Here is a 57,671-nt window from a genome sequence, read left to right on the forward strand (position 1 = left end):
GATGGAAGTTCAAAAATTTTCATCGAAAAAATACTCAATGCAGGAATTAAACAAGAAAAAGAATTAAAGCATACATTTGTTGTACAGAACATTATTGAATGGCAAGACAATGAAACAAAAGCATTTTACACACTTATTCCAAACGAACATTTTGAAGCCACATGTTTAATTGATTATAATTCAAAAACATTAGGAAAACAATATGCCGTAATGAACTCGTGGCAAGATTATAGCACAGAAATAGCACCAGCTAAAACATTCTGCTTTCTACACGAAATTGAATATCTATATCAGAGTAATTTGATTAAAGGTGGAGATTTAACGAATGCACTTGTTTTTTCTGAAAATCCAATTGATAACCAAAAGGCGAAATGGCTTACAGAAACATTTAATCAACCAATATTTTCAATACCAGAACGCGGTTTGCTGAATCCATTGTACCAAACATTTGATAACGAAGCAGCAAGACACAAATTATTAGACATTATCGGAGATTTGAGTCTTTTAGGAAAAAACATACAAGGAAAATTAATTGTTTTAAAACCTGGACATACTTCAAATGTAAGGTTTGTAAAACATATATTAGACAACTACATATAAATAATATATTCACTTTTATTAAGTAAATTATTTACATTTCCCTTTTATTGCAATAATTGTATATTTGTTTATGAATTACATACACCCAAATGCAATTATTGGAAAAGATACCATTATAGAAAATTTCACAAGTATTCACGACAATGTAGTTATTGGTGATAATTGTTGGATTAGCTCTAATGTTACTATTTTGCCAAATACCAAGATTGGCAATAACTGTAAGATATTTCATGGTGCTGTAATTGGTGCTACTCCTCAAGATTTAAAATTTAATAATGAATACTCTACTGTAGAAATTGGCAATTATGTTACCATTCGCGAATGTGCTACAATTAATAGAGGAACAAGTGCATTAGGAACTACAAAAATTGATGACCATACTTTAATCATGGCATACGTTCATATAGCCCATGATTGTATAGTTGGCAAACACTGTATTTTGGCAAATTCTACCAACTTAGCTGGACATGTAAACATTGATGACTATGCATATTTTGGTGGAATGAGTGGTGCGCATCAATTTACAAGAATTGGCAAACATACATTTATTTCTGGTGGAAGTATGATAGGAAAAGATGTGCCGCCATATTGCTTAGTCATGCGGAATCCTGCTCAATACGCAGGCATTAATGCAGTTGGATTGAAAAGACACACATATTCTAAAGAAGATATACATCTAATACAAGATATATATAGAATAATTTTTGGTAATGGACTGAATACAACTCAAGCTTTAGAGAAAATAAAAATAGAAATTCAAGACAATCTCTTAAAAAACGAGATAGTAAATTTCATTACACAATCTGAAAGAGGAATAATCAAAGGTATAGATTAATTACTTTTCTGGGAATGATGCCAAATGCATTGTAAATCTACTGTTTTTCCGTTCTTCAAAAAATCTTTTTAATGCATAAGAAGATGAATAGAAAGCAATTTCATTCCAAGGAATTTCTTCTTCTGTCAATAATTTAGACTCAATACTCTCCTCTCCGTTTCGGACAATTCCATCTGTCAATTTTGCCAAAAAATGTATATATACTTGGTTGGCTTGTGGCAAATTATAAATTAAATAAGGTTGAATAATTTCAATGTTGGTGCCAGCTTCTTCCCAAACTTCTCTTATTGCACCATCTTCGGTTTTCTCATCATCTTCTAAAAAACCAGCAGGAATATTCCAAAATCCTTTTCGTGGCTCAATTGCTCTTCTACATAATAATACTTTATCTTCCCAATATGCCAAGGCACCTACAATTACTTTAGGATTTGTATAATGTATAATATTACATGATAAACACACACACCGTTCTCTACCTTCAGCTTGTTGGTAGACTACTTTTTCGCCACAATTTGAACAAAAATTCTGCTTTGGAAACATAAGTAAATATAGTTAAAAATTTGATTACTAATTATGTTGCTTACACATTTCAAATATTTTAAGCTATCATTATATCTTTCTTAAAAAAAATGATTAGGCATCTTTCTAATTCTGATGCATTATCTTTATAATCTTAACTTAAGATATGAAATTTTCTGCAAAAAATAGAGCGCAATACATCCAACAATTAAAAAATGACACTTTTGATTTAGTAGTAATTGGTGGTGGAATTACTGGCGCAGGCATTGCTTTAGATGCAATTACTCGTGGACTAAAAGTTGCTCTTATTGAAAAACAAGATTTTGCTTTTGGCACAAGCTCACGTTCTACAAAATTGATACATGGTGGACTACGTTATCTAAAACAATTAGAATTTGGTATTGTAATGGAAGTTGGTAGAGAACGCACCATCTTATACAACAATGCACCACATATTGTATTACCAGAAAAAATGCTTTTACCAATTATCAAAAAAGGTTCTTTAGGAAAAAGTAGTACATCACTTGGTTTGTTTGTATATGATACACTAGCTGGCGTAAAAAGAAAAGAAAGAAGGTACATGCTTAATGCCAAACAAACACTAACACAACAACCATTATTAAACAATGATATACTTTTAGGTGGCGGAATGTATGTAGAATATAGAAGTGATGATGCAAGATTGACTATTGAAGTATTGAAATCTGCAATAGAGAAAGGTGCACTGGCTGTAAACTATGTACAAAGTAATGGTTTTAAGCTCAACTCAAATAAACAAATTAGTGAAGTAATGGTATCTGATACTTTAACAGATGAGCTATTCAATATAAAAACTAAAAAAGTAATAAACGCAGCTGGACCTTGGGTAGATAATCTTAGAAAAGTTGACAAATCATTAAAAGGAAAAAGATTACATCTTACCAAAGGTGTGCATCTAGTTGTCCCAAAAGAAAGAATTCCTATACAACATTCTACCTATTTTGATGTGCAAGATGGTAGAATGATATTTGCGATTCCAAGAGGCGAAATTGTATATCTTGGTACTACAGACACAAATTATAATGCAGATACAAACTATCCATTTGCCGATAAAAAAGATGTGCAATATATTTTAGATGCTACAAACTATATGTTTCCATCTATCAACTTAACAACTGAAGATGTAATTTCTACTTGGGCTGGATTAAGACCATTAATTCATGAAGATGGAAAATCGCCATCTGACTTATCAAGAAAAGATGAAATTTTTATTTCTGATACAAATTTAATTTCAATTGCTGGTGGTAAACTAACAGGATTTAGAAAGATGGCACAACGCGCAGTTAATGTAGTTTGCAGACAATTGAAACAAGAAGAAAATAGAAAATTCAATGCATGTAGCACAGCAAAAATTCAACTTTCTGGTGGTAATTTAGAAAACAAATCACTAAAAGAATATGCCAGAAATCTTCAAACACAATACAAATCATTTGATGTAGATGACGTACTTGCATTGGTAGAAAAATATGGTAGCAATACAACAATTGTGCTTAATTATGCTAAGGAAAAATTTAATGGTGATACATTACTAGCTGAAGCTTATTATTGTATGCACCACGAGCTAACAAACTCTATTGGTGATTTCTTTATTAGAAGAACTGGAAGAGTATATTTTGATAGGAATTCATTGGCTGAAAATATTGACAAAATACATAGTTTTTTCATAGAAGAACTTGGACATGACAAAGCAACTGCAAACTTATTCTTAGATGAATTTAAAAAAGAATATGAAGGAGTAGTAAGTTTCAGAAATTAGTTTTTATATTTAACAAATAATCATTAATTTCTAAACTTCAATAAGCAAATAAATGAAAATTTCTGCAGCACAAAAACAATTAATTCAAAATGGCAAACCACTTCCATTTGGTGTTTATGATGGATTGATTGAAGATGTAAGTACAGCAGCAATTGATAAAAGTGATTTACTCTACTTTAAACGTAGAACTGAGCGTAAAACATGGATTTTCTTTGGGTATTATTCAAAAGAAATTATTTGTGGCATTGCCATTGCTGATGCTGGTGCTACATCATTAGCATTTTCATATATTTTTATTCCAGATGAAAATATTTTCATTGAAGATAAAATAACTATTCCATTTGGTTTTTCTAATGACTTTGATCCAAACCTAAACTCTACATGGAAACTTAAAAACTACAGTATTACTACCAATGGCGATACCATAGAGTACAAAACTGTAAATTCAAAATTTGAGCTGACTGCAACTTGCACCAACAATAACAAAAATGGTTTTAGTGTTGTAGCAACATCAGATGCAAAACGACCATTTAATTTTACTTATAAAAATTTATGCATACCAACATCGGTAACTATAAAATACAACAACAAAGTATACAAAGGCGAAGGAAATTTTGGTAGTATAGATTTTACAAAAGGATATCCACCACGCGAAACAACTTGGAATTGGCTTTCTTTTATTGGAACAACAGAAAGTGGCAAAGAAATAGCATCAAACATTGTAGACCAATTCAATGATAATTTAGAAAATGTTTTATTTATTAATGGAGAAAAACATTTATTATCTAATGCAAAATTTGATTACAAAAAACCATTAGATAAAAACAATTGGAATATAAAAACAGCAGACAATATTTTAGACTTAACATTATTTCCAAATGGAAAAAGAACTGAAAATCTAAATTTTGTTGTTATGAAAAGTTTGTTCACGCAAGTATTTGGAAAAATAGAAGGCACAGTACAAATCAATAATCAAACAGAAAAATTCACAGCTTACGGCGTTACAGAAGAACATTTCGCACTTTGGTAATATCATGCAAATAGAATCTAACAATTACTTACAACGACTAAAAAACATTAATACATTTATTTTTGATGTTGATGGTGTTTTGACAAATGGTGTTTTGATAGCAACAGACAATGGCGAATTGTGGCGTTTATTTAATGCAAAAGATGGTTATGCTCTAAAAGCTGCCTTGCAAAAAAAATACAACTTATGCATCATTACTGGTGGCACTTCTATTGGTGTGTATGAAAGATTTAGAAAACTTGGCTTCAAACATATCTATTATAAAATTGATGACAAGCTTCCAGTACTTGAGAAGTTTTTAGAAGAACAAGGTCTGAGTGCAGCAAACACATTATACATTGGTGATGATTTGCCAGACTACGAAGCGATGCAACATTGTGCTGTGAAATGCTGTCCGAAAGATGCTGCGACAGAAATAAAACAACTTGCAGACTACATTTGCAACAATAAAGGTGGCGAAGGTTGCGTTAGAGAAATTATAGAATTAGTATTAAAATCACAAGACAACTGGTTTAAAATAGCATAGCATGAAAGAATACATTAAAATCATAAGACCTATAAATTTATTATTTATTCTACTAATTTTAATTTTATTTAGATATGCATTTGTGGTGCCAAAATTTTATGAAGTTTATGATTTCATTCCTGCACTCAATACTTTTGAATATATACTTTTAATACTAATAACATTACTTACAGCTGCTAGTGGCTATGTCATCAATGATATTTATGACTCTGACATTGACACTATCAACAAGCCAAATAAAGTAATTATTGAAAAAACAATTAGTGTAGACAATGCATATAATTTTTATAAATTATTATGTCTTGTAGCAACAATACTTACAATAACATTAGCTGTACTTTCCAAAGATCTAAAACTTGCTACATTGCCAATTATCATTTTAGTTGCCTTAAATTTTTATGCACAATATTTCAAAAAGCAATTTTTTATTGGCAATTTTATCATTGCTATTTTTGCTGCGTTTGTACTATTATTGCCTGCGCTTTACGAAAGTAGTACATTCAACGATGACCAAATCATTACTCAAATACAGAGTGGTATTTTTGCGGCTGGATTATGCTATGCTATATTTGCTTTTCTAACTACGCTCCTACGAGAAATTGTAAAAGGCATGCAAGACATAGAAGGTGACTTGCAATATGGATGCAAATCTGTTCCAATTAAATTGGGCATTATAAAAACAAAAATCATCAATACATTTATCATTCTAATTACAATTATCTATTGCATTTCATTTGCATTGTATTTTCAAAACATAAAAATTAATTATGTTGTAAAATTCGTTTACATCTTATTAATTTCTCCATTAGTGATTTTACTTATCATAAATTGGTGGGCAAAATCAAAAAAGCAATATGCTATATATAGCAATGCTATAAAAATATATATGCTAATAGGAATCTGCACCATGTTTTATTTTATATACACATCAGGCACTGGTTCATATATATTTGTACAATATTTAAGTTTTTTAAATAATATATTAAATTGAAAACAAAGATTATACTTGGTTCACAATCTCCACGTAGATTAGAAATACTAGAAGACGCAGGATTTGAAGTAGAAATTATTAAACCAAAAGTTGCTGAATCATTTCCATCTTCATTAGAATTAAGAGAAATTCCAGTGTATTTATCAAAGCTTAAAATGTATGACATCAATAGCTTTTTAGGCAATGATGATGAGTTTATTATTACTGCAGATACCTTAATCATATTTAATAATAGATTGGTAGGAAAACCTAAGAACATAGACCATGCTATTAAATTACTTACACACCTAAACAACAATACACACGAAGTAATAACTGGCGTTACAATTAGAAAAAGCAATAAACAAGTATCTTTTTTAGAAACTACTAAAGTTTACTTTAAGAATTTAAAAGAATCTGAGATATTGCATTTTGTACAAAATAATGAAGTTTTGGATAAAGCAGGTGCTTACAATATTCAAGAATATATTGGTGTAGAAAAATTTGAAGGCGACTATACAAATGTAGTTGGGTTACCTATTAAGAAAGTTATTTCTACAATTGAAAATTGGTACAACTAACTAAACATTAGGTTGCAACCACGCACATCACTATTATCTAGTCTTCCTAAAATTTCAAAAGATTCATCACCATGCACAATACCTATATCTTGTGTTGATATAAATGAGCAACTGTATAAATTGCATAAATCTATCACGTTGATTACGCCACGTTTATTATTACTTATTATTTCCTTTGGATTATAAATATCTCTACAAAAACACGCATAGTATTGCTACAAGTATATTTTCCATCTTTTAATGAATATGCTTGAGACAATAATTCTGTCATACCATATTCTGCACCAACTGCATTTATTTTAAATGATTGATTTAAGGTTGCATGCACTTCTTCTCTTGTCAACTCCTTTCTTTTACCTTTCATGCCACCAGTTTCTATAATAATACAATCTGATAAATTTTGAGGAAAAGCAGCAGCAAAATCTAATAGAGCATATGTAACACCAAATAAAATTGTTTTTCTATTACTTTGTTTTGCATTTTGCAATAATTGATTTAATGCATCAAAATCATGAAGGAAAAAACCAGAAAACGCTGAATTGGATTGTTGCATTAAATACTCTACCATAAATACTAAAGAAGAATGCTGACGTTCTAAATAGTTTGGCAATAATGCAATAATGTTGTAATCTGAAGGTGCGCCAAAAAATTGAGTAAATCCATTTACAAAACTTTCGATGTACAAATCTATATCATAGATAAAATGTTTTGCTTGTATAGTTTGTGTTGTACCACTGCTTTCAAAAAATAGATTTGGTTCTGTTGGTGCAATATATATTTTATGTGATTTAAACAACTGAATTGGCAAAAATGGAATATCATGTACATGATTAATTTCATTAATGTTAATCTTGCTTAAATCAATAAATTGACGATAAATATAATTATATTTATATTGAAAATGAAATACAGAAAATGCCATTTCATCAAAAGAAAATGAATTAAATATAATTTTTTGTTTTAACTTTATAGCATCATCCAACATGAACACAAAAATAAACAATAAAAATATTCTATGTATTATGCTTGTTGTAACATTACTGTTTACATCATGCTTTAAAGAACCAAACTATTCAAATGTTCCAACCTTAAAATACCAAAAACACGATGTAACAAACAGTACTTTTGATGTAAATAATCCACAAGAAAGTTATATTTATGTAGAATACACAGATGGTGACGCTGATTTAGGATTATTACAAATAGATACTGTGATTGGTGGAAGAGATACTACAATTGCTAGAGCAGGAAAACTCTATTATAATTTTCCAAAATATGGAAATATTGCAATATATAACTCATTTACTTTCCCAGAAATTGCAGAAGTCAGCGGGCTATTACCAAAGACTGGAGTTCTTAGACTAAAAATGTCTGGTTTATTAGATGCATCATTCCCAGGATTTAGTCCAGTAAGTGAGAAAACAGTTGATACTTTAAGCTTAAAAATTTGGATAACAGATATAGCAGGAAATGTTAGCAATACGATAACTACGCCAGAATTTATTATTAAAATTAGATAATTTTATTTCATTGAGAATACTTGGGCAAATATACCATCCAATATTAAAGATTACTGTAATGGTAATGAATGATAAGTTGGTCTTAAAAGTAGAATTTGATTTACTAGAACAAGTTTATAAAATTAGGACTAGTGAGGAAATTTCTACACTTGAGCATATTGAAAAATTAGTTGACGAACAATTTTTACAACAATGTATAGAACGTTTTAAGCAAATGCATCAAGATCTATATTTGAGCTATGAGCGAAATATAAAACAAGACTAAACTTTTACCATTGTATTAGATATAATATCTTGAGTAGTTAGTTTAGGTAGATTGTCAATATATTTTTTTACGTTAGTAGCTGTTTCTCTACCACTTCTTAGTGCAGCTTCCATAGAACCTATAGATAATGCATCGCCTGCATAAAATAGATTATCTTCTACATTGCATTGTAAATTTCACATCATCTAAAATTGGCTTAAATGGCATAGCATATTTTATATGATATGTTTTAATATGATTCCAATCTTTTACTTGAAGACCATACCAACTTGTTAATTCTAACATGGCTTCTGCTACAAGTTCATCATCATCTAAATCGTGCTCTTTTATAATATTTACAGCAATTAAATGCTTACCTTTTGGTGCATAGCTTTCATGAAGTGTAGTTGGCACAAATACATGATTAACCAGACCTTCGTTATTTGCATTAACCATCAAAATTGGTTTTGATGCTGGTGCTCTATCAGACTCAAAATACAAAGTACTTACATGTGTGCTTTCTGTACTTATTTGTACATTTGGGAATATATTTTTTGCGTCAATGGCATTAGTTGCAATAATAACTGCTTTTGCTTTCAGTATATTTCCATTTGTAAACTCAACACCATCTTTTGTAATTCTTTTTACTTTAGATTTTAAACAAATAGATGCTGGTTGTAGTTGTTTGGCAATGGTTTCTGCAATGCTTCCAATGCCATTTTCTGGTAGCGCTACATGGTCATTAAATAATGATTTTAGATATAGCAATGATAGCTTTGAAGATGATTGTAAATTCCTGTCAAAAATAGTTGAAGACACAACAGGACGAATAATGGAATCTATTGTTTGATTAGTAAATCCAATATTCTTAAAATATTGGTATGTAGATATATCTTTTTGTTTGGTAATAGTAGAGTAAGAGAATGTTTTTAGTTTCATATTAAAACCAAATAACTTCAGCTTATCTTTCATTGATGTATTGTTTGCAAAAAGCGTAGAGAACAAATCATTTGCCTTAAACAATGGATTTGAGTATAGTAAAAAATCGTTTTGGTATCTGAACAAATATCCTGGGTAAATGTTTTTTAAACCCAAAGTATTTATATTGATAATCTTTGATAATTCTGTTGTTGAATGATGGTAAAAATGCGTGCCTCTATCCAACACAAAACCATTAACAATATCTGTTTTTGCTCTTCCACCAATTCTACTAGATACATCAAACAGTTTTGCAGACAAGCCACATTTTTGCAAATAGTATGTTGCAGAAAGTCCGGTAAAACCTCCACCAATTACAATGACATCTATTGGGTTATGCATCTCTGCAAATCTAAAGAATATTCATATTAAACGAATCAATGGAAAGTTATGAATTTATTATCAGAACATTACACCAAAATAATATTATAAATATTTTAACATATTAGAAAAACAGTTCATCATTATAAGTTAAATATCACAGCATTTGGTCCTATGCCTACACGCAAAGAATCCATTAATTTTCCTGAAGCATCAAATCTAAATACAAAGCCATTTGAAGAGAAATTTGGTGCGTAAGTTGCGTATACTTGTCCATTGTAAGGATGTGCATTTATACCATAAAATTTTCTTCCACTTGTAAAAATTGTTGGTGATAATGTAGATGCATTGATTGGCAAACTATACACAGTTTCATCTATGTTATAATAAATTGTTTGTCCATTATTTCCAATAGTAAGATTGCCTGTATAGCTTTCAGAGCCAGTTGCAATAATTCTAAAAGACTTATCAATTGTATTATTTGTTGTATTGATTTTTACTAATCTAGCTGGTGTAAGTTTATCAATATTTGGCCAATTTGAGTAGTTTGATTGTCCATTGCACAATACCCAAATATTTCCATTTGCATCTTTCACCATTTTAGTTGGAATATCGCCAATTGTTATTTTTTGCACTTCAGTTTCTGTTGTTAAGTTGATGATAGATATTGTGCTATCAACACCATAACCACCACTATTTGCAACATATAAATAGTTATTATGAATTTGCATTTGCTCTGGGCCATTTCCTACATTGATTGTTTTAACAATTGATTTTGTAGTAGGATTGATAACTAAAACTGTGCCTTCTCCACTTCCATTAGAAACATATACTCTTGATGTATCTACAGCTACTGAATATCTTGGATAGGTAATGTTTGTGGCATCAATAATAGTACCTATGTTTCTAAAACTTCTTGCGTCTACAATCTCTATTTTTCTTGAATTGTTTAATACGCAAATACCTTTAGTACCTACAATATAATAGGATTGAAATACATCACCTAGTGCAACACCACCATTGATTGTTCCATAGATATTATTAAAAAGTTCTCCTTCTCTACTAATAAAACTTGCTGTAGCATTTGGCGTTCCAAAGTTTCCTTCGTTCACAACAATTGCAGAGCCACTTTCTAAATATGTGCCATCATATTTTGTAGTTGTTTCTTCTTTTTGACAAGACATTATTTGAAATATTACCAATACTGCAATGAATAATTTTTGAATGTTTTTTCTCATGTTTAAAAAATTTATTTTGAATAATTAATTTGAAATGTGATTTTATAGTTTCGCATTGGCTGTGCGTAGCTAATTATGCTTTCGTATGCTGTGTTTATTAGGTTGTTGATTTGGAAAATAAATTGTGTTTGTAATTTTTTAAAGTCTAATTTATAAGCAATTATACAATCAATTATGTGATAGGCAGGCAATTGAAAGCTTTTAGAATTTTCATCATCTGTAAATCTTTTTCCATTGTAACTATAGTTCAATCCAATTGAAAAATATCTCTCTTCTAAAGACAAATTTGCTTTTAATTGATGCATAGGTTTGTATCGCATAATTTTGCCAATAGTATATTCTGTTACATCTTTTAATATAGTTGATTTATTAAATGCATATTGAATTGTAGAATTTAGTTTTAGTTTTTGTGCAATTCTAATGTTTTGTTGCACACTCGACTCAAAGCCTACATGTTGTGTATTTTTTATATTTTTTGGTTGCCAAAATATGCCTGTAAATGGTATCCATGCTATATTGTCTTTTATTCTTGTATAGTAAGAAGCATTATTCCAAATAATTTGATATTTACTGTTTTTAGAAATTTTGTTTAAAGAAATATTCATTTCTATGGTGTAGCCTTTTTCTGGAAGCAAATCAGGATTTCCCCCAACTGGCCAATATTTATCATTAAAATCTGGTAATCTAAATTTGTCTGCGTAGTTTAGATTTAATTGCAATACATTGTTCTTTGAAGTATATGTAATATTTACACCAAACAATGGTCTTATATATTGTTTTCCATATATTTCTTGTCTTACTGTAGCATTTAATGATAGTTGTTTATAGAAATACTTAAATCCAAAAAAAAATGAAGTTCTATGTTCTTGTTGGATTTTTGAATATTCACTCACTTTAGCTCTAAAAAAATTATAATCTAACCCAGCATCAATCGTAATATCTTTTTCAAAATAATATCTATAATTCAAGCTGTTTGTAATGTTGCTTAGTTTGTATGATGTATTGATTTGCTGCGTTTCATCTTTATAGTTTTGCTTATCGTATATTGCTGACAATCTATTATATAAACTACTTTTTTTAAATACTTTTTTGTACAATACATAATTTTTCGCTGTAAAATCTTTTTGATATTTATCGCTTTGTAAACTTCCACCCATTGATGCTGGAATTTCTTTATCTTTTTTTTGTATCCAGCTACCAAAATGAATTTGCTGTTGTTTTGCTAATTTTATATACAAATAATTTTGTGTTATCCAATTTTGAAATGCATTGTGTTCTATTGTTCTGATTGGTTTTGATAGTAGATACACATCTTTGAAAGTAAAATTATTTTCTGCTTTTTGAAAAGCATTATTTGTCTGAAATTGTATTTTATGATTTCCAACTTCTATTTCTTGTGTAATGTGATGTTGTTGAAAACTACCAAATGAGTAACGTGTACTTGTAGAGATTTTATTATTCCAATTTGGTTCATTAGCAATAAGTATACTTCCGCCAAAGGTTCCGCTTCCATAAATTGAACTTGCACCATTTGTAACAACAGAAATTTTATTTGTAGCTTGTATTGGTATTAGTGATACATCTGTACTACCTAATGTTGATGAACGTATATTTATTCCATTCCAAAAAATTGCTGTTTGGTCGTCTGCTGTGCCACGCATAGAAATTGTATTGCTTGCACCGAGCCCATAATTATTTACATAGATATTCGTGCTATTTTGCAATAGTTCAGACAAATTATTATTACCATAGATTGATTTACTAAAACTATCTAATAGATAAGTATTTTGTCTTGGCAATTGATAAAACTGTTCTCTTATTGCATAGATTTCTACGTTATTTATAGATACTGTATCTGCAAACATTGGTGCAAAAAACATTTGTATTAATACAAACGCAATAAGATATGTATATTTATTACACTTCATACCAAATAAATACTTCCTCAGCGTATTGTTTAAGTTGTTTTATTTTGGCAGGTCTTCTGACTTACACTTTTACTGAACCTTCCCGTTTTCACAGTGGTTGTAGCACTCAGTACTTTATAAATTATTATTTACAAAGTGTGTTTACAGCAGCTGGGACTGTACAAGACTTTCACTTGTTTCCCTTTTAATTCATTAAAAACCAAACCTTGAGCAACTATAAAAAAATGCACCAACAAAGTGGTGCATTTTAAAATTTTTATTATTTAATCTACTTATTTTTTTAGTAAATCTCTAATTTCGCCTAATAATACTTCTTCATTACTTGGTGCAGCTGGTTCTGCTGGTGCAGCAGCTTCTTCTTTTTTCATTTTATTTACTGCCTTAATTACTAAGAACATTACAAATGCAACAACAATAAATGTAATGATTTGTGTGATAAATGCACCATATTTTATAGAAACTTCATCGACAGCAGCTATAGTACCATCAGCTGATGCTGCTACAGCATCTTTCAGTACAATTTTCATGTCATTAAAATCTACGCCTCCAGTAAGCATACCTACTGCTGGCATAACCATACCATCTATAAATGATGAAACAACTTTTCCGAATGCTCCACCCATTACAAAAGCAACAGCCATATCTATTAAGTTGCCTTTTATTGCAAATTCTTTGAATTCTTTAATCATACTCATATAATAAATTATTTATTTGTGCAATATTACAAAAAAATCTAAACATTCATCAACATTTTCTGTTAGATGAAAATCTTCTATTGTAATATCAGAAACTAACTTTGTGTTGTCATTATTCAATTTATTTCTATTCATTCTATTCAAAATATCATATGGTATTTGATATAGTTTAAGTGGTAATCTATGTTCTAAATTGAAAATATCAAACTTTTTAAACTTCTGAACTGATAATTTATTCTTTTCGTGATAAGTATAGAATTTTGAAGAACCATTGATTCCTTTTATCGTATAATTTGTGAATACACTTGAGATAAGTTGATTAAACTCTTGTGGTGTATATTCTCTAATATGCCACGGATTTCTAGTCAGCGTATTATTTATATTTGGTGTTGATACTAATGCTACGCCACCTGGTTTTAAAATTCTATATATTTCTTTTAAGTATTCTACATCATTTTGAATATGCTCAATTACCTGAAAAGAAACTATACTGTCAAATGTATTATCTTCAATTCCTTTAATTGGTGGAATTGTGATATTGATAAATTTTGCATTTGGGTATTTCTTTTTAATAATTTCTTGTACAGATTGCGTTTTATCGATTGCAGTATAAGATGTTATGTGTTCTTTTAAAACATCAATACCTCTTCCTTCTCCACAGCCAATTTCTAACATATTACCAGAAATAAATTGTTTGGCTTCTATGTAAGCTCTATATTGTCTGAGATGCACAGGACCGTCTGCTGCTAAATTTGTTGATGTTACTTCTGATGAGAATACTGACATTATGTTGTAATGATATTAATTAAATATTTGTTGTGGTGCAACTTGACCTTGACTAACAGTAGAACTTTGAACAATTAATGGGAAATTTTTATTCAATTCTGCCATAAATTGATCGTCTTTGTAATTGATTGCTATATACTCTAATCTTTTTACTAGGTCTTCAGCTGTTTTCTTTTCTTCTGCATATTTCTGAGCACCTGTTGAGTTAGAATTATAAAATTTCATGCAATCAGCCATATCTTTCAACAATAGTTTCTTTATATCATTAGCTTTGTCTTTAGCACCAGCTCTATAATATAAATCTATCCATTGTACAGAGAGTACATTAAAGAATCTGCTTTTAGGTGAATAATATGGTGCGTTTACATATTGAAACTCTTTTTTTGCTTTGTCTAATATTTTGATTGCCTCATCATTTCTGTTATTTCTAATTAAATCATCAGCCATTGACAAATGTACACTTTTAAGTGTATTCATAATTCTTGCAGAGTTTTCATCAACAAACATCTCACGTTCTCCAAGTCCACCATATTTAAACTTGTTTACAATTTCTACGTTTTTATCAGAATTCATAGCAACATAACCTCTTTGGTTTTCTTCAAATCTTACTGGCAATATTCTATTTACTAATCCTTCTTGAATCATGTATTTATCTAAACCTTGATAGTATGAACTTTCTACAGTATTTGCAAAGCATATTGGTCTGCTCCAATCTTCGCCAGCCAACAAAGCTAAAACAGCTAAATCATAGATAATTACTCTATCTTTTCCTAAATCCCAAACCATTTCATCTACAATTCTATCTTGATATTTTGCTGGCACTACATTATTTTTAAGAACTGCAGCTTTATCTACTTTTAATTTGAATTTGGTTGTAGGAAAATAACTTACTACTTCTCCTTGTTGTGTTTGTGCTTTATATTTTGGGTCATCACTTAAAACGAATGTAAGTATTTTATCTAAGTCATAATATGTATTCGCATCAGCCATTCCAGATTGAGCATTGTAACTTAATACTTGTCTATTGCTTCCTCTATATTTATCAGGCGTAAAGTCTTTAAAGAATGGAATAGCACCTGCTTTATTTGCTGGCTTGTGTAATCCATCAATATACCAATCTACACCTAATAGACTTAAATTTAATATTCTTACATCTGTTCTAATACCTTCAACTTCTTGTGCATACCAAAGTGGATAGGTATCATTATCGCCTTGGGTAAATAGAATTGCATTTGGTGGGCAACTTTCTAAATAGTTTATAGCAAAATCTCTTGCCATAAATCTATCATGTCTATTGTGGTCATCCCAACCTTGTTTAGCCATCATATATGGCACACCTAAGAATAGAATACTTACAGCCAAACTTACTGGCAATGCAATACTCTTCATTTTTTCTCTTACAAGTTCAGATATTGCAATTACTGCAAAACCTATCCAAATACAGAATGTATAGAACGAACCTACTAATGCATAATCTCTTTCTCTTGGCTCACGTGGTGGCGAGTTTTGATAAACAATCAATAGCATTCCTGTTGTTAAGAATAATAAGGTAACAACTAAAGTGTAGTTTGTATTTCTTTTTAACATATAAAACAAGCCTATTAAACCTAATATAAGTGGAATTAGGTAAAATTTATTTCTTGCTTTTTCATGCTCAATTTGATATGGTAAATCTTTTTGAGAACCCAATCTTGCATCATCAATAACACTTACACCAGACAGCCAATTACCGCTTGTTAAATTGGTACCTGCCATACCTTGGTAATCATCTTGTCTACCAGCAAAATTCCACATAAAATATCTCCAGTACATGTGTCCTAATTGATATTTAAAGAAATAGCTCAAGTTATCAGAGAATGTTGGTGTACCTTGAAAATCCGTCCAGTATTGGAACAACTGACCAGCATTTGCACCATCATTGGTTGGTCCCATTCTTGGGAAAAACTGCATATCTTCAGGCTTATATTTATATGATCTTTTAATGTCTTTTACTTCGTATTTTTTTGTTTTTTCATTTGGAAAATATACCTTGCCTTTATCTTCAATATCGTAAGGTTGTGCTGTAAACATTGGCCCTTTTACTAATGGTCTATCACCATATTGCTCTCTATTTAAATATGATATTAATGAGAATGCATCTTTTGGTGCGTTCATATTTATTGGTGGATTTGCAGCTGCACGAATTGGCACCATAATGTATGAAGAGAAACCTATAAAAATTACTAATGCACAAATTATGGTTAATTGCAAATCTGCATGTTTAATTTTATTAGCATATCTCATTGCTAAAATTGTTAATACAGTCAATAAGATTACTGCAAATATAAGTCCTGAGTTGAATGGTAATCTAAGTGTATTTACAAAGAACATCTCAAATATACTTGCTATTTTAGGTATAACTTGTACTACTCCTACTTGTACTAACCCTAAGATGACAAAACCAACAAAGAAAGCAACAAAGAATCCTAAGATAGTTGGATTATATCTTCTAAAATAATATACTAATGCAGCAGCAGGAATAACTAATAATGATAATAAGTGAACACCAATTGATAAACCTATCATAAAACAAGCGAAAACTAACCATCTATTTGCATGTGGTTCATCTGCTTGCTCATCCCATTTCATTACTGCCCAAAAAGTAATAGAAATAAAGAACATTGATGTTGCGTACACCTAGCCTTCTACAGCAGAAAACCACATTGTATCCATAAATGAACAAGCAAGGCTACCAACTAAACCAGCTCCCATAATTGATATAACTCTATCAATTGTTAAGTCTTCTTCTTTTGGTGCGATTATTCTCTTAGAAATAATTGTAATTATCCAAAATAAGAACATTACACAACCTGCAGACATAAATGCGGACATAAAATTGAGCATAAATGCAACTTGTGATTGGTCTTTTGCAAATAAGCTAAAAAATCTACCTATTAACATAAATAAAGGTGCACCTGGTGGGTGAGCTACCTGCAACTTATAAGCACAAGATATAAACTCACCACAATCCCATAAACTACCAGCAGATTCTGCTGTACTTCCATATTGCCATAAAGAAATTAAAAAAACTATAATGCCTAATCCTAAATTAATTAGTTTGTATTGCTTCATCTATGAATATTTTTGCCAAAAATAAAAAAAATATATCAATGTATATAGGAATTAAGCAAAATTAAGTATCGACATTGATTATAATTCCAATTCTAAGTTCATTTTTGCGTTTTTTAATTCATTTAATGCATGAAACTGTTGTCGCTCTGTAGCTATTGTAATTCCAACTTCATAAATATTTAATGCTTTTTTAATCTCTCCTGTTTTTTCAAAATTTTTAGCTAAATGATAATATGCACCAACATAATATTTATCTACAATCAATAGATTTTCAAGCATTTGTATTGATTTATAAATTTCTCCTTTTGTTTCATATTCCTTAGCTAAAGCATATAATGCAAATTTATCATTAGGATTTTCTCTAATTATGTTTTCTAATTCTTGGATTCTATTTGAATGCATGCATTGAATTTATAAAAAATGAATTATTTTAGTGGATATTTTTATAACAATATTTTTAAATAAAAAAACAAAAGTATGAAATTTTTAGTATGTATAAGTTTGGTTCCAGACACTACTACCAAAATTTCGTTTGTTGATAATGACACTAAATTCAACAACGATAAGGTACAATGGATTCTGAATCCTTACGATGAATGGTACGCTTTGGTGCGTGCTTTAGAATTAAAAGAAGCAAATGGTGGCAGTGTTACCGTTGTAAATGTTGGAAGTGCAGAAAATGATGCAGTAATCAGAAAAGCATTGGCTATTGGTGCTGATGATGCAATCAGAATTGATGCGACAGGTGACTTAGACTCTTTTGCTATTGCATCTGAGATTGCAGCAGTTGCAAAATCTGGCGCTTATGATGTAATCTTATTAGGTAAAGAAACGATTAGCTACAATGGTTCTAACATAGGTGGTATGTTAGCAGAATTGATAGATGAGCCTTATGTATCTTATGCATCAAAATTAGATATGAGTGGAAATACTGCAACTATAGAAAGAGAAATTGAAGGTGGCAAAGAAGTGTTGTCAGTAGATACTCCATTTGTAGTTTCTTGTGCAAAAGGTATGGCAGAAGCTAGAATTCCAAATATGAAAGGAATTATGGCAGCAAAAACTAAACCATTAAATGTTGTGGCTCCACAAGGTGCTGGCTCATTAACAAGTGTGGTAAAATATGAGTTACCTCCAGCAAAATCAGCTTGTAAAATGATTGCTGCAGATAATGTAGAAGAATTGGTACAATTATTACATAACGAAGCAAAAATGATATAAGATATGGCAGTTTTATTTTTAGTAGAAATTGCAGCTGGCAAAGTAAAAAAAGCGAGCTACGAAATAGCAAGTTATGCAGCAAAAGTTGCAGAGCAAACTGGTACAGAAGCTGTTGGTTTGGCTTTGGGTACAGCAGACAATGCTGAATTAGCAGATTTAGGAATTTATGGTGCTAAGAAAGTACTACATGCAAATAATTCAGCGTTTGATAATTTTGATGCTGGTGTATTTGCAAAAGCAATAGTTGATGCAGCTGAGAAAGTTGGAGCAAAAACAATTTGTATTTCTCAAACATTAACAGGAAAAGCAGTAGCTCCAAGATTAGCAGTAAGATTTAATGCTGGTATTGTTAGTGGTGCAGTTAGCTTACCAGATGGTGATGGTGTAATTAAAAAAGCAGCATTTTCTGGAAAAGCATTTGCCTATACAAAAATCAATTCAGAGAATAAAGTAATATCTGTTGTTCCAAACTCTGTTGGTGCAAACAAAGGCAGTGGTGCTGCAACAGTTGAAGCTATTGACTTAGTTCCAGCAAGTTCAAGAATCACTGTAAAAGAAGTAGTAAGACAACAAGGAGATGTTGCACCACTTCCTGAAGCAGAATTAGTAGTAAGTGCTGGTCGTGGTATGAAAGGACCAGAAAACTGGGGAATTATTGAAGATTTAGCAAATGTTTTAGGTGCAACTACAGCATGTTCTCGTCCAGTTGCTGATGTACATTGGAGACCTCATCATGAGCATGTAGGACAAACTGGTGTTGCTATTCGTCCTAATTTATATATTGCTATTGGTATTTCTGGAGCAATACAACATTTAGCTGGTGTGAACCAAAGTAAATGTATTGTTGTTATCAACAAAGATCCAGAAGCTCCTTTCTTTAAAGCTGCTGACTATGGTATAGTTGGTGATTTATTTGAAGTTGTTCCAAAATTAACTGAGGCAATTAAAGCATTTAAAGCTAGCCAAGGATAGAAGAAAAGAGATTAGAGTCAAGATTAATACAAAAAATAGCCACCAAAATTGGTGGCTATTTTTATTGTCATTAGATTAATTACAAAATTATTGTTTTACCATTTTAAAAGATACCATTTCAATACCGTAAGTAACTTTTACAAAATATAAACCTTTTGGAAAATTTTCTGTTTGTACTCGACTTACTCCTGAAAATTGGTTAATTAACTTACCATTTATATCATAAATACTAATATTAACGTTATCAATTAATAAATTATCAGTATTAAAATGTAAATTGATAGAATTGTCAAATGGATTTGGGTACACATTAACATCAGTCATTAATTGATTTTGATTAATATTTGTAGATATAGAAGTATAAGTAACTGCTTCAAATACAGTTTTTGATGGCTCTATATTTCCAACATAATCTATTGCAATAACATAAAATTTATAACTTTTATTCAATTCTCCTGTGAATATAGCAACAGTATCTGTTGTTCTAACAATCCAAGGAACATAAGCAGAATCATCTTTTGATATATAAACGGTATAATATTGAATTCCTGATGGATTATCTATACCTGCCCAACTAACTGAAAATGTAGTAGCTGAGTTAGTTGGTAAAGATTTAGCTGAACTAATTGGTGGTGTAAAATCATAAATATTTTTCCATTCGTTTGTAATAATGACAGGATTTTCATCAAAATAGATATATGCTTTATTTATTATGCTATCTCCATCTTGTATATTTTCAATTGGTTCAACTATAAAAGATACGCTTCCATCACCTTGAGGTGCTGTAATATTTGGTGGTAAAAAACCTGCAATTGGATCTTCTGTGATTTGATTAGTAGCTGGATCTATAGATTGGAATTCCCATCTAACAATACCATTTAATGTATCTAATGCTCCAAGCACTCTGAGTTTTAGATTAATTCTTGGTCTTAAATCTGCTATATAAACAAAACTTTTATCTTTTCCTTCCAAGTCATAATTTTGATTTGCTACAGAAAATGAAGTAAACTTGAAAGTAGCCAAGTTTAATTTGTCCTTATCTAATGTATCAATAATAATAACCGTTTGAGCTGCCAAAGAAGCTGTTGGAGAATTTTCAAATAATACTTTATATAATAATGGTTGTGATTCGTTTAGATAGGGTTTTGCTGAACTACCAACACCTACTTTTTCATTAGGATCGTATGAATTACCTGCAAATACAGAAATCTTAATTTCTTTTTCTGGTTCTAAAGGAGCTTTGCAATCACCACTCTTTACTATGCAATCTTTCCAGTCTTTGCCAATTTCATAAAAATCATTTGCATGATTGATGATATCCAAAGTAGTTTCTAAAGTTTTTGCAATCGCTAAAGGTGGAAATGATACACCCGGTATAGATTTTGAACATGATATAGTAGTTTTTACTGTACCAACTACAGCGTTTACAGCTAATAATAAAGCATTTTTAATATTTGCTTCTTTAACAACTCTAGCCATTCCACTTGAAATATCAGAGAAGGTATTATATGCATTAGAAGCACATTCATTAATTTCATTTCTAATTGTACCTAAAACATAGTCTGCAACTTTATCAGTTGATGCTGAAACAGCTTGAGCATGACATTCTCTAGGTTTTATGCATTCTCCTGCTACTCTTGTATTTAACAATGCAGTAGATTCTAATAAAGGACTAAATATTTTTGTTCCTATTTCAAATGTTTGAGTGCTTGGTATTTTAATCTTAAAATCAAATGTACCTGTACTTCCTGCACGAACATAGGGTATGAATAATGGCAGATAGTATGTGTTATTTGTACTATCAAATACCATTGAAGACAAGGTATCTACATAAGTATAGTTAGTATCAGTTGTATAATCGCTAATTTTTATGGAATCAAATAGGAGCGTAATGACGGCATCTTTAGGAATATTATAAATTGTTAAAGGTATCATTACAGCATCTACATTGCCTTTATTTCCATAAGTAACAGTATATGTATTTTCTCTACCTGTTCTTATAGTTGTTCTTCCAGCAATGCTTACCCACATTTCTGGTGCTATTCCATTTACTACCTCAAATCCGTTAGTAATAGTAAATGCTGGAATACCTGGTATTGTAACTACTACATCGTATTTACCCAACGCTTTGCCTTTTAAATCTAAGGTTGTACTCAGTATATTACTATTAATTAAAATTGTTGTATCACCTACTATATCTGGCGAACCATTTTTTTTGAGTACTATTGTAGTATTAGGCAATAAATTATACCCAAATATTTCTAAAGTAATAGCACCAATATTACCGCCTTGTTTTGGAGATATTCTAGATATTGCACTTGTTGTTAAAGGAAAAGTACACAAAGTATCTACTACTGTTATAAAAAAAGGGTCGATACTATCTAAATATTGATACCAATCGCCCACTTCTTCTTTATCAGTACAAATATATTCTAAATATTTAGTTGGTATTCTTAAATAATTCGGAGCAGGCATTGAATTTGCTACACCATTTTTTAAATACAAAGTTTGGAGTGGGTTTGAATCTACAAAAAATAGATTAAAATTTTCTAGTGAACTACCCAAATTCAACGTAGTAAGTTGATTGTTAGAGCATGCAAATTGATACAACTTAACCACATTACTTAAATCTAATGTAGTAAGTTTATTGTTAGAGCAATCTAAAGCTAATAAAGAATCCACATTACTTAAATCCAACGTAGTAAGTGAATTTCCATTACAATTTAAAAATTGTAAATTAGGCACATTACTTAAATCCAACGTAGTAAGTTGGTTGTTTGAGCAATCTAAAGATATTACATTAGGCACATTACTTAAATCCAACGTAGTAAGTGAATTTCCATTACAATTTAAAAATTGTAAATTAGGCACATTACTTAAATCTATTGTTGTAAGTTGATTGTTTGGGAAATCTAAAAAATCTATATTTGAGAAATCTAAAAATTCTAAATTATGCACATTACTTAAATCCAACGTAGTAAGTTGGTTGTCCATACAATATAATTGTTGTAATTTAGGCACATTACTTAAATCTAGTGTAGTAAGTGGGTTGAGCGAACAATTTAATACTTGTAAATTAGGCACATTACTTAAATCTAATGTAGTAAGTTGGTTGTCCACACAAAGTAATTCTTGTAAATTTACAAATGAATTAATACCAACTAATGAGTTAATATCCGAAATGCTCACATCTAACTCAAAAACCCTATACGCTTCACTTTGCTGTATTTCTCTATCTCCATTCAAATCAATTTTAATACTTCTATGTAAAGAATCATAAGCAATAATATTGCTAATATTAGCTTGCAATAGCTTATTTTTAAAATTAGCATCGGGAAAACTAATAATGGAATCTTGTGCTTTAGTATATTGTACTAGTGCTACCAAAATAAACAAAAGTAAAAATCTAAAAAAAATAGGAATAGTTTTATTTTTCATTTGCAATAATTTATAAAACAAATTTAAATATTTAAATCTAAAAAAAAAACAATTTTTAACAGATTTTTTATAATAAATATAAAAATTTTAGCTCAATGTATAAATCAAATTTTTATATTCTTCATTGATTTGAAGAAAATGTTTTTTGCATAAATGCAATGGTGTTTTTAGTATTTTATCATGATGAATGCCTATCATTATATTGTATTCGCCATTAATTAAACTTTCTATAGCAGCCATGCCCATTCTAGATGCCATTATTCTGTCATCTGCAATAGGATTTCCACCACGCAACAAATGTCCGAGCACTAAAGTTTTTATATCATAAGTTGGGTGTAGTGCTTTAAATTTTTTTGCTACTTCTACTGCTCCTCCAGACTCATCTCCTTCTGCAACAATAATGATATAAGATTCTTTGTCTTTTCCTTTTAGCATTCTTTCAGACAAGTCACTTAAATTAGTTTGTGTTTCTGGTATAAAAATATCTTCGGCTCCAGTGGCAATTCCAGTTGCTAAGGCTATTGTGCCAACATCTCTGCCCATCACTTCTATAAAAAATATTCTTTTAAAAGCATTGGCAGTATCTCTAATTTTATCTACACATTCTACTGCTGTTTGCACTGCTGTTTTGTAGCCTATGGTAAAATCTGTTCCAAATAAATCATTATCTATTGTGCCAGGCAAACCAACAAATGGAATATTGAATTCTTTTGTAAATTGAGTTGCACCTGCAAATGTGCCATCGCCACCAATAGCTATGACAGCATCTATTTTGTGTTTTAATAAATTTTGATAAGCTTTTGCTCTGCCTTCTTCTGTTAAAAATTCTTGACTTCGAGCAGATTTTAAAATAGTTCCACCACGATGTATAATATTTCCTACACTTTTTTTATTTAGTTGAATAAACTCATCATCAATCATTCCTTGATAGCCATTATAAATTCCATATACATTCAACTGTTCTTGTAATGCTGCACGTGTAATTGCTCTGATGGCAGCGTTCATACCTGGTGCATCGCCTCCTGAAGTAAAAATAGCTATGTTTTTCATCTTATAAATTATTTGCTATTCTATTTAATATTTTATCTATTAATAATTCTACAGTTTCTTCGTGCTGATTTGAAAATTGACCTAAAACTCTATTTGCTAAAATAGCATTGAATGAAATACAATGATGTCCTAACATTTTTCCTAATCCGTAAATTGCAGAAGTTTCCATTTCAAAGTTGGTAATTTTTCTATTGTTTGCAAATACCTTTGAGCTCAAATCATCAATAAAATTTGGTTGTTTCGGCGATAGCCTTAATTTTCTCCCTTGTGGTGCGTAGAATCCTGATGCTGTTAGTGTGATACCATTTAATATATCATCAGCTAATGCATCTATAAGTTTTGTACTTGCTTTTGCTGTGTAGCACTGTACTTTTGCTGTGTCTTGTACTGCATCATTTAGTTGTAAATCATCGTCGTTTGTATATTCGTAGAAATGTAATAATCCATCCAAACCTATTGCATATTCGCTAACTAGGAATGAATCTATTGGAATATCTGCCTGCAATGCACCACTTGTGCCAATTCTTATAATATTTAATGCTGTATGTTCGTTTTTGATTGTTCTAGTTTTCAAATCTATATTCACTAATGCGTCTAACTCATTTAGAACTATATCTATATTATCAGTTCCAATTCCTGTTGCAATTACAGAAATTTTTTTGCTTTTATATATTCCAGTTTGTGTAACAAATTCTCTGTTTTTTTTACTAATCAATATTTCATCAAAATGTTTTGTAATTTTTGGAACACGTTCTGGATCGCCAACAAAAATTATAGTTTCAGAGATATCTGTTGGCAATAAACATAGATGATATACACTACCATCAGAATTTAAAATTAGTTCGCTGTTTGCAATTGTACTCATATGAAAATTTAATAAATATAAATATAAGCATAAATTCTTAATACTACATTAGATTAAGAATTGTGTTTGCATTTTTTAGATTATTAAATTCAACTTCAAGCATTTTTCTTTGTTCTATTTCATCTTCAGAAAAAGATTTACGCATATATGTTTTCAATTGTTCATTGAAATTATTTTCATTAACACCAACTAGAAATGTGCTGAACTCTGAATGATTTTTAAATTCTTCGTTGGCAAAACAAAATCTACCTACGAATAAACAATGTAATAGTTTTAGCTTAACGCCTGTGTTGATTGAAGAAAATACCAAGTTAATTTGTGCGTTTTGTATTAAATGAAACAATTGAATGTTTGTTGGATTTTCAATCAATTGAATATTATTTATAGTGCAATATTCTTTTAGCTTTTGTGTTGGCTCTTTTCCAGCAAATATTATATCAAATTCTTCGGAATATTTATAATTATTAATAAAAAAATTATAATTATCTTCTATACTTAAATTTCCATGTAATAAAATATATCTTCCATTTCCTTGTTGCGTTTCTATTGAAGAAAATTGATGAAATGCTGGAACAAAATGTATGTTTTTATCAGAAAATTTAGTTGTATAATGTTGCTTATCTGAAATGGAAATTGGCAATAGATATGTGGCTGATTTAAGTTTGTCTTCGTACTTTTTTAGTTTTGTATATTCTGAATAATAAAATATTTTTTTAGATATTGAATTAGAATTTTCATATAAATCATAATAATACAAATGCTCTACATTGTGTAAGCGTACAATTTTTATTCTATCTTTTAATGATGCATGGTTTAAAAATGCTGTGGTATGTATGCCTTCAAATAGAATTGGAAATTTATCGTTTGAAAGATTTTGTAGTAAGTTTTTGTTTGCTCTAGATTTTACGATGAATGGTTGTGTGGCAAAAAATGATTGCATGTTATTTTTTCTTTCGTAATAATATATCTTATGACAAAATTCATTTAATCCATCATTCTCTTTAAATTTATTATATACAAAACAATGCAATATAACTTTAACACCTAACTGATGTAATGCTTTGATTTTATAAAATTCTTCTACTGCGCCACCATAGTTTGCTGGATATGGCACATCAAAACAAATTATATGTACATACTGAACTGAAATAAATTAGATTTTCATTTTATTTCTCTTAATCAAATACTCCATCAAAATTGGATAATAGCCTTGATTGATATCTACTTCTATTAAATCAATTTTGTATTGCATACATTTGGTTTTTATATACAAGTTTCTTTCTTTATTTTTTTCTATATAATAATCTTTTATTTGATTTGGCTGAAGTTTTATTTCTTCTCCTGTTTCAATATCTACAAATTGATATGGTCTATTTTCAAAATTAAAATCTAATTCCAAATTTCTATCAATAGTATGAAACAAAACAATCTCATGTCTATTATGTTTTAGATGCTGAATTGCCAGAAATAATTCTTCATCATTTTTATCAAACATATCTGAAAATATAAACACCAATGAACGTTTTGGAATTGCATCTGCCACTACGTGTATAGATTTTGCAGCAGCTGTGTGTTGTTTTTCAGATTTTTTGGTTACTAACTTATACAATTCATACATCAACATTTGATGGTGTTGCGCATTGGTTTTGCATGGTGTATGTAAGTTTAGTTCATTTGTAAACACAGATAAACCTACTGCATCTCTTTGTTTTTTTAGTAAATACATCAGTGCTGCACTTGCCATTACAGCAAACTCAATTTTATTAATTTGCTGTTCTGTACGTTCTGTAGGAAAATACATAGACGAAGATGCATCTATGATAATTTGGCAACGTAGATTGGTTTCTTCTTCGTATTTTTTGGTGTATAATTTATCAGTACGTGCAAATACTTTCCAATCTACTTCTTTGATAGAATCACCAGCGTTGTATAATCTATGTTCTGCAAACTCTACAGAAAATCCATGATATGGACTTTTGTGTAAGCCAATAATAAATCCTTCTACAATTTGTTTCGCAAGAATATCAAGCTTGTCAAACTTAAGTACTTCTTCGTGTGTAAGATTTATCATGATACTAATATAAGCATTATAAACTTATGATAGTATGCTTATTGTCTTTTATAAGTTGACTTATATGTTTCGTAATTGTTTGATGGAGATGTGTATAATTCTTTTCCAAAGAATGTGATTAATGGTTCAAATTCCTCCACTTTCACATAACCTTTCAATGGATAAACTAACTCATATTTTGATGTAAGCACCACACATGTTGGATAAGACATTTGTCCTTGCATAAAATATGCTGCTAGCTCATGGTAGCCATTTCTTCCGCCTGCAACCCATTTCCATGTTTTATTCATAAAGTTAATGTCTGGTTTTTGTTCAGCATTGAATTTTACACAATAAAAATTCTCACTCATATATTTGGCAACAAATGGATCTTGAAATGTTTTTGAATCTAAAACTTTACACCAACCACACCAATCTGTATAAAAATCTATAAAAAACTGCCCTGGGTTTGTTTGATTCAGTTTTACTGCTTCTTCAAATGTTAGCCATTTTATTGTTCCATTTTCTTGCAATGGTGTTTTCTGTGTAGAAACTTTAGTTGTATTTGTTTTAGTCGTTTCTGTTGTGTTGGGAGTTGTTGTCTTTTTGGTTGTTGTGTTGGAATTGACCAAACTCTTTTTATAAATACTAAACAGAGAATCATATTCGCTGTGTTTTATTAAGTCATATTGTTTTTTGAATCCAATAGGATTAATACTAAAGTTATAATCAGAAGATAAAGAGCCTTGATGTATTAAAAGATTACACTTAATTGGTTTTGATTGTCCAATTAATATATCAACAAATTCTAAGATTTCATCATTAGATGATAAAACAAATGAATTATTTAAAAGATTCACATCAAACTCTTTAATATTATTATCATATTTAATTTTTAACTTTAGAGATTTATTATTAATATTTGTTGTTGATTGATCACTACCATATTCATGTAGATAAAACTTTACATTTGGTATAATTAATTGTTCATTTATAAAGTAAATTATTACTTTTGTATGTAGTTTACTATATTTAGTTACAGAATTACTAAATAATCCATTATAATCAGTTTGAGATATGTACTTTTCATTAGTTTTATCCTTAAAATCATCAACAAAATAATTTAGTTTCCATTGGGAGAAAGAATTGAAAAATAAAATTAGTAAAAAAAGAAATAAAGTTGTTTTTTTCATGAATATAATTTATATAATTATTTTATTAATTAATTATTTGATTGAAATGTAAGAAAGTCCATTTTTTGATAACTTCCAGAAGTAAAATATTTTACTAACTGATTTATAGTCTCAGTATCTTTAAATCCAGGAAATGCTTGTAATTTGTTTCCTTTTGCATCTAAAACAACTAATGTAGGATACCCTAATCTGCCACTTGATGTACCAATTTGTAAAGCAAATTCATTTGTTTTTCTGTTTCCATTTTGTACTAAGCCATAAGTTTTTCCATTAAAATCGAATGGTGCTTCTGCCTCGGCATTTAATTTTACCAAAACGAAATTACTTTTCAAATTATTTAATGTTGTTGGGTCAGTAAATGTAGATTGATCCATTTTTTTACACCATCCACACCAATCTGTGTATATATCAACAAAAATAAATTGATGACTATCGTCAACTTTACTTATTGCTTTATCTATTGTTGTCCATGCTTCGTCGGAAGGATTGTTTTGTGCACTAATATTTGGTGCAAAACCAAATAATGCAATTAACATAACATGTACAAATTTTAACTTTTTCATCGTAGATTTGTTTTTTTACTAACTGTTATACAAATTTAATACCAACTCTGATAAAACTACAAAAAATTATATAAAATGGTCAAAAAAAAGATAATTATTGGAATTACTGGTGCAAGTGGTGCAATTTATGCCAAAGTATTATTAGACAAATTGATGCAGATATCTACACAAATTGACAAAATTGGTGTAGTAATGAGTGATAATGCAAAACAAGTATGGGAATTTGAGCTACAGCAAAATCAATACAAAGATTATACTGTAGATTTTTATGAAAAAAATGATTTTATGGCACCATTTGCTTCTGGAAGCGCAAAATACGACACTATGATAGTCGTTCCATGTTCGATGGGAACTTTGTCTAGAATTGCACAAGGTACTTCAAATGATTTAATTACAAGAAGTGCTGATGTCATTTTAAAAGAAAGACGCAAACTAATTTTAGTAACTAGAGAAACACCTTTGAACTTAATACATATTAATAATATGAAAACAGTTACTGAAAGTGGTGGCATTATTTGTCCAGCCTCACCTTCGTTTTATCATATACCTACTACTATAGAAGAAATGGCAGCAACAGTTATAGACAGAGTTTTAGACTTAGCTGGTTTTGAATTAACTACAAAAAGATGGAATGAATAGAGATTAATCTTCGAATCTTAAGTGTTTTATAGTTGTAGATTTATCTTGCAATTGTTTTAATGCATCTATTCCAATTTTTAAATGTTCATTCACAAAACTTTTTGTTACTTCAGCATCGCTTTTTTCTGTTTTCACACCATCAGGTATCATTGGTTGGTCTGACACTAACAACAATGCACCAACTGGAATTTCATTTGCAAATGCAACAGTAAATATGGTAGCTGTTTCCATATCTATTGCCATCGCTCTAATTTTTCTCAGATATTCTTTAAATTCTTCATCATGCTCCCAGACTCTTCTGTTGGTTGTGTACACTGTTCCTGTCCAGTAGTCTTGCTCATACTCTCTGATAGTAGTAGAAATTGCCTTCTGTAAGGCAAATGATGGCAATGCAGGCACTTCAGCAGGAAAATAATCATTGCTTGTTCCTTCGCCTCTTATTGCTGCAATTGGTAATATAAAATCGCCTAATTCATTTTTCTTTTTCAGTCCACCACATTTTCCTAAAAACAATACAGCTTTTGGTTTTATAGCAGCTAATAAATCTAACATGGTTGCCGCAACTGGGCTTCCCATTCCAAAATTTATTATTGTAATATTGTTGGCTGTTGCGTTTGGCATTGGGTTGCTTCTTCCTTTTACTTCTACATTATTCCATTCTGCAAAAAGGTCTACATATTTTCCAAAATTAGTCAACAATATATATTCACCAAATTCGTCTAAAGCAGTTCCTGTGTATCTAGGCAACCAGTTTTCTACAATCTCTTCTTTCGTTTTCATGAAGTAAAATTACATATTCTACACATAAAACATAAAAAAATGATTTGAATTGTTGTAATATTGCACATATTTTGTTTATGACTAGTAAAAAAATACAATTTTTATTCTTAATATTCATTTTCCAGTATGTAGCTCTTTTCGGACAACAAGATAGAATTTTTGAAGTACCAAAGTTAAGTAATCAAGCTCAAGTTAGCTTACTAACAATTGGCTTAGGTACTGAAACATATCAATTGTTTGGACATACTGCAATTAGAGTAAAAGACAATAAACTTGGTTGGGATTTTGTATACAACTATGGAACTTTTGATTTCTCTGACCCAGATTTTTTAATAAAGTTCATCAAAGGAAAGTTATTATACTATGAATCTATTGATACGTATAGTGAATTTGTACAAGGCTACAGAGAACAAAATCGTTCTATCCACGAGCAAGTTTTAGATTTAGATTCTATTCAAAAACAAAAAGCATTTGAGTTTTTAACTATTAATGCTAGAGACGAAAATAAATATTACAAATACGATTTCTTATTTGATAATTGCGCTACTCGACCAAGAGATATTTTACTAAAGGTAGTCTACAAGCAACAAGTAAAATTTGAAGATGATGTTGATGATAAATCTACCTACAGAGCATTAATAGATAGACACAACACCAATGAATGGTTAGATTTTGGCATGGATTTATTGATTGGGTTACCAACAGACACAGAATCAGGATTTGGTAGAACATTTATTCCATATGAATTAATGCAATTGATTGATGGTGCAACATTAAATGGAAAGAAAATTGTAAAACAAACAAACGAAATCTTAGACACAGTACCAGAATATAAGAAAGTATCTTGGATAACACCAAGTTTGATTTTTTGGTTACTATTTATCATTTTACTTATACTAAGCACAAAAACACAGTTCAATTTAAAGCCAATTGGAATTATTTACTTTTCTATTTTAGGATTATTGGGTTGGTTGCTTATTTTTATGTGGTTTGGCACTGACCATCTTTCTACAAAATGGAATTTAAATATTCTGTGGACAATGCCATTAAACTTACCATTAGCATTGTTACTCATCAAAAAAGAGAAATCTAAATTTGTATTAAACTATATAAAATTTTATAGAATATTATTGATTTTATTGTTAGTTTTTTGGTTTATCAATCCACAACAATATCATATTGCAGTGTTGCCATTAATATTTATTGGAATATTATTAGCTTCAAAATTTATTCCAGTACCAATTCGTAAAACTTAGAATATTTTTTTTATTCTTTGCAATGCTTCTGCTAAATCTTTTTCATTACTGCATAATGAAATACGCACATATCTTTTTCCATTGCTACCAAAAATAAATCCTGGTGTAATGAATACATCAGCATCGTGTAGTACTTTTTCAGTCAACTGTTCTACATCAGTAATTGAATCTGGAATTTTTGCCCAAACAAACATACCAACTTGATTTGTTTGATAAACACATGACATTGTATCTAAAATTTGGTAAGCATAATATCTACGCATTTTATAAACATCATTTCTTTCAACATGCCATTCCATAGAATTGCTTAATGCTGTAATGGCTGCATGTTGTATAGGCAAATACATGCCACTATCTACATTAGATTTTACTTTTAATATAGTTTGAAGATATGCTTTATCACCAGCAATCATTCCTATTCTTGCTCCTGCTAAATTATGTGACTTACTCAATGAATTTAATTCTATACACACATCTTTGGCACCTTTTGCATGAAAAATAGACATTGCCTGTTCATGATTTAATATCAAGCTGTATGGATTATCATTACAAATTAGGAACTTATGTTTTTTAGCTTTTGCAATAATATGCTCGAATGCGGCTATATTTCCTTCTGCGCCTGTTGGCATATTTGGATAGTTAATCCACATTAATTTTATTTCATCTAAAATATTGTCAGAAATACTATCTAAGTCTGGCAACCAATTATTACTTTCATCTAAGTTGTAATAGATTGGTTCTGCATGCGCCAAATAAGTTGCAGATGTATACGTTGGATAGCCTGGATTTGGTACTAATACTTTATCTCCTGGATTTAGAAATGCGTGTGATATAAATGAAATACCTTCTTTTGAGCCTAATAATGGTAATAATTCATCATTAGTGTTAAAATCTACTTGATAAAAAGTTTTATAAAATTGTGCAAAGGCTTGTCTTAATTCAGCTATTCCAATATAACTTTGGTAGCCATGGTTTTGAAATTGTTGCGCAGAATTTACCAACGCATCTATTGTTTCAGCTGATGGTGGCAAGTCTGGATTTCCTATACCTAAATTAATAATTGGTTTACCTTCAGCTTTTAGTCTTGCAATTTCTTTCAACTTAGCCGAAAAGTAATATTCTTGTATGTGATTTAATTTGTTTGATTCTGGAATAATCATTAATAGTAGTATTTTATATTTGTATCTTTTCTGCTTGTTGATATACGCCCAACACTTTTAATGCTGAACAATATTTTTCAATTTCTGCAATCATTTTTAGATAAACATCGTAATCATCAAACTCTAAATCAGCGTACATATAATATTGCCATTCTTCGCCAATAATAGGTAATGACTGAATTTTAGTTAGGTTGATATTGTGTGTTCCAATTAATGTCAAAATTTTTGCCAAGCTGCCTGGTTCATGGTAAGCTCTGAAAGAAATTGATGATTTGTTTTTGATACTATCAGCATTATTTTTTGATGGAGACAATACTAAAAATCTTGTGAAGTTTCTTTTATGGTCGTGTATATCTTCTGCTAAAATATTTAGTCCAAAAATTTCTGCTGCTCTTTTACTTGCCACAGCACCTCTTCCAGATATTTCATCATTTGATATTTCTTCAGCACTTAAAGCTGTATCCGCAGATTCTACAAGCTGAATATCTGGATATTTTCTAAAAAAATTTCTGCATTGTAATAATGCAATAGGATGCGAATGCACTTCATCTAAATCGTCAATAGATTGATTGTGCAACGCCATCAAATTCATTTCTATTCTTAAAAAAACCTCTCCTATAATTGTCAAATCAGATTCTCGAAGCATTGCATAGTTGGGCAACAAAGAACCAGCTAATGAATTTTCGATAGCGCAAACAGCAAAATCTGCTTGTTTTTGTTGCATTACTGAGAATAATTTTGAGAATGATTCACATTGTATGGTTTCAATATCTTCTCCAAAAAATTTCACAGCAGCAATTTCATGGAAAGATGCACGAAAACCTTGTATGGCAATTTTTTTATTCATAAACCGAAACGCAAAAATACGAATTTATTTCTTATTTATGGGACAGAGCAGGTTGTTCTATTTAAACAAAATATCAAATGATAAACAAGTTCAGATTACAAACAATTCGTAAAAATAAAATTTGATGAAAAATATTTATCCTACTAAAATATATTCTTCTGATTTTACTAACTTTGACTAAAAAAATAGTACAAATGGCTTTTGTAGATTATTATAAAATATTAGGTGTAAATAAAACGGCATCGCAAGATGAAATAAAGAAAGCATATAGAAAATTAGCAAGAACCTATCATCCTGATTTGAATCCAAATGATAAAAATGCTGAAATAAAATTTAAAGAAGTAAATGAAGCAAATGAAGTACTAAGCAATGCTGAAAATAGAGCTAAGTATGACAAATATGGCGAACATTGGCAACATGGCGAAGAATACGAAAAAGCTCAACAACAACAAAGAGCATACCAAAATAGTCAAAACTATGGTGGCTATAATAATGGTAATTTTGGCGGTGGATTTGATGACAGTAGCTTTAGTGGAAATTTTGATGGCAATGAAGATTATTCTGATTTTTTTCAAAATATGTTTGGTGGCGCTGCTGGTGGCTATGGCAGAAATTATCGTGGTGGTGCATCTGGAAAATTTAAAGGCAATGACATTAAAGCTGAGATGAATATTAGCTTACAAGATGCCTATACAACACATCAAAAAACATTTGAAATAAATGGAAAATCTGTTCGTATCACCATACATGCAGGTGCTTATGATGGGCAACAAATTAAATTGAAAGGTTATGGCAATGCTGGTGCCAATGGTGGTCCAAATGGCGATTTATACATTACATTCAACATTACTCCAGATAATATATTTACAAGAAAAGGCGATGACTTATATATGAATCACTCAATTGATTTGTACACAGCAATTTTAGGTGGCGAAACTTTAATAAAAACAATGAGTGGAGACATAAAATTAAAAGTAAAACCAGAAATGCAAAATGGAACTGTGGTAAGACTAAAAGGTAAAGGTTTTCCAGTTTACAAAAAAGATGGACAATTTGGCGATTTGTACCTTACTTATCAAGTATTGCTACCTACAAACTTAGATGAAAAACAAAAAAATCTTTTCGAACAACTAAAAAATTCATGATTATGACAGAAAGAATATCATGCGAAGAAATAATAAGCATCTACAACATTGAAATTACATTTATCAATGCATTAGAAGACTCAGGACTAATTCATCCAGAAATTGAAGATGAGATAAAATATATTTTACACGATGAACTCACAGATTTGGAGCGTTTCGTGAATTGGCACTATGAAATGGAAGTAAATATGCCAGGAATTGAAGTAATACATAGATTAATTACTCAAATAGAAACACTACAACAAGAAAACAGACGCTTATTAAAACAAACAGAAATTAGCTTAAATGAATTTATTGATATGTAAATAAGTTCAGACTAACAAAACATATTATATGTAAAAAATTTTGTTTCCTCTTTTTTATATAAGAATAAATTATTATATTTAATTTATAAAACTAAAATTATGAGCAAAACAAAGAAACAACAGACAGCAAAAAAGCCATCAACAAAAAAAAGTGTAAATGAAGCTTCAATTAATTATTGTGGTATTCCAATTGCAACACCCAGAACATTTGATAGCACTGTAAACGCTGAAAGAGCATCATTTATAATTGCAAATGACAAGTATTGGGCAAATGGAACTGACCTGAAATTCTACTTTATGGGCGGTACTAATTTACAAAAAGAAACTGTACGCAAAGCTTTTAAAAGATGGAAGAATGTAGGCATTGGCATAACATTTACTGAAGTGGATATCGCAGAAACATCGCATATTAGAATTTCATTTGATCCAAATGACAGCAATGGTACTTGGTGGTCTTATGTTGGTAGAGATATCTTAGACATAAGATTACAAGAAAAAACCATGAACCTTGGTGGCAATTTCAATTCAGACTATGCATACACAGCAACACTTCATGAAATTGGACATACGTTGGGTCTAAAACACGAACATCAAAATCCGAATTCTGGCATTGAATGGGACAAAGACAAAGTATATAGTTATTTTCAGACATCAAATGGATGGAATACAAGCAAAGTTGACAGTAATATATTAAACAAAATTAATAATGTAACTGGTAGCGCTTGGGATAAATTATCCATTATGCATTATTCTTTCCCAAGTGGATTAATTCTAAAACCAAGTGAATTAAATAAAACTGGCATTTCTATCAATTGGGATTTATCACCGAACGATATTAAGTGGGTTAAAAGCACATATCCTGGAAAAAATATAGAAGTACTCAAAGATATTGCATCGTATAAACCTGAATTTGTAACAGCACCAGCAGGAAGTCAAGATACATTTGTATTTAAACCTGAGTACAGTTCTAAATACCAGATTATGACACATGGTAACATGGATAGTGTAGTGGTAGTCTTCCAAGAAGTAGGCAATGGCGTAGAATATCTTTCTGGCGATGACAATAGTGGTACACCAAATGGCTCTACGATAGAATTAAGATTATTAAAAGGTGTTACCTATAGAATTGCTGTGAGAGTAATGTTTAGAGAAAGAACAGACAATACAATTCTTTTAGTTATTCCAACTTCATAAAGACAAAGAAGATATTTAGATTTTTTGATATAGCTGTATTTCTTTTAGATACAGTCAGGTAAAACTGTATCTGAAAAATGATAGAATACAGTCAAATATTTTAATTAATAATTGTATATTTAAAGCAAGAAATATATAAACTACTAATCATAAATTTAGATCATGGAAATATTTGAAAGCTTAGATGCACTACTCAAAACATTTTGGTTCATTGCCATTCCTTCAAGTTTAATTTTTATCATACAATCTATCATGACTTTTGTTGGCGCTGATGCTGGTGATGGTCTACATGCAGACTTTGATGGCAATTTGAGTGATGACCACGGTCCTTTTCAACTTTTCTCCTTAAGAAATTTAATCAACTTTTTATTAGGATTTAGTTGGACAGGAATTTCATTTTATACAACAATTACAAACAAAACATTGTTGATACTTTTGGCAACTGTAGTAGGAATATTATTTGTCTTTTTATTTTTCATCATCATTAGGCAAGTACAAAAACTAGCTGAAGACAATTCTTTTAAAATTGAAAACACACTTCATAAAACAGCAGAAGTTTACCTAACAATTCCTGAAAACAAAACAGGAAAAGGGAAAATAATGATAAGTGTTAATGGTGCTTTCCACGAATTAGAAGCCATGACAGAGAAAGACAGCATACCATCTGGTAGTGTAATAAAAGTAATAAAAATAGAAAACAACAATATATTAATCGTAGAAAAAATTTAATTAAAAATCATGACACCAATCATTATTATCGTAGTAACAGCAGTCGTACTTTTTGTAACCATTTCAGCATTAGTAGCAAGATACAAACGTTGTCCATCAGACAAAATATTAGTCATTTATGGTAGAACTGGTGGTTCATCTGCAAAATGTATACATGGTGGTGGTGCATTTGTGTGGCCAGTTATTCAAGATTATGCTTTTTTAGATTTAAAACCATTATCTATAGAAGCCAACCTTACAAACGCATTGAGTAGACAAAATATTAGAGTAGATGTACCATGTCGTTTCACGATTGCAATTTCTACAGAATCTGATAGTATGAATACTGCAGCAGAAAGACTATTGGGCTTGTCCTCAGAACAAATACAAGAACTAGCAAAAGATATACTATTTGGTCAATTGCGTTTGGTGATTGCCACCATGACGATTGAAGAAATCAACTCAGACAGAGATAAATTCTTAGACAACATCTCAAAAAATGTAGATAGTGAGTTGAAAAAAATTGGGTTAAAACTCATCAACGTAAACGTTACAGACATCAAAGATGAGTCTGGCTATATTGAAGCATTAGGTAAAGAAGCTGCAGCAAAAGCAATTAATGAAGCAAAAATAAGTGTTGCAGAACAAGAGAAAATTGGAGAAACAGGAAAGGCATTAGCAGATAGAGAAAAAGACACACAAATTGCAGAAACACATAGAGATAGGGATGTGAAAATTGCCATCACCCAAAAAGACAAAGAAATAAGCATTGCAACTGCCATGAAAGATGAAACAATTGGTAAAGCAGAAGCACAAAGAGATACAAGAGTTAAAACATCAGAAGCCAATGCAATAGCTATAAAAGGAGAAAACGAAGCCAAAATTGCCATTGCACAATCTGAGGCAATACGTCGTGAAAAAGAAGCAGAAGCGCTAAGAATAGCCTTAGCATCTGAAAAGGTACAACAAGCAAAAGCCTTAGAAGAATCATACGTTGCAGAACAAAAAGCAGAGTTAGCACGTTCAGAAAGAGAACGTTCTACACAAATAGCCAATATTGTAATACCAGCAGAAATTGCAAAACAAAGAGCCATTATTGAAGCACAAGCATTTGCAGAAACCATAAGAGAAAATGCAAAAGGTGAAGCAGATGCTATTTATGCTAAAATGGAAGCTGAAGCAAAAGGTTTATTTGAAATTTTGACAAAACAAGCTGAAGGTTATAAAGAAGTGGTAGCAGCAGCTGGTGGCGATCCAAACAAAGCATTCCAATTACTATTGATTGAAAAGCTACCAGAACTTGTAAGAACGCAAGTTGAAGCCGTTAAAAATATTAAGATTGATAAAATTACGGTTTGGGATTCTGGCAATGGACAAAGCGAAAACGGCAACTCTTCTACTGCAAACTTTGTTTCTGGAATGATGAAAACTGTGCCTCCACTAAATGATTTATTTAATATGGCTGGACTAAATTTGCCAAGCTACCTGAAAGGCGCAGAAGAGCAAGTAAAAGACAACACCGACAAGAAAGACAATACTGCTGATAGTTAACAGCAATAGATTACTTTAGCTGTAATTTTGCTTTTTTCTTGATAACATTATTTGTTGGAAATTGCCTTGGAAAAGGCAATTTCCAAAATCTAAGTAATAATGAGATTACCACTTTCGTGGTAATGACAGTAAAGCTATTTCTTCTTGATGAAAAAGTGTATTTACTTTCTTTGTCTTGATACAAGAGTGTTACATTTACTTTTTTTCTTGATAAAATATGTGCATTTACTTTCTTTGTCTTGATACAAAGAAAGTAACAAAGAAAAATCAAGGCTTACGAAAAATTACGCTAAAAATATTCGTCTTCGCTAAAAGTTTTTAAACTTGTTCTGCTTCTTCTAAGCAGAACTTCAAACACCAAAACTTTCTTTACGCTCGACGTTTATTTTCTTAACGCTATTTTTATGATGCCGATTTTTATTTTTTATCAGTAGTATGTTTAGTAATTTAGAGATAGTCCTGCTCCAAAGCCCATATCGCTGTCGTAATGTGTTCGTACACGCAAAAAACGATTAATAATATAACTTAAATCAACCATATATTCTTTATCAGTATTTACCATAAAGCCTAATCGTAGTCTTTTGCTAATTGGTATATCTTCGCGCATAAGTTGTAGTCTTACAATTCCATCATGAAATATTTCTGCTTGAAATACTATTAACATAGGCAATGTGTAATTGAATCCTATACTTGCTGCAATTCGATTATCTTTTTTGTTGGTTTGTCCAAAGATATTTTTCTCTCGTTCATCCATACCCATTTTTCTATAACGATAATCAAAACCAACAAATGGCATAAACCATTGCATTCTTCCAACATATCGCCCAATATGTGTTCCTATTTCGTAGCCATGCATATTGTTATAACCTAAACGCCACTCTGTACCTATGCTCCATCTAGTATTTTGAAGCATCATCATTCCATCGTTTCCGTTACTTGCAAAATCGTTTTCTGCCATAAAATGAAATTTTCTATCATCTGCAAAAAGTTTGCGTTTTGCTAATTTTGGATTTGGAATTAATGGATTTGGTGCTTGGTTTTCATAACTAAATACTCTTCCCATTCCGCTCATCATATGGTAAAGTATATGACAATGGAAAAACCAATCGCCTTCTGCATTAGCATTAAATTCTAAAGTATCAGTTTCCATTGGCATAATGTCCACAACATTTTTTAATGGTGCATTTTCTCCTTGTCCATTTAGCAAACGAAAGTCGTGACCATGTAAGTGCATTGGATGACGCATCATAGAACCATTGTATAAAACTATTCTTACATTTTCTCCTTTTTTTATTAAAATTTTATCTACTTCTGATACTACTTTATTATCCAAACTCCAAACATATCTATTCATATTGCCTGTGAGTTCAAATTTTAATTCTTTTACTGGTGCGTCTTTTGGAAGTGATGTATTAGTGGTTGATTTCAACATTGCATAGTTTAGCGTTACAATATCACCTAATGCATTTGCATTATATCGATTTGAGTCATTGTCCATATCCATACCTTTCATTGTCTTATCTTTCTTCTTAATTGCTTCGCCTGTAATTTCAGGATACATTACCACATTCATATCCATTTGGTTCAGACTCATTTTCATTCCCATATCATCAAGTTTCCCACTCATTTTCATCATATCATTCATCATCTTCATACCTTCAAAATATTTTAATTTTGGTAGAGATGACTTTAATTGTTTGATTCCATTTCCGATATAGTATGATGCTGAATTTGTTCTATCTTCAGTTGTTACTAAGAATTCATAAGCTGTGTTTTCTGCTGGAATGGTAACAACAACATCGTATGTTTCTGATACAGCAATAATTAATCTATCTACTTCCACTGGTTCTACATCATTACCATCGTTGGCTACAACAGTAATTTTTCCGCCAGCATAAGTGAGCCAAAAATAGGATGATGCACCACCATTAGAAATTCGTAGACGCACCTTATCTCCTGCTTTTAATTCTTTTCCGTCAATACTCTTTATTTCTGTGTTAGGATTTCCATTTATCAATATCTTCTCATAATACACATCACTTACGTCCATTGCAAGCATTCGCTTCCATTCATTTTTTAGTTTTGTTTTAAAACTTCCAGCTTTTATTGCCTCTGCATAACTTTGTACGGAATTCTTTTTCAATGCTGGATAGTCATTGGCATTGTGCAACATTCTATGAACATTTTCTGGTTTTATATTTGTCCATTCACTTAAAATTATTGGAATAGTTGGCAAATCATCAATACCTTTTCTAAATATATTATCATCTGATTTTTTAAGCATTATAAAATTGCCATACATTCCTATTTGTTCTTGCAATCCAGAATGTGAGTGATACCAATGTGTTCCATTTTGTATAATTGGAAATCTATAAATATGTGTAGTATTTGGTTTAATTGGCATTTGAGTAAGATTGGGTACACCATCTTCCTTATTAGGCAAAAACAAACCATGCCAGTGCAAAGAAGTTTCTTCTTTGAGTAAATTATGCACGTGAATTTCTGCTGTATCTCCTTCTGTAAATACTAAAGTTGGCATTGGTATTTGTCCGTTTACAGCAATAGCATGTTTTTCTTTTCCAGCAAAATTTACAATTGTATCTTTTACATAAAGATCGTATCGAACTACTTTTTGTGCATACATAATTTGAGTTACGCTAAGCAATAATACTATAGGTAACAGTTTTCTTAAAAGTTTATTTTGAATATCCATTTTATTTTTTCATTTCAAAATTATTTAAATGGCAAGCTTTAGCTTTCCTCTACTTTTTATTTTATAGTTTCTACTACTTTACCACAACTCAACATTTGTGAACCATAATATGGGTTTTTTACTACATTTTCTTTGCTTATCCAGTTGGCTCCATTACCATCATTATACATTGGGCAATGTTGATAATAAACTGGTTTTTCTAGATTTGAAGCTTTCATCAATGTATACATATTTTTTGATAGTGCCATAAAATAGTCTCTTTGTTTTGAAACATCTTTAGTAGCTGAAATATTTTTTGAATCTGTTGCTAAAGCTTTCATTACTTTCATCCAAATTGTATGTTCTTCTGCGCCTAGTTTTTCCATTTTTACTGCATTTATTGCTGTGTTTAGTTCTTTTGCATTAGCTGATGCTTTACTGCCATCTGTTTTTACTAAGGCATCTTTTAGTATAAAATAGTTATCAAAAACGGCTTTTAATTGTGGTACTTCTTGAACTGGCGCAATTGGTTCTACTTGGTTGTGAGCTGAATGGTCTTCTTTTACTTCTGTTTTCGCACTATCAACTTTTACAACGCTTATAGTAGTGTCTACATTAGAAATAGTTTCTTCCTTAATTTCAGTTTTTGCTACTCTTTCATATTGACAACAGTCTTTTAGTTTTGCATACACATCATCTGGTGCAAGAAATTGGTCGCTGTCGTATCCTGCTAGTGCAATTCTTTTTAGAATTTCGTCTTGATTGGTTTTTGTGCTATCAAAAGTAATTAAAGCTAATTTTGTGTCTTTGTTCCAATCTACAATAGTTGTGTTTTTAATATTGCCTGCTTTTTCTATGGTACTTTCGCACATTTCGCAATTTCCATATATTTTTACAGTTGCTATTTTTGCATTTTTGATTTTTGTATTGCATGCTGTAATTGATAATGATATACTCAGCATTATTAATAAAATTCTTGATTTCATTTTAATAAAATTTAGGTGTTTAAAAATAAAAGTTTGTTTTGTGTAATTGTATTATTTGATCTGATATGAACAGACCATTGGCTGTCATATAAAAATTAGCCTATTTTGGGTGGCTGCCAAATGTAATTGTAACCATCTGAAAGATAGTTTTCTGTGTAGATTGTTTTTGTATTGCTTGTTGCTGTAGAATAAGATTTGTTTTCAATTTCTGTACTATATCCTATGACGAATGCAAAATTGCTTGTTGGGCAATTACAGTTTGTATTGTTGCATTTTCCATTACATGTATTTTTGTCTTTGTCATTTTTAGTTTTATTATTGCAACAACTATTTTTACTATCCTTATCGGATTTTTCATTTTCACAACAAGAAACTTCTGCTTTGGTCGATTTTGTTTCACATGAGCATGCTTGCGTTGGTTTAATTGAGAAACCAAACAATACTATTATTAATATGAAAAATCGTATTGTCATCTTTTACTATGTATAAAGATAGCATTTTTTGATTAAATTTATATTACTTAGAATTTATCCTTAGTATATAATTGTTAAAAGAACTTAAGTGTATTGTATTACTTTCTTTGTCTAGATGGAAAGAAAATAACAAAGAAAAATCAAGTTCAAGCTGAGGCACTTTGCCATGCTCTTGGCTTCAGCTCGAAAAATCTTACTTCTTTAAATCATCTTGTTGGTTTTGTTTGTGCTTGTTTAGTGTTTGTATTATAACATAAATATCTTGCTGTGTCTTTTTTTGCACGATGATTTCAGCCGTTTCGATTTTCCTTCGCCATGTGCTGACGCTTGAACGTTCTTTATGCAAAACTTTCTTTACGCTCGACGCTTATTTTCTTAACGCTATTTTTCTAATGCCTTTTTTTATTTCTTATATCAGATTATGATTTCAGTCGTTTCAATTTTTCTTCGCCACGTGCTGACGCTTGAACGTTCTTTCTATTTTTGATGAAATTGTTTAATGTCATTGCCTTGAAAAAGGCAATCTCCTAATTCTAATTAATAATGAGATTACCACTTTCGTGGTAATGACTGTAAAGCTATTTTTTTATTGATGAAAAAGTGTATTTACTTTCTTTGTCTTAATACAAAGAAAGTAACAAAGAAAAATCAAGGCTTACGAAAAATTACGCTAAAAATATTCGTCTTCGCTAAAAGTTTTTAAACTTGTTCTGCTTCTACAAAGCAGAACTTCAAACACCAAAACTTTCTTTACGCTCGACGTTTATTTTCTTAACGCTATTTTTCTGATGCCATCGTAGTCGTCACACATGCCTATGTCACATTTTAGAATTATATGCATTAAATATACATTAACGAAAAAAATTAAGTAAAAAAATGTATATACTTGCATTATGTTGAATTTTGATGAGATTAAACAATTAGGTGCACACGAACGTCTTTCTTATTGCAATACAAAATATCCTATTATTCTTGTTAGTGGATTAGGGTTTCACGACCAAAATAAAATTATAAATTATTGGGGCTTAATTCCTGATTTCCTAAAAGCACATGGCGCCGATGTGTACACTGCCAACCAACAGGCTTTCCTTAGCATTCCAGACAATGCTATAAAACTTAAATATAGAGTTTTAGATGTACTAGACAAAACAAAATCTGATAAAATAAATATCATTGGGCATTCAAAAGGTGGACTTGAAGCAAGATATATGACTAGCAAATTAGGCATGCACGATTTGGTAGCCAGCATTACTACTTTAGGCACACCACACAGAGGTACACATTTAGCAGATATTGTGTTAGGCAAAATTCCAATTCCAAATTTTGCATTGTCTAGGTTAGTCAATATCTATGCAAGAATAATGGGCGATGATAGACCAGATAGTATGCGTGCTGTACTACAAGTTACTACGCAACTTATGAAACATTTTAATGAGGAAATATTAGATATTGATGGTATTTATTATCAAAGTTATGCTGGACATATTAGCAAAGAATATCCAAGTACACTATGGCGAACCCTAGCAGGAATTATAAAACCATATGAAGGTAAAAACGATGGTATGGTTGGTGTAGAATCTGCAAAATGGGGCGATTATAAAGGCATTATACAAACAAAAGAAGCAACAAGTACATCACATGGAGATATGATAGGTTTAGCACAATTTATGGGCAACAATAAATTTGATGCAAAATCATTTATGGCAACTATAGCTAATGGCTTAAAAGAAAAGAAATTGTAATTTCAACTAAAATTAATACCATAGCTAAATGCAATACAGATATTTTTAGCTATATTGATATAAAATTATGGCGAAAAATAACAAAAACTATATTGAAACTATTTTAGACAATAGCCAACTCGACAAATACATCAAAGTATTTCCTAATAAAGTTGGTTCTCAAGGCTTTGATGCTTGGGGTTTCAACATTAGAAATATGAAAAGCTCCATACAATTTATTAAATTTTTGTATGAAACTTATTTTAGAGTTGAAGCTTTTGGATTAGAAAATATACCAAAAAACGGCAGATGCTTAATTATTCCAAATCATAGTGGACAACTACCTATTGATGGTATGTTGGTAGGTTATGCAATGATTACTAACGATCTTGCACCAAGAGCACCAAAAGCAATGGTAGAAAGATTTCTACCTACAGTACCATTTATTGGCAATTGGCTAAATTCATTAGGTGCTGTAATTGGAGATACTGTAAACTGTGAGCGTATGTTGGAAAACGAAGAAGCTGTTGTTGTGTTTCCTGAAGGAGCAAAAGGCTCTGGAAAAACTTTCGACAAAAGATATAAGCTACAAAGATTTGGAAATGGTTTTATGTACTTAGCCATGCAACACAAAGCACCAATTATTCCAGTAGGTATCGTAGGTTGCGAAGAATCTATTATCTCAGTTACTAATATGCCTTTGATTGCTAAACTATTTTCAATGCCATATGCACCATTAGTAATACCAGCAGTATTGCCAGCAAAAGTTTTTATCTATTTTGGCGAGCCTATCTATTTTGAAAATGATGTACATTCTGAACATGATATTAAAGAACGTGTAAACATTGTAAAAGCAGAAGTAAAAAAATTAGTTGACTTAGGATTAGCTAAAAGAAAATCAGTATTTGAAAAATAAAACATGAGCATATAAAACATGAGTGTAAAAAAGAAAGTGATGGTAACAGGCGCAGCTGGTGCCTTAGCCAAAAAGGTAATTGATAAACTAAAAAAAGATTATAAGGTAATTGCTGTAGACTTTAGAACTAAAGTAGACTTGGGCATACCTGTTGAAAGCTATAAAATAGATTTTAATAAAAGAATATTTGAAGATATTTTTAGAGAACATGAATTTGATGGCATTATACATTTGGGTAGAATCGGTGCGCACGAAATGAATAGACATACGCGCTACAATGCCAATGTAATAGGTACACGCAAGCTATTTGATTTAGCTAAAAAATACAATGTAAAAAAGACCATCGTATTATCTACTTATTTTGTGTACGGTGCATCGCCATACAATCCATCATTATTGGATGAGAAAACACCATTAAAAGCATCAGAGCTGACAATGGACTTAGTAGATAGCGTGGAATTGGAAAACTTATCAAACATATACTTATACAAATATCCTGAGCTAAATATAACGATACTAAGACCATGTAATGTTGCTGGTCCAGGTGTTAGAAATACATTTTCGCAATTATTTTCAGATAGAAGAGCGCCAGTAGTTTGGGGATTTTCGCCATTGATGCAATTTATACATATTGATGATATGCGTGATGCTATTGTAACATCGTTTGAGCAAAACAAACCTGGTGTGTACAATGTAGCACCAGCAGATTATATTGCCTATCAGGATGCGGTAAAAGAAGCTGGATGTAATGCTGTACAAATTCCATCGATACCACCAGCACTTACTGAAAGAATTTCTAAATTTTTAAATTGGAGAACCTTTCCACCTTATCTCATTAACTATTACAAATATCCAGTAATTATTGATGGTAGATTGTTTGAAAAAACATTTAATTTTAAACCCAAACATTCTTTAAAAGAAATTTTTAATTATTACAAAAACTTAAAATAGAAAAGCCCAACAAGGCATAGTATTTGATACGAATAACAGTAGCATGAAAAGAACAACAACATTAATTATCATAGGCATCTTTAGTATTTTTGTAATACTATCGTGTGCTGTAAATCCAGTAACTGGAAAAAAACAAATCAACTTCATGTCTGAATCGCAAGAAATTGCAACGGGCAAAGAAAGTGACCCAGCAATTATTGCACAGTTTAGCTTATATCCAAATGATACCTTTCAAAAATTCATTAACCAAAAAGGACAAGAAATGGTAAAAGTTTCTCATCGTCCAGATTTGCCATTTCAATTTAGATTATTAGACTCTGATGTATTGAATGCATTTGCTGTGCCTGGTGGCTATGTCTATTTTACACGTGGTATAATGGCATATTTTAATAATGAAGCACAATTTGCTGGTGTATTAGGTCATGAGATTGGACACGTAACAGCAAGACACTCTGCACAACAATATACTAAGCAAATGCTTAGTCAAGTTGCTTTAGTTGGTGGAATGATTTTCTCTGAAAAATTGAGAGGCATGTCTGAACAAGCTATGCAAGGCATGCAATTATTATTCTTAAAATTCTCTAGAGATGATGAAACTGAATCTGATAAATTGGGTGTGAACTATTCATCGTCTATTGGCTATGATGCTAAAGAAATGGCTGATTTTTTCAATACTTTAGGTAGAGCATCTGGTGGCGAAGAAGGAAGAGTACCAGAATTTATGTCTACGCACCCAGATCCAGGAAATAGGTATGTGAATGTAAAAAACTTAGCTGCTGAATGGCAAAAACAAAAAGGTGTAACCAACTTAAAAGTAAATAGAAATGAATATCTAAAAATGATAGATGGCTTGGTGTATGGCGAAGATCCAAGACAAGGATATTTGGATAAAACAACAAATATCTTTTATCAGCCTGAAATGAAATTCCAATATCCAATACCAAAAGGATGGCAATATCAAAACTCTCCTACTCAAGTACAGGCTGGTTCTGCTGATGGAAATGCAATGCTTACACTTACTTTATCATCGCAAAAAACACTGCAAGCTGCAGCTGATGAAATCATTAAAGGATATCAATTAAAATTATTAACGCAAGGTACAAGTACAAAAATAAATGGATTGGATGCTTATCATTTTATTTCTCAATATGGTGAAGCACAAACAACACAACAAACTACATCTACTCAACAGCAGCAAGTTTTGGCAGTACATACAACTTTAATTTCGTTTAACAACAATATCTATGTTTTCCTTGGTCTTACTGATATGAAATTATATGACCAATACAAAGCAAGTTTTGTAAGTGCTACAAATGGTTTTAAACAAATTACAGATGCTAAGAAAATAGATGTTAGTCCTGAGAGAATAAAAATAGTACAAACGAATGCGCAATATACATTAGCACAAATATTATCACAACAAGATATGCCTACGGCAAGACATGAAGAATTGGCTATCTTAAATGGTATGAATACAACAACTGTAGTACCTGCAGGAACATTAATTAAAGTTTTAACTAGAAAAAAATAAAGAAACATGGCACATCAAGATTTGGCACCTAAAGAATTTTTAGCAGCATATAAAAACAGTGATAATGCTGTATTGATAGATGTAAGAACACCAGCTGAGATTGAAGATATTTCGATAGATGGGCATTTGGCAATAGATATACAACATCCAAGCTTTATAGAGAAAATTGGCGAGTTGGATAAATCTAAAAACTATTATGTGTATTGCCGTAGTGGCAACAGAAGTGGACAAGCTTGTAGATATATGACTTCTCAAGGATTTACTGGCGAAATTGTGAATTTAAAAGGTGGCATGCTAGCTTGGGTAGAAACAGATTTTGAAGATTAAGCTATATGTTAGATTTTAATCAAGAAATTATTCTTGAAGATAGCAAAGTAATTTTACGTCCGCTTGTTGCTAATGATATTGATGCTTTAAAAGTTATTGCTTTTGAAGATAAGATGTTATTACAATATTCTCCAAATCTGATTTACAATGCTGATTTATTAGAAAAATACATTAAAGATGCATTGGATAGCAAAGCCATGCAATCAAGATATCCTTTTGTGATTATTGATAAATATAGCAATACAGTTGTTGGTAGCACAAGTTTTTGCAATGTATCTAACTATGATAAAAGATTGGAAATTGGCTATACATGGTTGGGCAATGCCTACCAAAAAACTGGCATCAACAGACATTGTAAGTACTTGATGTTGGATTATTGTTTTAATGTTTTGAATTTTGAAAGAGTTGAATTTAAAACAGACGAACGTAATGAAAAATCTAGGAATGCACTTTTAGGTATTGGTGCAAAAGAAGAAGGTATATTAAAATCACATACTTTGATGTATGATGGCTATCGTAGGAATACGGTGTACTATGCTATACTACAACATGAATTTGCAAATACTAAATTGTATAATTGGTATAAGAGTTTGTAGGTAGATATTGCTATTGAATAAAAGACTCGTAGCTATCAATCATAGCCTTATCAATATTATAACTGCCATCTAAATTTTTAATTATAATTACACTATCAAAACCTAACTCGTTCATTCTTTCAATAGTTAGTAGTTCTCCTTCATTTACTTGAAAAACTCTACGCAATAACCAATCTGATAATGCTTTATTTGGATTTGTCATTAATGCTTTTGAATTATCTTGACAAACCTTTGCTGAGAAAATCTCACCAGTTGGAATTTTTAATTCAAATGGTTGGTCTCTTGGTGGAAAGAAATTTGGAAATAATTTATGAATTTCAATTGGAATTGGAATATATACTTCTCCAAAATTTCTTTTTCGTCCTCCAGCATTCCATTGATTCAGCCCACTTTTTTCAAAAACAAATTTTTGCTTATTATTAATTCCATATAAAGGTAAAATCACATAATTAACTCCTCTTGTAAGTTTATCCGTAGCTTGTTTTAAGACTTTATCTTCAAAAAGTTCTAATAATAAAGAATAAGGATCTTCTAGAATTTCAATTGGTAGATGATAGGCATTACTAGGAATATAAAATTTTCTAAAAAGTGTACTTTTTGAATAATTAAAACTGTAAAAATTATTTCCATCTTCAAATTGCAAACTTGCATTATTCTGTTTTACAGAATGAATATTTCTTATATCTATTTTATCATAATCAGTTTCAAATAAAAGCAACTTATTATTTTTCCTTGCAACTATATGATATAATGATTTTTCAATATTATATAATCTATTTGCTAAATCAATTCTTTCATTCCTATATTCAGCAAGTTTATAAGCCAAATCTTTCCCATTATAATTTGAAAGTAATTTTGAGAGTGAATTAAATTCTGCAACTTTTTCAGTACTATTATTAAGATTACATCCAAAAGTCTTTAATCCTATACCAAGAGAATTAATATTTGCATCAAAGGCTGTATCTGAACGAGATAAATTTTCAGCATTAAAACATCTACAGAATATATTTTCTGCAACTCTATAATTAATAAAAGGAGTTGCACTTTCACTAAACAAACCTGATAATTTAGCTACAGCTGAAAGTAATTTCAAGTAATTACCATTATTATCAATATCTATTTCAGCAAAAGATTTCATTTAGAAATTCTTGAATAATGATATAATTCTCCAAAATTATTCGTCATTACTTCTAATAGGTTAGAATAACTTTTTGGCTTTTTCAATCCATTTGTTTTAAAGAATTCTGTAATAACTTTATTTTCCAAATTAGATAAATAATCATTATAATTTGATTGTTCTCTCTCATCTAAAATATTTGGACAATATCCATCATGAGTAATAATTATATCATAAATTAAGTCTGTATTATTATCTAATACTCTCAGTGCATAAGTATTTACTGGTAATTTTTTATTTGATAAATCAATATCTAGTAAACTTGGTTTATATTCTTTCATAGTTCTAGTATTTTTATTATTTCTTCACTAATTCTTTCAATCAAATTTGTTGTAACTGAATTACCTGCTTGCATATATAATTTACTATCTGCTATTAGAGGCAAAACATATTTATCCATTGGATAACCTTGTAGTGCAAAACATTCTTTTGGTATAAGCTTTCTAATACCAAAATTATCTTTAATTAATGGAACATTATGTCCACCTGCTCCCATATTTGCAGTTAGAGTAGGACATACATTACTTTTATTTTCTCTAACATATATTCTTCTCCATTGATAAACTGTATCATTTTTAACCATTACTTTCTTTAATATTGGGAAATATGGATGGTTTTCTTTATAATAATATTTATCATCTTGTTTTTCTTTCTCTAAAAACTCATGAATTGATTTTGTTAACTTTAGCTCGTCTGGAAATTTAAAATATTTATATTTTTTTACCTGTTTTGGATCAAATGCTACAATAAAGATTCGCTCTCTATTTTGGGGAACATTGGCATGTGTCATTGAGTTTAATACCTTATAAAAAACTTTATATCCTAACTTTTTTTCTAAAATCTCAATAATAACTTTGAATGTTTTTCCACTATCATGAGACACTAAATTTTTTACATTTTCTAAAAAAACAACTTTAGGTTTGTGAGTTTCAATAATTTGTTCAATATCAAAAAATAATGTACCTCTTGTATCAGAAAATCCTTTTTGATAACCTGCAATTGAAAATGCTTGACAAGGGAAACCTGCACATAAAATATCAAACTTCTTGGGTATATATTTTTTTACTTCTTGGCTTGTTATATCTCCAAATGGAATCTCACCAAAATTCTCTCGATACGTTTTTTTAGCATCATTATTCCATTCACTTGTATAAACACATTTACCACCTACATTTTGCATTGCAATTCTAAATCCACCAATTCCAGCAAAAAGATCAATAAACTTAAATGAATAATTTTCAGGTGTTGGAAAAGGAACATTTTCTACCTCAAATAGAAATTGTTGTAATGCATCATTTGCAACAATTGGAACATTATTATCATTTTTATATTCAACAAAATTTGATAAAATTTCTAATGCATCTTTTTTATAATGCTTTGAAACTCCATTATGTATATTATGTAGATAATGAGTTAAAATTGCTTTTTCCTCAACAATTGGTTCAATAAGTCTAATTTGATAATTTTTATTATCAAATTCTTCAATGCTTATTTTTTCATTTACCAACATTGCCTACATTAAAATAAAAATATTATAAATTCATACAAAAGTCACAAAAAACAAAACAACTTTATAAACTAGTATCCATTAGCTTGAACGATAAGTTCTGCTAAGTCTACTACTTTTATTTCGTCTTGTTTGTCTTCATTTTTTATACCATCAGTAATCATAGTATTGCAAAATGGACATGCTACTGCAATTACATCTGGCATTACTTCTATTAGCTGTTCTGTGCGTTCTATATTGATACGTTTTGTGCCTGGTTCATCTTCTTTAAACATTTGTGAACCACCAGCGCCACAACATAATCCATTAGTTTTGCATTTTGCAACATCTACCAAATCTGCATCTAATGCTTCTATAATACTTCTTGGTGCTTCGTATATATCATTTGCTCTTCCTAGGTAGCAAGAATCGTGGTAAGTAATGCGTTTTCCTTTGAATGCGCCACCTTCTACTTTCAATTTTCCTTCGTTAATTAATTGTTGTAAGTAGGTAGAATGGTGTAATACTTCGTAGTTTCCGCCTAATGCTGGATATTCATTTTTTATTGTATTAAAACAATGCGGACATGTTGTAATTATTTTTTTTACGCCATAGTTATTTAGTGTTGCAACATTTTGTTGTGCCAACATTTGAAATACAAACTCATTTCCTGCTCTACGTGCTGGATCGCCTGTACATGCTTCTTCTGTGCCTAATACTGCAAAATTGATGCTTAGTTGATTCAAAATTTTGGTAAAGGCAATCGTAATTCTTTGAGCACGTTGATCGAATGAGCCTGCGCAACCTACCCAAAATATAACATCAGGTGTTTTGCCTTCTGCTACTAATTCTGACATAACTGGAGCTGTATACATATTTATTGTTTTATTTTTTATTGATATTTTTTTCTAAAACTTTGTTGTTATTGACTAATAACTATACTTTTTTAATTTAATTCTTCTGTCCATTTAATTCTATCTTCTGGAGAAAATTGCCATGGTGCTTGGTTGTTTTCCATATTGGCAAATATTGTATTCCACTCTTGTGGTGAATTACTTTCATCCATAATCATATTTCTACGCAACTCTATGATGATGCTTAGTGGTGATATATTTACTGGACATTCTTCAACGCATGCGTTGCAAGTAGTACAAGCTCTAAGCTCTTCTGCTGTAACGTAATCGTTTAATAAAGTTTTATTGTCTACGAAATCTGGTAGTGTATTTTTCTATTGTTGGCAACTTCTTCTAATCTATCTCTGGTGTCTATCATAATTTTTCTTGGAGATAATTTTTTGCCTGTAATATTTGCTGGACAAGCCTGAGTACATCTTCCACATTCTGTACATGTGTATGCATCTAATAAACTTTTCCATGATAAATCATAGACATCTTTTGCTCCAAATTTTATTTCGCCTTCAGTTTCTGGTGCTTTGTAGCTATCATCAAACATTGATCTTACTTCATGCATTACGCTATCCATGTTGTGTATTTCGCCTTTTGGCTCTGGTCTTGTAAAGAATGTATTTGGAAATGCAAGCATTATATGTAAATGCTTAGAATATGGTAAGTATAACAAGAATGCGAAAACCATAGAAAGGTGTCCCCACCATCCAATTCTTTCCATTAGTACCAACAATCCGTGTGGTAAGTTGTATAATGCATGACCTACGTAATTGCTCAATAGAAATCCTTTTGTATCAATATAATGTGGATCGCCTTGTAATTGCAAAGCTCTATCTGCGCCATTCATCATAAAAATGAATGTTATTAACGTCAACTCAAATGCTAAGATGATTAATCCGTCTTTAGTTGGCCAACCTTTCATTTCTGGTTTGTTGAATCTTGGTATAATAAATATTGTTCTTCTTAGTATGAATACTATTGTAACAAAGAATGTAAGTAATGATAATACTTCAATAAATGAAATTACAAAACGATAGAACTCGCCTAAGATATTACCTTGAAATAAATAATGGTATAAAATTCTGTGTTGTCCTGTTGCGCCATCTAATATAATTTCTAAAAGTTCTATTTGTGTGATGCAAAATGATGCATAGATAACTAAGTGCAACATAGCAGGAAATGTGATTCTAAACATTTTTTTCTGACCGAATGCTACAAGAAACATACTTTTCAATCTGAAGCTTAAAGTAGAATCTATATGTTCTGGTCTGCCCAGCATGATGTTGTCATAGATTTCTTTAAATTTTTTGAACCCAATGTATGCTACAGTGCCACTTATTGCTAAAAATGCAACTATTTGTAATATTGTAAAAACCATTTATAAATATTTGAGATAAAAATACAATGTTTGTATTGATTTAACAAAATTTATTATTAACAGTTTGAATTAAATAAGTGTTATAAGTTTGATTTTTATACTTTGTATATGCTTATTCATTAAAGAATCTTTGTACATCATTATATACGCTGTTTGTCATTTCTAGCATAGGCACATGACCGCAATTATTGTACACTTGTACTTTACTATTTTTAATGTCTTGATGGAATCTATCTGCGTATTTTACATCTACAATTACATCATTTTTGCCCCAAATAATTAGTGTTGGTATTTGGATGTTTTTAATTTTTTCTTGGTCAATAATTTGATTAGAACTTGCCATACTTAGTATGTGTTTTAAGTTGCCTGCTTTGTTCCAAAAATCGCTCACACGTTGTATTTTTGCATCTGTAAGTGTGCTTCCATCGTAGAATATTCTACTAATTCCGTTGGCAATCATAAATTTTGGAATTCCTTTTTTTAATGCTGTTTTTAATAGTGGATTTCTAAATCTATCTGCATTGGCTGTTTTCATTACTTCGCGCATATCGTAGCCTGCACTATTCAATAGTACTAGTTTTTTTACTTTGTCTGGATGTTGTAAGGTTAGATTCCAAGCCATTAATCCACCTAAAGAATTGCCCATTACATAGAATGAATCTAAGTGTAGTGTATCTATCAAGAAATTAAAATATTCGTTGTATGCTGCTAAATAATTGGTTGTGTCTGTTTCTGCGTATGGAAATTGCGATAATGCAAAACCTGGTAAGTCTACTCTGATTACTCTATGGTTTGTATTGAACAAAGAGTCTAATGGTAAAAAATCTTTGTGGCTTCCACCAAATCCATGTATCATTAATATTGGAAAACCTGTGCCACTTTCTGTGTAGTGCAACTCCGCTCCTTTCCAATTGATAAATTTTGATGTTGGCTCTGCGTATTTTTGTTTAACGTATTCTTGTGTGAGTGTTAGGTCTTTTCTTAAAAATAAGACATATGCAGCAAAAATTATTAATAATAGAATGATGAAAAGTATTATTTTTCTTATCATAAGTATAGATTATTTGACAATTTACAGAATTTTATTTATTTCTTCTAAAAATTGTGTTGGATTGTCTGCGTGTACCCAATGTGTTGCATTTATAATCGTAATGAATGTTGTTTTTGGAAATAATGTTTCTATTTTTTTGTAGTCTGTATCTTTTATATATTTTGATTTTTCTCCTCTTATAAAAAATGTGTTTCCGAGAAATTGATTTGTTGTTTCTGAGAAATCCATCAGCTCATTATAGTTTTTTACGATTCCTTCTAGATTGCATTTCCAGATAAAATTTTTATGCTCATCGCGTGTTAGATTTTTTAGAATAAATTGTCTTTCTGCTGTGTTTATAATTTTGTCTTCTAAAAAATATTCAATTGCATTTCTATCTGTTGATGTATGCAAAGGTGCGTTTTGCATAGCATTTAATATATACTCATGTCCGCCACGGTATTTTTTTGGTGCAATATCTACAACGATTAATTGTTCTACAAAATCTGGATACGTTAAGGCAAATTGCATAGCCACTTTTCCACCCATTGAATGTCCTAAAATTGATGTTTTATTGATATTTTGTTGTGCTAAGAAATCAAATACATCATCAGCCATCAATTGATAATTCATATTTTCTGTGTGTGGCGAACGTCCGTGGTTTCTTTGGTCAATCAAATAAATTGAATATTGTGGCTTTATATTTTTAGCTATAGTTTGCCAATTGTCTGAAGAGCCTAATAATCCATGTAAAATAATTAGATTCTTGTTTCCGTCTCCAATTTTTTTATAATAAAGGTTCATTAGATTTTGTAATAATGTGAATGTCGCGTTGAGGAAAAGGAATTTGAATATTGTGTTCTTTAAATTTTCTGAATATCTCGAACCTCAAATCGCTCTTTATATTTTCTACTCTAAAAATAATATTTGACCAGAAATGTAATGAAAAATTGATGCTGTTGTCTCCAAAACTATCAATTCTAACTTGTGTATTTCTATCCTTATCATTTGAAATAACATCTTTATTTTCTGCTGCAACTTTTAATAAAATCTTTTTCACTAACTCTACATCTGAATCATAAGAAACGCCAACTTCAATTTTGAATCTTGCAATTTTTTCGTGGTGACTCCAATTGATCACATTTTCGGAAATAAATCTTCCATTGGGTACAATAATGTTGATTCCATCTCTTGTAATGATTTCTGATGTGCGTAGTTTAATATCAGTTACTCTACCAACAATATCATCAATTTCTAAAACATCATTTACTTTAATTGTTCCATCTATCAATAAAAAAATACCTGAAACTATGTCTTTAAATATTTGTTGAACGCCAAGTCCTAAGCCAACCATGATTGCTGCTGAACCTGCTAACAAAAATGTAAGTTTTATTTTTAGAATACCAAAAATAATTGCAATAACGAATATCCACGATATATACTTTACTAATAGATATATTGACAGAAGCCTGTTTCTATTAATATCATTTTGTATTTGTTTTTTAAGTATAAAATACTTTACTGCAAATAGAAAAAAATAGTTTAATAATATAACTACTGCAATTACAATTAGCATAGCAACTGTAAGTTCGTAACTTTTAATTTTTATTAATGTATATTCTAAAAACTTTTCTAATTCATTCATAATTTTTGGTATAATTCAATTAATTTATTTTCTTCATTTTCCCAATTTAATATTGTAGCTGCTTTGATACAATTATTTCTTATTTCATCGTAATGTGGTTTATTTTCAATTAATAGTTTCATTGCTTTTACAACATCTTCTATAATTAATTTATCGACCAAAACACCAACTTTATATTGATCATTGTATTGAATATATTCTGGAAATGCAATAACAATTTGTGGTATGTATGCTTGAATATAATCAAAAAATTTATTATTCAGTGAATAATAGTAATTCTTTCCAATTTGTTCTAATAAGTTTATTCCTGCAAATGCTTGTTGTGTTATTACTTTTAGTTCTGTCGGATTTAGTTTTCCTAACAATTTTACTCTATGTTCTAATTTATAATATTGTATTATTTTTTTTATTTCTTCAAACTCATCGCCATCGCCTGCAATATAAAGTGAATAGTCATTAATATATTGTATGGCTAATATACTTTCTTTGATGCCTCTGCCTAAATTTATTGCGCCTTGATAAAGAAAATATGGTTCTGTTTTTGACGGATACAGTGTATTGTTTTTTAGTGGAAGACTTCTGATAACATGAAATTCTTTGTTGAATTCTTTTTTAAATATTGTAGCTAATGATTGATTTACTGTATAGGCAATATCTACTTGTGGTATTAATTTGCATTCTATAAATTGCCAAAATTTCTGAACATTTGTTCTTCCAATTAGTTCTGGTGATTCTGAAAAATATTCATGTGCATCATATACAATTTTCTTTCTTTTAATTTTTCCTGCTAATATTGCTGCTGGCAATGTATCTGCATCACAAGCGCAAACTATATCAAATTGATGCAACAATAAGTATATAAAAAAGCGAATATTTAATTCTGCGTAAAAAAGAAAATTCTTGTTGAAGAATAATTTTAATCGTGTAGGTAGGAAATATAGTTTTGGTAATGCTTTTGAATTTGGTAAATACCTACCTACTAATTCTACATGATAATTATTTGCAGAAAGTGTGTTGCATATTTTATGCATTCTATTGTCTGTTACAATATCATTGCTTACTAAAAAAATAATATTATTTCTTTCTGACTTCATGTTTTACATTAATTTCTACTAAAGCATCATCTAACAAAGTGCGCATAGCAAGCTCGAAATCTGTTTTTGCTAAATGAGTGTTTGGCATTATTTGTTGTATTGGTATAAAATTATCATTTAATTTTGAAATGATAGTTGCTCTTGAGTTT

General features: G+C 30.3%; 55 protein-coding genes, 2 pseudogenes and 1 riboswitch (2 of these 58 only partly in view). Of the genes and pseudogenes, 24 read left to right on the forward strand and 33 right to left on the reverse strand.

All coding sequences use genetic code 11. The annotated features are described in order from the left end of the window. Positions 1–600: the 3' portion of a UDP-3-O-acyl-N-acetylglucosamine deacetylase gene (locus IPK18_01465; protein QQR98234.1), read on the forward strand. Its footprint begins 294 nt before the window's first position; the window shows 600 of its 894 coding nt (coding positions 295–894); the start codon falls outside the window, past its left edge; it ends in the stop codon at positions 598–600. Between the two features lie 70 nt (positions 601–670). Continuing rightward, a complete protein-coding gene (gene lpxA / locus IPK18_01470; protein QQR98235.1) occupies positions 671–1,435 on the forward strand; it encodes an acyl-ACP--UDP-N-acetylglucosamine O-acyltransferase in 765 nt (254 codons plus the stop codon). On the opposite strand, the gene IPK18_01475 is transcribed toward lpxA, so the two are convergent. Next, entirely contained in the window at positions 1,436–1,975 is a 540-nt protein-coding gene (locus IPK18_01475; protein QQR98236.1) for an NUDIX hydrolase, read from the reverse strand. A gap of 145 nt (positions 1,976–2,120) precedes the next feature. Between IPK18_01475 and IPK18_01480 the strand changes: the two genes are divergently transcribed. Genes IPK18_01480 through maf form a run of 5 tightly spaced genes read left to right on the forward strand, consistent with a single transcriptional unit; the run spans position 2,121 to position 6,856 of the window. After that, a complete protein-coding gene (locus IPK18_01480; GenBank protein ID QQR98237.1) occupies positions 2,121–3,749 on the forward strand; it encodes a glycerol-3-phosphate dehydrogenase/oxidase in 1,629 nt (542 codons plus the stop codon). A gap of 52 nt (positions 3,750–3,801) precedes the next feature. Beyond that, positions 3,802–4,779 (forward strand): DUF2804 family protein, encoded by a 978-nt coding sequence (locus IPK18_01485; protein ID QQR98238.1) that lies wholly within the window; start codon positions 3,802–3,804, stop codon positions 4,777–4,779. 4 nt (positions 4,780–4,783) lie between these two features. Beyond that, positions 4,784–5,305, forward strand: a complete 522-nt coding sequence (locus IPK18_01490) for an HAD hydrolase family protein (GenBank protein QQR98239.1) — start codon at positions 4,784–4,786, stop codon at positions 5,303–5,305. A 1-nt stretch (position 5,306) separates the two neighbouring features. Beyond that, positions 5,307–6,296 (forward strand): UbiA family prenyltransferase, encoded by a 990-nt coding sequence (locus IPK18_01495; GenBank protein QQR98240.1) that lies wholly within the window; start codon positions 5,307–5,309, stop codon positions 6,294–6,296. Then, complete coding sequence (maf, locus tag IPK18_01500; protein ID QQR98241.1) at positions 6,293–6,856, forward strand: septum formation protein Maf; 564 nt, start codon at positions 6,293–6,295, stop codon at positions 6,854–6,856. The genes IPK18_01495 and maf overlap by 4 nt, the downstream gene beginning before the upstream one ends. On the opposite strand, the pseudogene IPK18_01505 reads toward maf, so the two are convergent. Further along, positions 6,853–7,778 (reverse strand): annotated as a pseudogene (locus tag IPK18_01505) (acyl transferase). The gene maf and the pseudogene IPK18_01505 sit on opposite strands and share 4 nt — an antisense overlap. A gap of 61 nt (positions 7,779–7,839) precedes the next feature. Here IPK18_01505 and IPK18_01510 point away from each other — a divergent pair. Both IPK18_01510 and IPK18_01515 read left to right on the forward strand, forming a co-directional pair. Continuing rightward, complete coding sequence (locus tag IPK18_01510) at positions 7,840–8,376, forward strand: hypothetical protein (protein QQR98242.1); 537 nt, start codon at positions 7,840–7,842, stop codon at positions 8,374–8,376. A 10-nt stretch (positions 8,377–8,386) separates the two neighbouring features. Further along, positions 8,387–8,641: a hypothetical protein gene (locus tag IPK18_01515; protein QQR98243.1), complete on the forward strand. Its 255-nt coding sequence runs from the start codon at positions 8,387–8,389 to the stop codon at positions 8,639–8,641. Positions 8,642–8,791: 150 nt separating this feature from the next. On the opposite strand, the gene IPK18_01520 is transcribed toward IPK18_01515, so the two are convergent. The 8 genes from IPK18_01520 to IPK18_01555 all read right to left on the reverse strand — a co-directional run bounded on the left by IPK18_01520 (position 8,792) and on the right by IPK18_01555 (position 18,079). Continuing rightward, on the reverse strand, positions 8,792–9,940 hold the full coding sequence (locus IPK18_01520; protein QQR98244.1) for an FAD-dependent oxidoreductase: 1,149 nt from the start codon (positions 9,938–9,940) through the stop codon (positions 8,792–8,794). Between the two features lie 122 nt (positions 9,941–10,062). Next, positions 10,063–11,157 (reverse strand): hypothetical protein, encoded by a 1,095-nt coding sequence (locus IPK18_01525; GenBank protein QQR98245.1) that lies wholly within the window; start codon positions 11,155–11,157, stop codon positions 10,063–10,065. A gap of 11 nt (positions 11,158–11,168) precedes the next feature. Further along, complete coding sequence (locus IPK18_01530; GenBank protein ID QQR98246.1) at positions 11,169–13,022, reverse strand: TonB-dependent receptor plug domain-containing protein; 1,854 nt, start codon at positions 13,020–13,022, stop codon at positions 11,169–11,171. A gap of 91 nt (positions 13,023–13,113) precedes the next feature. Next, a riboswitch (cobalamin riboswitch) is annotated at positions 13,114–13,304 on the reverse strand. A gap of 53 nt (positions 13,305–13,357) precedes the next feature. After that, a complete protein-coding gene (gene mscL, locus IPK18_01535) occupies positions 13,358–13,774 on the reverse strand; it encodes a large-conductance mechanosensitive channel protein MscL (protein ID QQR99276.1) in 417 nt (138 codons plus the stop codon). An 18-nt stretch (positions 13,775–13,792) separates the two neighbouring features. Continuing rightward, entirely contained in the window at positions 13,793–14,566 is a 774-nt protein-coding gene (locus IPK18_01540; GenBank protein QQR98247.1) for a class I SAM-dependent methyltransferase, read from the reverse strand. Between the two features lie 15 nt (positions 14,567–14,581). Then, the gene (locus tag IPK18_01545) at positions 14,582–17,227 is read right to left on the reverse strand and encodes a DUF2723 domain-containing protein (protein ID QQR98248.1); all 2,646 of its coding nucleotides are present in this window, start codon (positions 17,225–17,227) and stop codon (positions 14,582–14,584) included. A 15-nt stretch (positions 17,228–17,242) separates the two neighbouring features. Continuing rightward, entirely contained in the window at positions 17,243–17,677 is a 435-nt protein-coding gene (locus IPK18_01550; GenBank protein ID QQR98249.1) for a DUF2723 domain-containing protein, read from the reverse strand. A 78-nt stretch (positions 17,678–17,755) separates the two neighbouring features. After that, positions 17,756–18,079, reverse strand: coding sequence for a hypothetical protein (locus IPK18_01555; GenBank protein QQR98250.1), 324 nt, complete (start codon positions 18,077–18,079; stop codon positions 17,756–17,758). A gap of 75 nt (positions 18,080–18,154) precedes the next feature. On the opposite strand from IPK18_01555, the gene IPK18_01560 reads away from it, so the two are divergent. Both IPK18_01560 and IPK18_01565 read left to right on the forward strand, forming a co-directional pair. After that, positions 18,155–18,898, forward strand: a complete 744-nt coding sequence (locus tag IPK18_01560; protein ID QQR98251.1) for an electron transfer flavoprotein subunit beta/FixA family protein — start codon at positions 18,155–18,157, stop codon at positions 18,896–18,898. A gap of 3 nt (positions 18,899–18,901) precedes the next feature. Continuing rightward, the gene (locus IPK18_01565) at positions 18,902–19,870 is read left to right on the forward strand and encodes an electron transfer flavoprotein subunit alpha/FixB family protein (GenBank protein ID QQR98252.1); all 969 of its coding nucleotides are present in this window, start codon (positions 18,902–18,904) and stop codon (positions 19,868–19,870) included. Positions 19,871–19,957: 87 nt separating this feature from the next. Here the strand turns inward: IPK18_01565 and IPK18_01570 are convergent, their stop codons facing one another. From IPK18_01570 to IPK18_01600, 7 genes are all read right to left on the reverse strand, one after another. Then, on the reverse strand, positions 19,958–23,308 hold the full coding sequence (locus tag IPK18_01570; GenBank protein QQR98253.1) for a T9SS type A sorting domain-containing protein: 3,351 nt from the start codon (positions 23,306–23,308) through the stop codon (positions 19,958–19,960). 87 nt (positions 23,309–23,395) lie between these two features. Next, complete coding sequence (gene pfkA / locus IPK18_01575; GenBank protein QQR99277.1) at positions 23,396–24,367, reverse strand: 6-phosphofructokinase; 972 nt, start codon at positions 24,365–24,367, stop codon at positions 23,396–23,398. Further along, the gene (locus IPK18_01580; protein ID QQR98254.1) at positions 24,360–25,223 is read right to left on the reverse strand and encodes a nucleoside phosphorylase; all 864 of its coding nucleotides are present in this window, start codon (positions 25,221–25,223) and stop codon (positions 24,360–24,362) included. The genes pfkA and IPK18_01580 overlap by 8 nt, the downstream gene beginning before the upstream one ends. 43 nt (positions 25,224–25,266) lie before the next feature. Continuing rightward, positions 25,267–26,337 carry a hypothetical protein gene (locus IPK18_01585; GenBank protein ID QQR98255.1) on the reverse strand — a complete coding sequence of 357 codons (1,071 nt, stop codon included), beginning with the start codon at positions 26,335–26,337 and terminating at the stop codon, positions 25,267–25,269. Between the two features lie 39 nt (positions 26,338–26,376). Beyond that, on the reverse strand, positions 26,377–27,294 hold the full coding sequence (locus tag IPK18_01590) for a DUF58 domain-containing protein (protein QQR98256.1): 918 nt from the start codon (positions 27,292–27,294) through the stop codon (positions 26,377–26,379). 38 nt (positions 27,295–27,332) lie between these two features. After that, the gene (locus IPK18_01595) at positions 27,333–28,466 is read right to left on the reverse strand and encodes a DUF255 domain-containing protein (GenBank protein ID QQR98257.1); all 1,134 of its coding nucleotides are present in this window, start codon (positions 28,464–28,466) and stop codon (positions 27,333–27,335) included. Between the two features lie 29 nt (positions 28,467–28,495). After that, positions 28,496–29,029 carry a thioredoxin family protein gene (locus tag IPK18_01600; protein QQR98258.1) on the reverse strand — a complete coding sequence of 178 codons (534 nt, stop codon included), beginning with the start codon at positions 29,027–29,029 and terminating at the stop codon, positions 28,496–28,498. A gap of 75 nt (positions 29,030–29,104) precedes the next feature. Here IPK18_01600 and IPK18_01605 point away from each other — a divergent pair, with 75 nt between their 5' ends. Next, positions 29,105–29,668, forward strand: coding sequence for a UbiX family flavin prenyltransferase (locus IPK18_01605; GenBank protein QQR98259.1), 564 nt, complete (start codon positions 29,105–29,107; stop codon positions 29,666–29,668). Between the two features lie 3 nt (positions 29,669–29,671). On the opposite strand, the gene IPK18_01610 is transcribed toward IPK18_01605, so the two are convergent. After that, positions 29,672–30,448: an AMP nucleosidase gene (locus tag IPK18_01610; GenBank protein QQR98260.1), complete on the reverse strand. Its 777-nt coding sequence runs from the start codon at positions 30,446–30,448 to the stop codon at positions 29,672–29,674. 77 nt (positions 30,449–30,525) lie between these two features. Between IPK18_01610 and IPK18_01615 the strand changes: the two genes are divergently transcribed. Beyond that, positions 30,526–31,704, forward strand: a complete 1,179-nt coding sequence (locus IPK18_01615) for a DUF4105 domain-containing protein (protein QQR98261.1) — start codon at positions 30,526–30,528, stop codon at positions 31,702–31,704. On the opposite strand, the gene IPK18_01620 is transcribed toward IPK18_01615, so the two are convergent. Both IPK18_01620 and IPK18_01625 read right to left on the reverse strand, forming a co-directional pair. Then, on the reverse strand, positions 31,701–32,864 hold the full coding sequence (locus IPK18_01620) for an aminotransferase class I/II-fold pyridoxal phosphate-dependent enzyme (protein QQR98262.1): 1,164 nt from the start codon (positions 32,862–32,864) through the stop codon (positions 31,701–31,703). The two genes, IPK18_01615 and IPK18_01620, sit on opposite strands and share 4 nt — an antisense overlap. 13 nt (positions 32,865–32,877) lie before the next feature. After that, positions 32,878–33,711, reverse strand: coding sequence for a prephenate dehydratase (locus tag IPK18_01625; protein ID QQR98263.1), 834 nt, complete (start codon positions 33,709–33,711; stop codon positions 32,878–32,880). A gap of 194 nt (positions 33,712–33,905) precedes the next feature. Here IPK18_01625 and IPK18_01630 point away from each other — a divergent pair, with 194 nt between their 5' ends. From IPK18_01630 to IPK18_01650, 5 genes are all read left to right on the forward strand, one after another. After that, positions 33,906–34,856, forward strand: coding sequence for a J domain-containing protein (locus tag IPK18_01630; protein QQR98264.1), 951 nt, complete (start codon positions 33,906–33,908; stop codon positions 34,854–34,856). A gap of 2 nt (positions 34,857–34,858) precedes the next feature. Continuing rightward, on the forward strand, positions 34,859–35,161 hold the full coding sequence (locus tag IPK18_01635) for a MerR family transcriptional regulator (GenBank protein ID QQR98265.1): 303 nt from the start codon (positions 34,859–34,861) through the stop codon (positions 35,159–35,161). Between the two features lie 99 nt (positions 35,162–35,260). Beyond that, a complete protein-coding gene (locus IPK18_01640) occupies positions 35,261–36,355 on the forward strand; it encodes a hypothetical protein (GenBank protein QQR98266.1) in 1,095 nt (364 codons plus the stop codon). A gap of 162 nt (positions 36,356–36,517) precedes the next feature. Then, positions 36,518–37,084, forward strand: a complete 567-nt coding sequence (locus IPK18_01645) for an NfeD family protein (GenBank protein QQR98267.1) — start codon at positions 36,518–36,520, stop codon at positions 37,082–37,084. Positions 37,085–37,093: 9 nt separating this feature from the next. Further along, on the forward strand, positions 37,094–38,614 hold the full coding sequence (locus tag IPK18_01650) for a flotillin family protein (GenBank protein QQR98268.1): 1,521 nt from the start codon (positions 37,094–37,096) through the stop codon (positions 38,612–38,614). A 439-nt stretch (positions 38,615–39,053) separates the two neighbouring features. On the opposite strand, the gene IPK18_01655 is transcribed toward IPK18_01650, so the two are convergent. From IPK18_01655 to IPK18_01665, 3 genes are all read right to left on the reverse strand, one after another. Then, a complete protein-coding gene (locus IPK18_01655; protein QQR98269.1) occupies positions 39,054–41,327 on the reverse strand; it encodes a multicopper oxidase domain-containing protein in 2,274 nt (757 codons plus the stop codon). Between the two features lie 56 nt (positions 41,328–41,383). Continuing rightward, a complete protein-coding gene (locus tag IPK18_01660; protein ID QQR98270.1) occupies positions 41,384–42,292 on the reverse strand; it encodes a DUF3347 domain-containing protein in 909 nt (302 codons plus the stop codon). A 95-nt stretch (positions 42,293–42,387) separates the two neighbouring features. After that, positions 42,388–42,765, reverse strand: coding sequence for a hypothetical protein (locus tag IPK18_01665; protein QQR98271.1), 378 nt, complete (start codon positions 42,763–42,765; stop codon positions 42,388–42,390). 893 nt (positions 42,766–43,658) lie between these two features. Here IPK18_01665 and IPK18_01670 point away from each other — a divergent pair. From IPK18_01670 to IPK18_01695, 6 genes are all read left to right on the forward strand, one after another. Beyond that, positions 43,659–44,507: a hypothetical protein gene (locus tag IPK18_01670; protein ID QQR98272.1), complete on the forward strand. Its 849-nt coding sequence runs from the start codon at positions 43,659–43,661 to the stop codon at positions 44,505–44,507. Positions 44,508–44,574: 67 nt separating this feature from the next. Continuing rightward, on the forward strand, positions 44,575–45,402 hold the full coding sequence (locus IPK18_01675) for an acyltransferase family protein (GenBank protein ID QQR98273.1): 828 nt from the start codon (positions 44,575–44,577) through the stop codon (positions 45,400–45,402). Between the two features lie 18 nt (positions 45,403–45,420). Beyond that, entirely contained in the window at positions 45,421–46,353 is a 933-nt protein-coding gene (locus IPK18_01680; GenBank protein QQR98274.1) for an SDR family oxidoreductase, read from the forward strand. 43 nt (positions 46,354–46,396) lie between these two features. Beyond that, the gene (locus IPK18_01685) at positions 46,397–47,884 is read left to right on the forward strand and encodes a M48 family metalloprotease (protein ID QQR98275.1); all 1,488 of its coding nucleotides are present in this window, start codon (positions 46,397–46,399) and stop codon (positions 47,882–47,884) included. 6 nt (positions 47,885–47,890) lie between these two features. Then, positions 47,891–48,211: a rhodanese-like domain-containing protein gene (locus IPK18_01690; protein ID QQR98276.1), complete on the forward strand. Its 321-nt coding sequence runs from the start codon at positions 47,891–47,893 to the stop codon at positions 48,209–48,211. 5 nt (positions 48,212–48,216) lie between these two features. Then, on the forward strand, positions 48,217–48,807 hold the full coding sequence (locus IPK18_01695) for a GNAT family N-acetyltransferase (protein ID QQR98277.1): 591 nt from the start codon (positions 48,217–48,219) through the stop codon (positions 48,805–48,807). 10 nt (positions 48,808–48,817) lie between these two features. Here IPK18_01695 and IPK18_01700 read toward each other — a convergent pair whose 3' ends face one another. From IPK18_01700 to IPK18_01745, 10 genes and pseudogenes are all read right to left on the reverse strand, one after another. Then, positions 48,818–49,945: a restriction endonuclease gene (locus IPK18_01700; GenBank protein ID QQR98278.1), complete on the reverse strand. Its 1,128-nt coding sequence runs from the start codon at positions 49,943–49,945 to the stop codon at positions 48,818–48,820. Continuing rightward, positions 49,942–50,265, reverse strand: coding sequence for a hypothetical protein (locus IPK18_01705; GenBank protein QQR98279.1), 324 nt, complete (start codon positions 50,263–50,265; stop codon positions 49,942–49,944). The genes IPK18_01700 and IPK18_01705 overlap by 4 nt, the downstream gene beginning before the upstream one ends. Continuing rightward, positions 50,262–51,494: a DNA (cytosine-5-)-methyltransferase gene (dcm, locus tag IPK18_01710; GenBank protein ID QQR98280.1), complete on the reverse strand. Its 1,233-nt coding sequence runs from the start codon at positions 51,492–51,494 to the stop codon at positions 50,262–50,264. Before dcm ends, IPK18_01705 begins: the two co-directional genes overlap by 4 nt. 68 nt (positions 51,495–51,562) lie before the next feature. Beyond that, positions 51,563–52,345: a (Fe-S)-binding protein gene (locus IPK18_01715; protein QQR98281.1), complete on the reverse strand. Its 783-nt coding sequence runs from the start codon at positions 52,343–52,345 to the stop codon at positions 51,563–51,565. Between the two features lie 71 nt (positions 52,346–52,416). After that, positions 52,417–53,753 (reverse strand): annotated as a pseudogene (locus tag IPK18_01720) ((Fe-S)-binding protein). Positions 53,754–53,865: 112 nt separating this feature from the next. Next, positions 53,866–54,804, reverse strand: coding sequence for an alpha/beta hydrolase (locus tag IPK18_01725; GenBank protein ID QQR98282.1), 939 nt, complete (start codon positions 54,802–54,804; stop codon positions 53,866–53,868). Between the two features lie 21 nt (positions 54,805–54,825). After that, a complete protein-coding gene (locus IPK18_01730; GenBank protein QQR98283.1) occupies positions 54,826–55,587 on the reverse strand; it encodes an alpha/beta fold hydrolase in 762 nt (253 codons plus the stop codon). Next, positions 55,571–56,428: a mechanosensitive ion channel gene (locus IPK18_01735; protein ID QQR98284.1), complete on the reverse strand. Its 858-nt coding sequence runs from the start codon at positions 56,426–56,428 to the stop codon at positions 55,571–55,573. The genes IPK18_01730 and IPK18_01735 overlap by 17 nt, the downstream gene beginning before the upstream one ends. After that, positions 56,425–57,522, reverse strand: coding sequence for a glycosyltransferase (locus IPK18_01740; protein ID QQR98285.1), 1,098 nt, complete (start codon positions 57,520–57,522; stop codon positions 56,425–56,427). Before IPK18_01740 ends, IPK18_01735 begins: the two co-directional genes overlap by 4 nt. Further along, positions 57,503–57,671, reverse strand: the 3' portion of a protein-coding gene (locus IPK18_01745) for a RecQ family ATP-dependent DNA helicase (protein ID QQR98286.1). Its footprint extends 1,730 nt past the window's final position; only the last 169 of its 1,899 coding nucleotides appear in the window; its start codon lies off the right edge, out of view; the stop codon is at positions 57,503–57,505. Before IPK18_01745 ends, IPK18_01740 begins: the two co-directional genes overlap by 20 nt.

This window comes from Sphingobacteriales bacterium (assembly GCA_016699615.1).
In the GTDB taxonomy this organism is placed as follows: Bacteria; Bacteroidota; Bacteroidia; order Chitinophagales; family JADIYW01; genus JADJSS01.

Excerpts from the sequence above, each read along its gene's own strand:
- IPK18_01730 (QQR98283.1), bottom strand. The coding sequence starts at position 55,587 with ATGAACCTTTATTATAAAAAAATTGGAGACGGAAACAAGAATCTAATT.
- IPK18_01520 (QQR98244.1), bottom strand. The coding sequence starts at position 9,940 with ATGCATAACCCAATAGATGTCATTGTAATTGGTGGAGGTTTTACCGGA.
- lpxA (QQR98235.1), top strand. The coding sequence starts at position 671 with ATGAATTACATACACCCAAATGCAATTATTGGAAAAGATACCATTATA.
- IPK18_01545 (QQR98248.1), bottom strand. The coding sequence starts at position 17,227 with ATGTTCTTTATTTCTATTACTTTTTGGGCAGTAATGAAATGGGATGAG.
- IPK18_01555 (QQR98250.1), bottom strand. The coding sequence starts at position 18,079 with ATGCATTCAAATAGAATCCAAGAATTAGAAAACATAATTAGAGAAAAT.
- IPK18_01560 (QQR98251.1), top strand. The coding sequence starts at position 18,155 with ATGAAATTTTTAGTATGTATAAGTTTGGTTCCAGACACTACTACCAAA.
- IPK18_01640 (QQR98266.1), top strand. The coding sequence starts at position 35,261 with ATGAGCAAAACAAAGAAACAACAGACAGCAAAAAAGCCATCAACAAAA.
- IPK18_01615 (QQR98261.1), top strand. The coding sequence starts at position 30,526 with ATGACTAGTAAAAAAATACAATTTTTATTCTTAATATTCATTTTCCAG.
- IPK18_01540 (QQR98247.1), bottom strand. The coding sequence starts at position 14,566 with ATGTCAGTATTCTCATCAGAAGTAACATCAACAAATTTAGCAGCAGAC.
- IPK18_01740 (QQR98285.1), bottom strand. The coding sequence starts at position 57,522 with ATGAAGTCAGAAAGAAATAATATTATTTTTTTAGTAAGCAATGATATT.
- IPK18_01655 (QQR98269.1), bottom strand. The coding sequence starts at position 41,327 with ATGGATATTCAAAATAAACTTTTAAGAAAACTGTTACCTATAGTATTA.
- IPK18_01570 (QQR98253.1), bottom strand. The coding sequence starts at position 23,308 with ATGAAAAATAAAACTATTCCTATTTTTTTTAGATTTTTACTTTTGTTT.
- IPK18_01665 (QQR98271.1), bottom strand. The coding sequence starts at position 42,765 with ATGACAATACGATTTTTCATATTAATAATAGTATTGTTTGGTTTCTCA.
- IPK18_01735 (QQR98284.1), bottom strand. The coding sequence starts at position 56,428 with ATGAATGAATTAGAAAAGTTTTTAGAATATACATTAATAAAAATTAAA.
- IPK18_01705 (QQR98279.1), bottom strand. The coding sequence starts at position 50,265 with ATGAAAGAATATAAACCAAGTTTACTAGATATTGATTTATCAAATAAA.
- IPK18_01565 (QQR98252.1), top strand. The coding sequence starts at position 18,902 with ATGGCAGTTTTATTTTTAGTAGAAATTGCAGCTGGCAAAGTAAAAAAA.
- dcm (QQR98280.1), bottom strand. The coding sequence starts at position 51,494 with ATGTTGGTAAATGAAAAAATAAGCATTGAAGAATTTGATAATAAAAAT.
- IPK18_01525 (QQR98245.1), bottom strand. The coding sequence starts at position 11,157 with ATGAGAAAAAACATTCAAAAATTATTCATTGCAGTATTGGTAATATTT.
- IPK18_01495 (QQR98240.1), top strand. The coding sequence starts at position 5,307 with ATGAAAGAATACATTAAAATCATAAGACCTATAAATTTATTATTTATT.
- IPK18_01590 (QQR98256.1), bottom strand. The coding sequence starts at position 27,294 with ATGATAAATCTTACACACGAAGAAGTACTTAAGTTTGACAAGCTTGAT.
- IPK18_01600 (QQR98258.1), bottom strand. The coding sequence starts at position 29,029 with ATGAAAAAGTTAAAATTTGTACATGTTATGTTAATTGCATTATTTGGT.
- IPK18_01510 (QQR98242.1), top strand. The coding sequence starts at position 7,840 with ATGAACACAAAAATAAACAATAAAAATATTCTATGTATTATGCTTGTT.
- IPK18_01620 (QQR98262.1), bottom strand. The coding sequence starts at position 32,864 with ATGATTATTCCAGAATCAAACAAATTAAATCACATACAAGAATATTAC.
- IPK18_01675 (QQR98273.1), top strand. The coding sequence starts at position 44,575 with ATGGCGAAAAATAACAAAAACTATATTGAAACTATTTTAGACAATAGC.
- IPK18_01625 (QQR98263.1), bottom strand. The coding sequence starts at position 33,711 with ATGAATAAAAAAATTGCCATACAAGGTTTTCGTGCATCTTTCCATGAA.
- IPK18_01725 (QQR98282.1), bottom strand. The coding sequence starts at position 54,804 with ATGATAAGAAAAATAATACTTTTCATCATTCTATTATTAATAATTTTT.
- IPK18_01650 (QQR98268.1), top strand. The coding sequence starts at position 37,094 with ATGACACCAATCATTATTATCGTAGTAACAGCAGTCGTACTTTTTGTA.
- IPK18_01635 (QQR98265.1), top strand. The coding sequence starts at position 34,859 with ATGACAGAAAGAATATCATGCGAAGAAATAATAAGCATCTACAACATT.
- IPK18_01490 (QQR98239.1), top strand. The coding sequence starts at position 4,784 with ATGCAAATAGAATCTAACAATTACTTACAACGACTAAAAAACATTAAT.
- IPK18_01530 (QQR98246.1), bottom strand. The coding sequence starts at position 13,022 with ATGTTTGCAGATACAGTATCTATAAATAACGTAGAAATCTATGCAATA.
- IPK18_01685 (QQR98275.1), top strand. The coding sequence starts at position 46,397 with ATGAAAAGAACAACAACATTAATTATCATAGGCATCTTTAGTATTTTT.
- IPK18_01680 (QQR98274.1), top strand. The coding sequence starts at position 45,421 with ATGAGTGTAAAAAAGAAAGTGATGGTAACAGGCGCAGCTGGTGCCTTA.
- IPK18_01660 (QQR98270.1), bottom strand. The coding sequence starts at position 42,292 with ATGAAATCAAGAATTTTATTAATAATGCTGAGTATATCATTATCAATT.
- IPK18_01645 (QQR98267.1), top strand. The coding sequence starts at position 36,518 with ATGGAAATATTTGAAAGCTTAGATGCACTACTCAAAACATTTTGGTTC.
- IPK18_01550 (QQR98249.1), bottom strand. The coding sequence starts at position 17,677 with ATGAAGCAATACAAACTAATTAATTTAGGATTAGGCATTATAGTTTTT.
- IPK18_01690 (QQR98276.1), top strand. The coding sequence starts at position 47,891 with ATGGCACATCAAGATTTGGCACCTAAAGAATTTTTAGCAGCATATAAA.
- IPK18_01485 (QQR98238.1), top strand. The coding sequence starts at position 3,802 with ATGAAAATTTCTGCAGCACAAAAACAATTAATTCAAAATGGCAAACCA.
- IPK18_01695 (QQR98277.1), top strand. The coding sequence starts at position 48,217 with ATGTTAGATTTTAATCAAGAAATTATTCTTGAAGATAGCAAAGTAATT.
- IPK18_01480 (QQR98237.1), top strand. The coding sequence starts at position 2,121 with ATGAAATTTTCTGCAAAAAATAGAGCGCAATACATCCAACAATTAAAA.
- IPK18_01715 (QQR98281.1), bottom strand. The coding sequence starts at position 52,345 with ATGTATACAGCTCCAGTTATGTCAGAATTAGTAGCAGAAGGCAAAACA.
- IPK18_01610 (QQR98260.1), bottom strand. The coding sequence starts at position 30,448 with ATGAAAACGAAAGAAGAGATTGTAGAAAACTGGTTGCCTAGATACACA.
- IPK18_01475 (QQR98236.1), bottom strand. The coding sequence starts at position 1,975 with ATGTTTCCAAAGCAGAATTTTTGTTCAAATTGTGGCGAAAAAGTAGTC.
- IPK18_01630 (QQR98264.1), top strand. The coding sequence starts at position 33,906 with ATGGCTTTTGTAGATTATTATAAAATATTAGGTGTAAATAAAACGGCA.
- mscL (QQR99276.1), bottom strand. The coding sequence starts at position 13,774 with ATGATTAAAGAATTCAAAGAATTTGCAATAAAAGGCAACTTAATAGAT.
- IPK18_01700 (QQR98278.1), bottom strand. The coding sequence starts at position 49,945 with ATGAAATCTTTTGCTGAAATAGATATTGATAATAATGGTAATTACTTG.
- IPK18_01605 (QQR98259.1), top strand. The coding sequence starts at position 29,105 with ATGGTCAAAAAAAAGATAATTATTGGAATTACTGGTGCAAGTGGTGCA.
- IPK18_01580 (QQR98254.1), bottom strand. The coding sequence starts at position 25,223 with ATGAGTACAATTGCAAACAGCGAACTAATTTTAAATTCTGATGGTAGT.
- IPK18_01595 (QQR98257.1), bottom strand. The coding sequence starts at position 28,466 with ATGAAAAAAACAACTTTATTTCTTTTTTTACTAATTTTATTTTTCAAT.
- IPK18_01670 (QQR98272.1), top strand. The coding sequence starts at position 43,659 with ATGTTGAATTTTGATGAGATTAAACAATTAGGTGCACACGAACGTCTT.